Here is a 56,402-nt window from a genome sequence, read left to right on the forward strand (position 1 = left end):
GCGTCGTTGGTCGGAAGACGGTCCATCGCGGACTCCAGAGGGTGTTCCCCGGAAGCGGGGATGACGTGACGACTGAGAGGAGCTTTCGGTCATGCGCGTTTCGGTCGTGCGCGGTGGGCTGACACGAAACTCCGGCGGAAGGAGCGGAAGGGCTTGCACGCTCCCTGACGGACAGCGCCACACGGAGCAAACTGCCCGTGGGAGACACACGGCCGGCCCTGTCCCGGGGCCACGCCGTACAGAACTGCACTGCCGAACCGACTTCACACGGCGGCTGCGTCACCAGGCCGCCAGAGCAGGGGTGCTGCTCGTGTCGTCAGTTTAACTCGCGGGTAACCAAGATGCCAGGGCACATTTTGTGACCCGCGCGCCGGGGCGCCGGGCGCCGGTCACCGGGGAGGGGAGACCACGACATGGACGAAGAATTCCGCGTACTGACCGACCGGGTGCGGGCCTCGCTCTCATCCCCGGAGGAGACCAGGGCCCACGCGTCGCTGCTCGCGCTCGTACGGCAGGGCAGTCCCGCCGCCCGCGAACAGCTCGCCCGTATCCTCGTCGCGCCCGAGCAGCCGCTGTGGGCGCGGGAGACGGCCGCGTTCGTGCTCGGCAGCGCGGGGGACCGGCGCGCCTTCGAAACCCTCGTGCTCCTCCTCAACTACCGCGAACCGGCCCGCTGCGCGACCGCCGCCCGCGTCCTGGCCCGCCTCGGCGACCCGCGCACCGCCCGCGCCGCGGCCGCCCTGGCCACGAACCCGCTGCGCACCGCCTACTCCCTCCACCCCATCCGGCTGCTCGTCGAACTCCGCGCCCCCGAGTCCGTCCCGGCCCTCGTCGCCGCCCTGGAGCGTCAGTTGGCCGCCCGCGACCGCCACTGGCCGATCGCCCGCGCCTGCGTCGAGGGCTTGGGCGCCATCGGCGACGAACGCGCCGTCCCCGCCCTCACCTCCGCCTCCCGCCACCCCCGCCTGAGCGCCGCAGCGGCGGCCGCCCTGGCCCGTATCAGCGGTGGCGGCGGCCTCGGGGCCGCCCCCGACGCCGGCCCCACCCGCCGCCCGGCCCCGGACAAGTCGGGGCGGGCGCGGGTGCGGTGACGCGTGGCGCGGTAAGTCCGGGGTGGCGGGCGGCCGGTGCGGTGCCGGGCCGTGCGGTTCGGGGCCCACCGCGGCAGTGCCGCGTCCGGCCGCGCCGCGAGCCCTCGGGTACATGGCGCGCCGCGCCGGTGCGGTGCGCCGCGTGGGACCGGGTGGCCCGGGGCGTACGGTGCCGCGCCGCGCCCCGCGGGACCGCCACTCGGCGGGCCGGGCGGCCCGCCGCCGCGTCCCCCGGGCGGCGCCGCCTGTGGAGACCACCGTCGGGGCGCCGCGCTGTCGTGGCCTCAGACGGCCGTGGGGGCGAGAGACCGGGCGTAGCGGAGTTCGGGGACGGGGACGCCTTCCACCTCGTAGTCCTCTTGGCCGCCGTCGGGGGTGAAGCCCGCGCGCTCGTAGAAGTGGCGGGCGTGGGTGTTGCCCTCGAGGACCCAGAGCCGCAGGTGCGGGAAGCCGCGTTCGGTGGCTCTGGTGATGGACTCCGTCAGCAGGGCGTGGCCGATTCCGGTGCCGATCTGGTCGGGGCGTACATAGATCGCGTACAACTCCGCGTCGCCCGACGGGAGATCGCGGTCCCGGTACGGGCCGAGACACGCCCAGCCCACCACCTTGCCGCCCGCGTTCTCCGCCACGAGGTTGACGACGTCCCCCAGGCCCCGGGAGAAGAACTCCCGCCGCCGCGCCGCGTCCTTCTCGACGCTCAGGCCGTCCAGGTGCGCCTGCGGTATCAGCCCCCGGTACGCCGCCTGCCAGCCGCGCACCCGTACCGCCGCCACGGCGTCGATGTCCGCTTCCGTCATGAGCCTCACGCGTACGCCGTCCATCCGACCACCGTAGGCCGCTTGACCCTGCCATTGGCGGCAGGGTCGCACGATCCTCGCCATGAACCACAACAGCGACACCGACAACAGCGACACCGACAACAGCGACACCGACAACAGCGACACCGACAACAGCGACACCGACAACAGGGTCGCCCTCGTCACCGGCGCGGGCACCGGGATCGGGCGGGCCACCGCCCGTGCCCTCGCCGGGCAGGGGGCGCGGGTGGTGGTGGTCGGGCGGCGGCCTGGGCCGCTGGAGGAGACGGCGGCGGGGCACCCGCGGATTCAGCCGCTTCCGGCCGACATCACCGCCGAGGGCGCCGCAGAGGACATCGTGCGGCGCGTGACCGAGTCGTACGGCCGGCTGGACGTGCTGGTCAACAACGCCGCGGTCGTACGCGCCGCGCCGCTGGGCGACATCACCCCCGAGCTGGCCACCCCACTCCTGGCGACCAACCTCCTCGCGCCCGTCCTGCTGACGCGCGCGGCCCTCACCCCCCTGGAGGAGAGCGGCGGCGTGGTGGTGAACGTCAGCACCTCCGTCGGTCAGCGGGCCTGGCCGGGCAACTCCTTCTACGCGGCGACGAAGACCGCCCTCGAAACGCTGACCCGCAGCTGGGCGGTGGAGCTGGCGCCGCGCGGGGTGCGGGTGGTGGCGGTCGCGCCCGGGGCGATCGAGACCCCGATCGGGGAGCATCAGGGGCTGACGCCCGAGCAGCGGGTGCAGGTACGGGCCTGGCAGCTGGCCCACACCCCGCTGGGGCGGATCGGGCGGCCGGAGGAAGTTGCGTGGGCGATCGTGCAACTGGCCTCGCCCGGGGCGTCGTTTGTGACGGGGGCCGTGCTGCCGGTGGACGGCGGGGCGGTGATCGGCTGAGGGGCGGCTGAGCGACAGCTGATAGAAACGGCACCGGAGGTGGGACCGGTGCGGATCGGGGAACTGGCGAAGGCCACGGGCGCGACGCCGCGGGCGCTGCGCCACTACGAGCAGGCGGGGCTGATCACGTCCTCACGCGAGCACAACGGCTACCGCGACTACGACGAGCGCACCGCCGTCCGTGTCCGCAACATCCGCCATCTGCTCGCTGTCGGCCTGACCCTGGACGACGTCCGCTGCTTCCTGCCGTGCCTGGACGGCGATATGACAAGCGCGCGGCCCAGCCAAGAAGGGCTCGGCATCGCCCGGGACCGGCTGGCCGTCCTCGATGCGCGCATCGCCGCCCAGACCGAGGCCCGCGACCGGCTGGCGGCCGCCCTGGGCAACGTGAGCGCGAGGGCGTGAGCGTCTGCCGGCCCCTCACAGCAGGGTCAGCTGGTCGGGCGCCTCGGCGGCGACCGTACCCGCACCTGTATCCGTACCCGCACCCGCGTCCGTATCCGTATCCGGACGGTCCGGGACGCCCCGGTGCTCGCCCGCGCGGTACGGGCCGATGCCGTACTCGTCGGCGAACTCGTGGACCATCCCGGTGATCCGCCGCTGATACCACCGGGGCGCGTACGTCCCGCCCCCGTACAGCGCGTCGTACCGGCGCAGCAGGCGCGGGTGGTGGTGGGTGAGCCAGGCCGTGAACCACTCGCGGGCGCCGGGCCGCAGATGCAGTACGAGCGGGGTCACGGAGGTGGCCCCGGCCGCGGCGACGGCCCGTACGGTCGCGCGCAGCTGCTCGGGGGAGTCGCTGAGGAAGGGGATGACCGGGGCCATCAGCACACCGCATGGGATGCCGTGGTCGGCCAGCGTGCGTACCGCCTCCAGCCTGCGCTGGGGCGAGGGCGTGCCCGGCTCGACGGTGCGCCACAGGTCAGGGTCGGTGAAGCCGACCGAGACGGAGACGCCGATGTCGGTGACGCGGGAGGCGCGCCGCAGCAGCTCCAGGTCGCGCAGGATCAGGGTGCCTTTGGTGAGGATGGAGAAGGGGTTGGCACGTTCGGTCAGGGCGGTGAGGATGCCGGGCATCAGCCGGTAGCGGCCTTCGGCCCGCTGGTAGCAGTCGACGTTGGTGCCCATGGCGATGTGCTCGCCGCGCCAGCGGCCGGAGGCCAGCTCGCGGCGGAGCAGTTCGGGGGCGTTGACCTTCACCACGATCTGGGTGTCGAAGCCGAGCCCGGTGTCGAGGTCGAGATAGCTGTGTGTCTTGCGCGCGAAGCAGTAGACGCAGGCGTGGGAGCAGCCGCGGTACGGGTTCACCGTCCATTCGAACGGCATCCGGGAGGCGCCGGGCACCCGGTTGACGATCGAGCGGGCGCGGATCTCGTGGAAGGTGATGCCGCGGAACTCGGGGGTGTCGAAGGTGCGGGTGGTCACCGCGTCCGCCGCGAAGAGGGCGGGCGTGGCGGCCCCGTCGCCGTCGGTCAGGTTGTCCCAGCGCATGGCGTGCACCTCCGGGGGTCTCGCTCGTACCCAGAATTAGAACACATGTTTCATTCATGGGTGTCAACCCCCGGAGGTGTGTGTCCCGTGTCCCGCGCTCCCGTGTCCCGTCAGCCCCGGGCGCTCGGCGCCGTGGCCCGGGGCTCGGCGCTCGCCGGGGCGCCGGCGGCGCGGAGCGAGCCGGCGGTGAGGCGGGTGCGGCGGGCCGGGACGAGCAGGGCCGCGAGGGTGGCGGCGAGGCAGAGCACGGTCAGCAGGGCGTAGCCGTGGGTGTAGCCGGATTCGTACGGCAGGCCGGAGGGCTGGAGTCGGCTGGTGACCAGCACGCTGGTGATGGAGGCGCCGATGGAGCCGCCGATGGTGCGGATGTTGGCGTTCATACCGGTCGCCGCGCCGGTCTGCTCGGCGGGGACGCTGCCCACGATGAGGTTGGCCATGGAGGCGAAGGCCAAGCCGATGCCGAGGCCGAAGATCCCGGCGACGAACGCGACCTGCCACTGCTGGTCGTGCCACAGGGTGAGGAAGCCGCAGGCGACGGCGCCGAGCGCGGCGCCCGCCACCAGCAACCGCTTGGCGCCGAGCCTCGGCTCGAGGCGGCCGCTGAGCACGCCCGCGCCGAACATGGCGATCAGCATGGGGAGCATCAGCAGCCCGGCCCCGGTGACGCTGGCGCCGAAGCCGTATCCCGCGGTGGACGGGGTCTGCGCGAAGGCGGGGAGGAAGGACCAGATCGCGTACATGCCCGCGCCGAACAGCAGCGCCGCGGCGTTGGTGGTCCATACGGCGGGCAGCCGCATCACGCGCATGTCGATGAGCGGGTTGGCGGAGCGGGCCTCGGCCAGCAGCCACAGGGCGAACAGCAGCGCGGCGGCCACGAAGAGCGTGATCACCCGGGTCGATCCCCAGCCCCAGACGGCGGCCTGGCTGAGCGGCAGCAGCAGTGTGACCAGCCAGCCCGAGAGCAGCACGGCGCCGAGCCAGTTGACGCGTCCGGAGGCGCGGGTGGGGGATTCGGGGATGAAGCGCAGGGCGATCAGCGCGGTGGCGGCGACGATGCCGACGGGCAGCCAGAACAGCCAGCGGTAGTCGAGCGCGGAGACGATGGGCCCGGCGGCGACCACCCCGACGCCGCCGCCCGCGGCGATGACCGCCGAGAGGTTGCTGATACTGGGGCTCACCTCCTCGGCGGCGAACTCGTCGCGGATGATGCCGAAGGAGAGCGGGAAGAGCGCGCCGCCGATGCCCTGGATCACCCGGGCGACGATGAGTATGCCGATCGTGGGCGCGAGCGCGGCGAGCAGACAGCCGAGCGTGAGCGCGACGAGGACCGCGACCAGGGTGCGCTTCTTGCCGATCAGGTCGCCCACGCGGCCGAGGATCGGGGTGAAGATGGAGGCGGAGAGCAGATACGCGGTCATCACCCAGGTCGCGGTGGACTGCGAGGTGTGCAGGGCGTGCTGCACGGTCGGCAGGGCCGGGGCGATCAGTGACTGGAGCATGGAGAACACGCCGGCGCCTGTCGCGAGGACCGCGAAGGTGAGGCGGGTGGAGCTGCGGGGCATGGTGACCTCTCCGTACAGGACAGGGGACGGGGCGGTACGCGCCTGGGCACGGCCGACCTGGGGCGCGGGCACTGCGGAACGGTGGGCGCACGAGGGTGCGCGACCGGCGGTGCACGGCCCCGACTGATAAAGTGGAGGTGTGCCTCCACTCTAACGGAGGTCAACCTCCACTTTCAAGCCGATTGCTTCGATCCCCGCTTCGATCCCCGCTTCGACCCGTTCCGCCCGGAGGCCCCCGTGACCGTCCCGCAGCTCCCCGTCGACGAGATCGTCGCGGCCCAGCGCCCGTACCGCCGGGACGCCGCGCGCAACTACGACGCGCTGCTGTCCGCCGCGCGCGAGGTGTTCGCCGAGAGCGGCGCGGAGGCGCCGCTGGAGGACATCGCCCGCCGCGCCGGGGTCGGCATCGCCACGCTCTACCGGAACTTCCCCACCCGCCGCCATCTCTTCGAGAGCGTCTACGCCGACGAGGTCGCCGCGCTCTGCCGGGTGGCCGAGGAGGCCGCCGCGCTGGAGCCCTGGGAGGCGCTGGACTCGTGGCTGCGCCGCTTCGTCGGCTACAGCGTCACCAAGCGGGCGATCCGCGAGGCCATGGACGACGAGTCGGACATCTTCCAGGCCTGCCGCGAGTCGATGTACCGGGCGGGCGGCCCGCTCTTCGACCGGGCGCGGCAGGCCGGCCGGGTCCGCGCCGATATCGACTTCGACGACCTGCTGCGGATGGTCGCCGGGATCACCGCGACCAACTTCCTCGACGACGCCCAGCGCGACCGCGTCCTCGGCGTGGCCCTCGACGGCGTCCGCGCGGTGCGCTGATCCGGTCGCCGCCGCTCTACCGGTGGCTGCCTCCAATTAGGCAAAGTCCCAGCAAAAATGGTTGGCTTGCCGCAGTCGATGGCGCCGCAGCCGAGGCGCCGTTCAGCGAGTGGAGGAGAGCAATGGGCCAAGTCGAGGCCACCACCGAGCGGATCGTCGCGGGCAGCCCCGAGGACGTGTTCGACGCGCTCGCCGACTACAGCGGTGTGCGCGGCCGGCTGCTGCCGGAGCAGTTCAGCGAGTACGAGGTACGCGAGGGCGGCGACGGTGAGGGCACGCTGGTCCACTGGAAGCTCCAGGCCACCAGCAAGCGCGTGCGCGACTGTCTGCTGGAGGTGACCGAGCCGACCGACGGGGAGCTCATCGAGAAGGACCATAACTCCTCGATGGTCACCACCTGGACCGTGACCCCGGCGGGCGAGGGGCAGGCGCGGGTGGTCGTCACCTCGGTCTGGCAGGGTGCGGGCGGTATCGGCGGCTTCTTCGAGCGGATCTTCGCGCCCAAGGGCCTGGCCCGGATCTATGATGCGTTGCTCGCCAACCTCGCCACCGAGGTCGCGAAGCAGAAGTAACCGAAGGCTCACCGGATCGGGTGGTTTTCTCCGCGGCGCGGTTAGCCGCCGCACACCCTCCGACCGGGGCGAAAGCCTCTTACGTCCCTCTCCCCACCGGTCAGCGGCGATTCGTCGCGCTTGCTCACAGTTGTCGCGTAATGCGAGAAATGGGCGGCGGTACAGGCGCGACGAGGGGAGAAGGACGTGGGCGGGATCACCTGGACCCCCCTGGCCAAGGGGGGCGAGCCGGGGCGCGCCGCCGGTCCCGTACCTGCCTGGGCCCGGACGGCGCAACAAGCGGCACAACAGGCTCAACAACCGGCTCAACAAACCCAACAGGCGCAACAAGCGGCTCAACAAGCCCAACAGGCGCAGCAGACCCAACAGGCCCAGCAGGCGCACGAGACGGTGCGGCAGCCGACGCACCAGACGGCCGATGACGCGCCGGGCCCCGGCCCGGCAGGCGGCGGCCCGGCAGGCGGTGGCGGCGCTCCGGTCGGGCTCAGCCCGGCCCGGGTCCGGATGGTGTTCTTCGGGCTGATGCTCACGCTGCTGCTGGCGGCGCTCGACCAGACCATCGTGGCCACGGCCCTGCCGAAGGTGGTCGGTGAACTGCAGGGCCTGGACAAGATGTCCTGGGCCATCACCTCGTACCTCCTCGCCTCGACCATCGTGCTGCCGGTCTACGGCAAGCTGGGCGACCTGATGGGGCGCAAGGGCGTCTTCATCTTCTCCATTGCCGTCTTCGTGGCCGGCTCCGCGCTCGCGGGCTGGTCGCGCACGATGGACGAGCTGATCGCCTTCCGGGCGGTCCAGGGCGTGGGCGCCGGGGGCCTGATGATCGGCATTCAGGCGATCATGGCGGATATCGTCCCGCCCCGCGAGCGCGGCCGCTACATGGGGCTCATCGCCGCCGCGTTCGGCCTCGCGTCGGTCGCGGGCCCGCTGCTCGGCGGCTTCTTCACCGACCATATGTCCTGGCGGTGGTGCTTCTACGTCAATGTGCCCTTCGGCTTGGTCACGCTGGCCGTCGTGATCGTCGCGCTCAAGCTGCCCAAGCCGACCAGGCGGGCGCGCTTCGACTACCTGGGCGCGCTGCTCCTGGCCGTGTCCTCGACCTGCCTGGTGCTGCTGACGAGTTGGGGCGGCACCGAATACCCGTGGAAGTCCCGCGTCATCCTCGGGCTGGCGCTCGGGGCGCTGGGCAGCGCGATCCTCTTCGTCGTCATCGAGTCGGTGGCGGTCGAACCCATCATCCCGCTGCGGCTGTTCCGTGACTCGGTCTTCTGCGTCACCGGGCTCATCGGCATGGTCCTCGGCGTGGCGCTCTTCGGGGCCGCCAGCTATCTGCCCACCTTTCTCCAGATGGTCGACGGCGCCAGCGCCACCGAGTCGGGGCTGTTGCTGCTGCCCATGATGGGCGGCATGGTCGTGGCCTCCGTCGCCTCGGGCCAGCTCATCAGCGCCACCGGCCGGTACCGGATCTTCCCCATCGTCGGCGGTGTGCTCTCCGCCATCGGCATGTGGCTGCTCTCCCGTATGGACGAGGACACCTCCCGCCCGGACTACAGCCTGTGGATGGGGATCCTGGGGCTCGGCATGGGGCTGGTCATGCCGGTGCTCGTGCTCGCCGTCCAGAACTCCGTACGCCCCGCCGACATCGGCTCCGCCACCAGCGCCAACAACTACTTCCGGCAGATGGGCGGCAGCGTCGGCGCGGCCGTCTTCGGCACCCTCTTCGCCCACCGCCTCGCCGACCGGCTCGCGGTCGAACTCCCCACGGGCAGCGACGATCCGGGGGCGTCCGGCGCCGGGATCCCCGACCCCGAGTCGGTCACCCCGCAGCTGGTGCACTCGCTGCCCGGTCCGCTGCGCGACGGCTATATCGCGGCGTACGCCGACGCCATGCCGCGGATCTTCCTCTATCTCGTGCCGGTGCTCGTTCTGGGCTTCCTGCTCGCCTTCCTGCTGAAGGAGAAACCTCTGGTGTCCCACACCGACTTTGCCGTCCAGCAAGAACCCGTCGTCCCGGCCGCGCGCACCGTGCCCCGCACCGCCCCGACGCCCACCACCGCGGGCATCCCGGTCTGCGGCACCGTCCAGCACCACGACGGCACCACCGTCCCACGGGCGGCGCTCACCCTCATCGACGTCGCCGGACGCCAGATCGGGCGCGGGGCCACCGGGGAGGACGGACGGTACGCGCTGAGCACCCCGGGCGCCGGCGCCTACATCCTGATCGCCGCGGCCGGCGGCCATCAGCCGCGGGCGGTCAGCGTCACCGTCGGCGACCGCCCGGTCGACCTGGACGTCGTGCTCGGCGGGGCCGGGCGGCTGGCCGGGACGGTACGCACCGCGGACGGTGCGCCCGTACGGGACGCCACGGTCACCCTCACCGATGTACGCGGCGAGGTCGTCGCCACCACCCGCAGCGGGCTCGACGGCAGCTATGTGATCGCGGAGTTGGTGGCCGGCGAGTACACCCTCGCCTCCAGCGCCCCCGCCTTCCGCCCCGCCGCGCTGCCGGTCACCGTCCAGGCCGCCCGCGAGACCCGGCAGGACATCGAGCTCGCGGGCGGCGCGGTGCTGCGCGGCGTGGTGCGGGCGGGCGGCGGACGGCTCGTCGAGGACGCGCGCGTCACGCTCCTGGACGCGGCCGGAAACGTCGTCGACACGGCGACCACCACGGCCGACGGCGCCTTCCGCTTCGTCGACCTCTCGGCGGGCGAGTACACGGTGATCGCGGCCGGCTACCCGCCCGTCGCGACGGTCCTCCAGGTCGCGGGCGGCGGCCGTACCGAACGCGACCTTCAACTCGGCCACGAGGACTGAGCGCTCCGGGGTAGGGGGCGGTTCGTCTTCGTGGCCTAGACTTCCCGGCCACTGGCGAAAATCGCGTGGTCGAAGGCGCGGGCAAGGAGGAGTCGCGATGGCAACGGGGGGATGGGGTCCGCCGAACGGCCCCGGGCAGGGAGGCAACCGCTGGGGACCGCAGCCCCCGGCACCCGATCCGTACGCGCCTCCGCCGACACCGGATCCGTACGGACCGCCACCGCCGAACCCCTACGGGCCGCCCCCGCCCCCGCCCCCGCCGCCCGGGCCCTACCGGCCCGCGCCCACAGGTCGGCGCTGGTACCGGCGAGTGCCCTTCCTCTCCTTCCTCGTCCCCCTGCTCCGCCTGGCGCACCGGCCCGCCCGGAAACTGTTCGACCAGGACGGCGGTGGGCGCGTCCACGACCCCGTGGTGGACCGCGTCCAGATCACCCGCACGGTGCTCGGCCTCCTCGCGACGTTCGCCCTCTACTACACGTACGGATCGGAAGGCGACCTGAAGGACCAGGCCAGCGAGAGTGCCGGCCAACTCATCGTGACCCCGGTCCTGCTCCTCATCGCCGGACCGGTGGTCATCGCCCTCTTCATCCGCTACGCGCCCGCGGAGCGGCGGCGGTTGCTGCGCTCCCGGCTCAGCGTCCCGGCCAAGACCGTCGGCTGGTACGTCCTGACCGTGGCCGTCCTCGCCGCCACGTTGTGGGGGATCTCGGCCAACCCCGAGGTGCTGGAAGCGGAGCTGCACGGGGTGTGGCTGTTCGTGGCCGCGGTCCCGGCGCTCGTGTTCGTGTTTTGGGGGCTGCCGTTCTTCTTCATGGCCTCGGCCTACGTCGCCCGCTCCGCCTTCAACACCGCCTATGTGCACGCCGCGCTGCCGGCCGTGATCACCGTGGTGATGGTGTGGATCATCGCCGTCCTGAACGCGACCGGGGGCGGTACGCCGGGCGGGCCGCTGTGGGCCCAGTTCTGTGCCCTGTTCGGCGGCCCCTTGTCGGTGACCGGGCTCTCCCTGTGGGAGCTGCGCCGACTGCGCACCCGCCACGGCGTGACCATCCGCGGCTGAGACAGCGGCTGAGAGAAACCCCTATTCGGGTATTGCGGCGCGCGGCGCCCCGCGGCGGCCGTACCGTGGGTAGCGGTGGCGCAGATCTTGCCTGGCTAAGGAGTCATCCCCCTATGGACCGTGGCACGTCGCGCGGCGACGATGAGGTGGGCGGGGTGCCCCGGGTGCCGGAGCAGCGGGGTGGCGGGCCCGGGAGGATGCCGCTCGCGGTGGTGGTCATCGATGTCGACGGGCTGGTGACGCACTGGAGTTCCGGTGCGCGCAGGCTCTTCGGGCGGAGCCGAGAGGAGGCCGTGGGCTGCCGGGCCGTCGATCTGATGCCGGTCTCGGGCGCGCTGGGCGGGGCGGACTGGGAGGGCGGGGAGCGCGGACCGGACCTGGACGCCTCGCTGGGCGCGGCGGCGTCCTACCCCACGGCCGGGCGGGCCCGGATGGCCGATGGTCGGGACAACGATCCGGTCGAAGTTCTGTGGTGGGCCTATCCGCTGGTCGGGCCGGGGCCGGAGCGGCTGCTCGTACTAGCGGCCGACGCCTCGGGCCCGGCCGAGGCGGAGCGCGCGGCCGTCGGCGGGGAGCGGGAGCGGTTCGCGCCCGGCTTCGCCCGGCACACCGAGTTCCCCGGCGCGGACCGGCTCGCCGGGCGGCTGCCGGACATCCTGCCCAACATGGGCCCGGCCAGGGCGGGCCGGATCGTCGCCCAGATCCTTGAACTCGGCTATCCGGTGCTGGAGATCAGCAGGCACGAGCGGGTGCCCGTGACCCCGGACTGGGGCATGCCCCGCTACCGCGAGCGGCAGGCGCGGCAGGAGGCGGCCCGCCGCGCGGCGTCCGCGGCCGGGGCCGAGGACGCGACCCGGGGCGGGGGCGCGCGGGAAGCGTCGCGCGCCCCCGGTGTGCCGTACGCATCCGAAGCCCCGTACGACGCAGCCGAAGACCTCGATCTGGAGTACGCCGCCGTCCGCGAGCGGCTGGAATTCCTCAACGAGGTCAGCGGGCGCATCGGCAGCTCCCTCGACCTCGCCCGCACCATCCGCGAGGTCACCAGCGCCGCCGTGCCCCGCTTCGCGGACTTCGCCGGCACCCATCTGCGCGCCCAGGTGCTGGCCGGCGAGGGGTTCCCCGACGGCCCGCCCGACGTCACCACCATCTGGCACCGGGTGTGGGTCGAGCACAACGACGAACCGGGCCGCTGGGACGACACCGTGCCGGTCGGGGAGGCCATCGCCTTCCCCGAACACACGCCGTTCTTCCAGTGCATGGTCACCGGCGAGCCCGTGCTGATCCCGTACATCGACGACGCGCTGGGCGACCGGATCTCCGGGGAGTTCGAGAAGCGGGACCTGCGGCCGCTGATCAACGGGCGGTCGCTGCTGATCGTCCCGCTCAAGGCGCGCGATGTGGTGCTGGGCTTCATGGTGCTGATGCGCCGCGCGGGGCGGGAGCGGTTCCACGACGTGGACCGTACGACCGGCGCCGAACTCGCCGCCCGCGCGGGCCTGGTGCTCGACAACTCCCGTATGTACACCTACCAGGAGAACGTCGCCGAGACGCTCCAGGACAGCATGCTGCCCCAGGTCACCCCGCGTATGGCCGGATGCGACACGGCCACCCGCTATCTGCCGGGCACCCGGCTCGGCCGGGTCGGCGGTGACTGGTTCGACTGCGTCAAGCTGTCCGGCTCGCGCACCGCGCTCGTCGTCGGCGACGTCATGGGGCACGGGCTGAACGCGGCGGCGATGATGGGCCAGTTACGCACCGCCGTACAGACCATGGCCGCCCTCGACCTGCCGCCCGCCCAACTGCTGCGCAGCCTTGACGACCTGGCGCAGCGGCTCGGCGAGCACTACCTCGCCACCTGCCTCTACGCCGTCTACGACCCCATCCGCTCCGAACTGCTGATATCCAACGCGGGCCATATCCCGCCCGTGTTGGTGCGCGCCCAGGACGGCCGCAGCGAACTGCTCGACCTGCCGACCGGAGCGCCCATCGGGGTCGGCGGGGTGCCCTTCGAGACGGCCCTGGTACGAGTGGCGCCCGGCGACCGCCTGGTGCTGTGCACCGACGGCCTGGTCGAGGTGCGCGGCCAGGACATAGGCGCCGGGCTCGCGGCGCTGTGCGAATCCGCCGCGCACCCCGCGGCGTCGATGGACGAGGCGTGCGACACCATCATCCGCGCCCTCAACACCCGGGGCGGCCGCAAGGACGACGTGGCGCTGCTGATGGCCCGGCTGAACGGCATCCCGGCGGCGGACGTGGCGCAGTGGCGGCTCGCGCTGGAGCCGGGCGAAGTGGGCCGGGCGCGGCGGCTGGTGCGCGAGCGGCTGCTCCAATGGGGCCTGCCGGAGGCCGTGGAGACCGCGGAGCTGCTGGTCAGCGAGGTGGTGACCAATGCGATACGGCATGCCCACACCCACCATGTCGTGCTGCGTCTGGTGCGTACGGACGCGCTGCTGTGGGAGGTCTCCGACGACGACCACGAACTGCCGACGCTGCTGAGCGCGGGCCGCGACGACGAGACGGGGCGCGGGCTGCGGGTGGTCGGCGCCCTGGCGCGGGAGTGGGGCAGCAGCCGGTCGGCGGACGGTAAGACCGTCTGGTTCGAACAGAGCCTTCCCCGCCCGGGGCGCCCGTAGCGCCCGGGGCGCGCGGCGCGCGCGGGCGCGGGCGCGAATATCGCGTGAAGGAAAGCGCCGGGCCCTTGTCCGGGCCCCGGGAGTGGCGATAGCCACCTGGAGCGTACGGGCAAGAGGAGGCGTCTACTCCGGGGAGCGGCGGATGAGCGTATCGGAGCGCTACAGGCAGGCGTGGGAGAGCTACTGGCAGAACACCTCGGACACGCCGGGGGAGGCCATCTGGGACGCCGACCCGTCGCTGTCCGCGATCCCGCACCTCGCACTGCTGGCCCCGTACGCCGACGCCACACTGCCGATCGCCGACCTCGGCTGCGGCAACGGCACCCAGACCCGCTATCTGGCCACCCGCTACCCCCGCGCCATCGGCGTGGACCTGTCCTACGCGGCCATCGACCACGCGCGGCGCGCCGACAGGGAGCAGGCGGCGGACTTTGCCCACGGTACACGGAGCGCCACAAACCCCTGCCACAGTGACAAAACTCGCCAATGATAACCAAGTTGGCAAGCCTTGGTAGGTCGCTGACCTGCCCGGCGGTCGGGAGGATCGTCGTACGGGCGGACAAGCGCCGTCAAACCCGCCGGAGCGATCCAGGGGGGAATCTCCCATCCTCGGGTGGGAGAGAGCTCCAAATGCGCGCCGTCATCCATGACAGCGGGCCGCCCGGACCGGCGGCCCGCCGACGCGCGCACCGCCGAAGTGCCGGAGCTGCTGCGCGAGGCGGGGCTGACGGTGCTGGCCCACGGGCCCACCACCCTGCCGCAGACCGAGTACCGGGCGGACGGGACGCGGCTCGACCTCCCGGCACACTGGTACGTGGTCGCCGCGCTCAACTCCTCGCGCGCAGCGTGATGACCGTGGCCGTGCCGAGGGAGCCTTCGGTGGGGATCGTACGGGTCGTGGTGGCGCGCCCGTCGATGAGACGGCGCAATGACGCGGGGCCGGGCTGCAACCGGCCCCGTTCGAAGAGGACGAGGCTCACCTCGACCCCGGAGGCCCCGGAGGCCCCGGAGGCCCCGGAGCCCCCGGAGGCCCCGGAGGCCCCGGCGGCCGGGGCCATCCGCCGGTACTGGCCGTAGGTGACCGCATCGCAGCCGGAGTACCAGCCGAGGTCGGGCTCGTAGCCGGTGACCAGCAGACAGGGCCGGTCACCGGCGAACTGCCGGGCCACGGCGAGAGTTGAGACGCGTTGGGCGGTGGGGCCCGGCATCGCGTCGTGCGCCACGTACTGGGTGGTCGCCGGCACGGTGACGGCGGCCAGCGCGGCGACGGCGGCGAGCACGGCCTGGGACCAGCGGCCGGCCGGTTCGGCGAGGGTCTGCACGCCGAGGACGGTCAGCAGGACGACGGGCAGGTAGACGAAGCGGGGCTCGCCGTCCGTGGCCACCCCCAGCACGATGAAGGTGAGCACCGCGGTCATGCCGAGAAACACGCGGTTCCGGTCGCCGGGCCGCGAAGTCGCCGCCCCCCTACGCCGGTTGCCGCGCCGCCGCCGGATCGCGGCGCCCAGGCCCCACAGCCCCGCGGCCATGACGACGCCGCCGAGGTCGCCGGCCAGCCGGTACGGGAAGACGGACAGGTAGTACACGAGACCGTCGCCCACATAGGCCCGCCCGGCGTGCTCGGTCGCGGAGAAGATCAGGCCGAGGGGGCTGCCGGTGACCTCGGTGGCGTAGCTGAAGTGCGGTATCAGCCCGGCGATCAGGACGCCCGCGCCCAGGGCCAGTCGACGCCCCTGGGCCAGCCAGGCCCGGGGACCGTAGGCGAGGACGGCGGCGACGGCGATGGCCGCGAGGGTGCCCACCACGCCGTACCGCAGATAGAAGGCCGCGAGCGCCGGGAAGGGCAGCAGCATCAGAGCGCGTGAACCCGGCTTCTCCTGTGCGCGGACGAGCAGATAGACCACGGTCAGGAGCAGGCCCGTGGCGCCGATGTCGTTGAGGAACAGCGGGAGGCGGCGCAGGAAGCCCAGTCCGCTGAGGACCAGAAGCGTCGCCACCACGGCCCGTCGTGGGGTGGTCAGCCGAGCGGCGACCAGATAGGTCGTGGCGAGGGTGAACAGGGTCAGGAGCAGCGCGACCACGCGCAGCGCCCCGACGTCGTCGTGCACGGCCAGGGCGATCCGGCCGAGCGCCGGAAGCCCCACCGGGCGGTAGGTGCCCCAGCCCGCGTCCGGGGTGCCGTCGAGCCAGGAGCGGGCCTTGTTGCCGTACACCGCCTCCTCATGGCCGATCAGCGGCTCGTGGTCCTGAAGGGCGGCCCATACGGCGGTGGCCATGGCCAGGACCGCGGCGGCACCCGCCCACGCGGGTATTCGCCTCAGCCGGCCTGTGGCCCGTACGACCACGGGCGGCGGAGCGGGCACCGCCCGCGGGCCCCGCAGGGCGAGCAGCCACGCCGGGGCGGCGACGAGCAGCCAGGGCCACGGCTGCCCGCCGGCGACACCCACCGCGTGCAGCACCTGCTGTACGACGGCGGCGAGCGTCGTGGCGACGGCCACCACCAGAGCCACCCGCCGGCCGCGGGGCGCTCCGACTTCTCCGCCGCGCACCGGGGCGGGGCTGAGGACAGGGGCGATGGTCACAGGTCACCTCAAGGGCCGGAAAGCAGGCAGGGGCAGGCAGGGGCAGGCGGGGGCAGGCAGGGAACAGACGGGGAACGGGCCCGATGGTCACCCGGAGCTGCTGAGACGACGCTGAAGGATCCTGAAGACCTCTTCAGGGACGGCCGGAACTGCTGGGGATACTGAGGCGATGCGGCTACTGGTGGTGGAAGACGAGGAAGGGCTCGCGGTCGCCCTGAAAAGGGGCCTGGAAGCGGCCGGATACGCGGTGGACGTGGCTCATGACGGCCTGGTCGGCCTGCACATGGCGCGTCAGAACCCGTATCAGGCGATCGTGCTCGACATCATGCTGCCCGGCCTGAACGGATACCGGGTCTGCGCCAGGCTCCGTGCGGAGGACATCGAGACGCCCATCCTCATGCTGACCGCCAAGAACGGCGAGTACGACGAGGCCGAGGCACTGGACACCGGCGCCGACGACTTCCTGGCCAAACCCTTCTCGTACGTGGTGCTCGAGGCCCGGCTGCGGGCCCTGCTCCGCCGCGGCGGCGCCCGGACCCGCACCGTGCTGCGCATCGGTGACCTGTGGATCGACCCCGCCAACCGGTCCAGCGGCCGTGGCGATGTCCAGATCAGGCTGACCGCCAAGGAGTTCGCGGTGCTCGAATGCCTTGGGCGGCGGGCCGGTGAGGTCGTGCCCAAGATAGACATCGCCGATCAGGTCTGGTCGGCGGATTTCGAAGGCGATCTGAACATCGTCGAGGTGTATGTGAGCGCCCTGCGCCGAAAGATCGACACGCCTTTCGGCCGCGCGTCGATCGAGACGGTCCGGGGCATCGGCTACCGCATGACCGGCCATGGCGCCTGACGCGCCGAACACCCGGGCGGTACGCACCCGGCTGCGTAAGTCGCTCGCGCCGCAAGTACGCGCCGCCGTCCGGGCCGGACTTGCCGCGGCCTGGCTGCTTGTTGCGGTCGCCGTGTGTCTTCCGTCCGTGGATGTCATGGAGCTGGTACGGAGGCCCGAGGTCGAGGGCCCGGCCGTCATGCTGATCGGCGGCGCCACGGTGTGGGCGTTCGCGCGGCCCGCCCGACAGGCGCTGTCCCTGCGGCTGCGCGTCGCGCTCGTGGTCGGCGCCGCCACGGCCCTCCTGTTCGCCGCCGAACTCTGGTGGTCGGTCCAGACCGGCGGATCCGCGTTCGGCTACCTGGCCGGCCTCGGGTGGGGCCTGGCGTTCTGGGGACCCCTCGCCGTCGTGGTCCTCGCCGTCACCGCGTGGACGGCGGCGGACCGGGCGCTGCGCCCCGTCGAGGCCATCCGCCGGGAACTCGAGGACATCACGGCCCGGTCGCTGGGCCGCCGGGTGCCGGTCTCGTCCTCGGGCTCGGCCGATGAAATCGCCCGGCTCGCACGCACCATCAATACGACCCTGGACCGGCTGGAGCGGTCGGCCGAACTCCAGCAGCGGTTTATCGCCGACGCCTCCCACGAGTTGCGCAGCCCCCTCGCCGGGCTGCGGGCCTCCCTCGAATCGTCGCTGACGCACCCGGACGGCGTCGACTGGGAGGCCCGGGTACGCGACGCCCTCCGGGACATCGTGCGGCTCCAGAACCTCAGCCATGACCTGCTGCTCCTGGCCCAGTTGGACGGCGGCGCGCCCGCCGCCGATACGGCGGTCAACTTCACCGACCTCGCCCACGACCTGGCCGTGGAACACCAGCACCTGCCCCACCCCCGCCCGCTCGGCGTCCGCTGCGTCGCCGCCGACGACCCGCCGGTCTGGGTCCGGGGCAGCGATGTCCAGCTGGAACGGCTGCTGCGCAATCTGCTGGGCAACGCCTGCCGTTACGCCCGCACCACGGTCGAGGTCACGATCGGTACCGAGCGCCGCCAGGAGGACGGGGACACCGTCGTGTTCGAGGTCCGCGACGATGGCCCCGGAATCCCCGCGGCGGACCGGGAACGGGTCTTCACACGCTTCAGCCGACTGGAGGACGCCCGCACCCGAAAGTCCGGCGGGGCAGGGCTCGGCCTGGCCATCGCCCGCGAGATCGCGGTCCGCCACGGCGGCACCCTCCACTTCGCGGACACGGCGCACGGGACGTGTGCCGTCGGCCGGCTGCCTCACCTCACGCGCCGACCTCTGCACGGTCCAGGCGGGCCTTGACGTCGCGCCGTCGTTCCACGGCGGCCCTGATCAAGCCGACGAACAGCGGGTGCGGACGGGTGGGCCGGGAACGCATCTCCGGATGCGACTGGGTACCCACCAGATACGGATGTATCTCGCGCGGATACTCCACGTACTCCACCAGCCTGTCGTCCGGAGAGACGCCCGAGAACACCAGCCCCGCCTTCTTCTCCAGCTCCACCCGGTACGCGTTGTTCACCTCGTACCGGTGCCGGTGCCGCTCCTCCACCCGGTCCCGTCCTCCGTACACCTCACGCACCAGCGATCCCTGGGCCAGCTTCGCCGGGTACATCCCCAGGCGCATCGTGCCGCCCAGATCCCCGGCTCCCTCGACGATGTCCAGCTGCTCCGCCATGGTCGAGATCACCGGGTCCGCCGCGCCGGGGTCGAACTCGGTGGAGTCCGCCCCCTTGATCCCGGCGGCGTTCCGCGCCGCCTCGATCACGATGCACTGAAGGCCCAGGCACAGTCCCAGCAACGGAATCCCTTGTTCCCGGGCATGGGCGATGGCGCCCACCTTGCCCTCCACACCGCGCTCGCCGAAGCCACCCGGCACACACACCGCGTCCGCGTCCGCGAGCTGCCGCTCCGCGCCCAGGGGGGTGCGGCAGTCATCGGCGGCGACCCACTTGATCCGGACCCGGACGGCATTGGCGAATCCGCCCGCGCGCAGGGCCTCGGTCACGGACAGATAGGCGTCCGGCAAGTCGATGTACTTACCCACGAGGGCCACGACGACGTCATGCCGCGGTTCGTGGACACGCCGCAGCAGGTCGTCCCACTGCCGCCAGTCCACATCGCGGAACGGCAGGTCCAACCGCCGCACCACATAGGCGTCCAGCCCCTCCGCATGGAGCACTCGGGGGATGTCGTAGATCGACTTCGCGTCGACCGCCGCCACCACCGCCGCGTTGTCCACATCACACATCAGCGAGACCTTGCGCTTGATCGAGGTCGGCACCTCCCGGTCGGCGCGCAGCACGATGGCGTCCGGCTGGATGCCGATGTTCCGCAGCGCGGCCACCGAGTGCTGCGTCGGCTTGGTCTTCAGCTCTCCGGCCGGACCGAGGTACGGCAGCAGGGAGATGTGCACCACGAACACATGGTCGCGGCCCACTTCGTGCCGTACCTGCCGCACGGCCTCCAGGAACGGCAGCGACTCGATGTCCCCCACCGTCCCTCCGACCTCGGTGATCACCACGTCCACATCGGACGATGCCATCCCACGGATCCGGCGTTTGATCTCGTCGGTGATGTGCGGGATCACCTGGACCGTGTCCCCCAGGTACTCTCCGCGCCGCTCCTTGGCGATCACGGAGGAGTACACCTGGCCGGTGGTCACATTGGCCGAACCGTCCAGGTCCACGTCCAAAAACCGCTCGTAGTGGCCGACGTCCAGATCGGTCTCCGCCCCGTCGTCGGTGACGAAGACCTCACCGTGCTGGAACGGATTCATCGTGCCCGGATCCACATTCAGATACGGATCCAGCTTCTGCATGGTCACTCGCAGGCCGCGTGCCTTCAGCAGGGCACCCAGACTGGATGCCGTCAGGCCCTTGCCGAGTGACGAAGCCACGCCTCCGGTGACGAAGACGTGTTTGACGGTCGGGACTTCCAGGCGCATGGCCACAATCGCTCCCGTGGTCGAAGAGGGGAAATGACGGCGCGCCGGGCATGCCGACGCCTGCCGTGGTCATGCGACGGCGACGCCTGCCGGAGGGAGCAGCGGGGAACGGCTCAGTGGCCTTCCCCGCCGTGAGCGAACGTGCCGTCCTTGATCACAGAGCCGCGCTTGTAGGCGTGGGTGATGAGCTCGGTGTCGACTTCGGTGATGTCGGCGAAGTGTGCCAGCCGTTCCCCCAGGAACCGGTAGAGGTCGGCCTCGTGTTTCAGACATACCTCCACCAGGAGGTTGTAGGCACCGGTGATGGCGGCGCAGTAACGCACTTCGGGGAGCGCGGCCAGCGCGGTGCCGACGGCCTCCATGCCGGCGGGGCGGACTTTCAGACACAGTTGGGCCTCGACGCGCAGACCCAGCAGGGCCGGTTCGATCTCGGTGCGCAGATAGACCATCTGACGTTCCAGCAGCGCCGTGACCCGGCGGCCGGCTGTGGCCACCGAGAAGTCGAGTTCCTTCGCCAGACTGGTCAGACTGATACGGGCGTTCTTGATGAGGGCCTCGGCCACCCGCTGATCGGTGGGGGAGATCGGATACCGGTCCGCGGGCGTGCTGATGGGTTGAACCGCGCTTTCCCGGAGCAGTCTCCTCTCCTGCTCGGACAGCAGTGGGGCGTGCCATTCGGCCACGGTGGTGAATGTGCGGAGGGTCACGTACGCGTCCAGTCTCCTGACCGCAGAGATACCAGGGATTCCGTTCTGCATCAAGGAATGGAGGGTGCGTTCAGGAGGCAGAATCACCTCACACCAGAGCACATTGCCGCGCCCGCTGACCGTAATGACGCCCCGGAAGTCATCGCGACCGATGAGTTCCTTTGCCACGCGGACCGACGCCCCGGTCTCCACCTCGAGTCGGATGTGCACCGAACTGCCGAGCCCGCAGCGCATGACGTCGTACAGGGCCGTGGGGCGCACCATCCCGGACCCGGTGAGCCGCTGTATCCGCCGGGCGACGGTTCGTTCGTGCTCGCCCAGGATCCGCCCGATCTCGCCGCATCCGGCCCGGGGATGGGCCTGCAGAGCAGCCACCACGCGACAGTCACTCTCGTCCAGCGTGTCGGAAGCGTTCATCATGGCGGGATTCTTTCAATCTCTCTAGCGGAATTACTAGCCCTGTTGTCGGATCTCTTCACGTCGTGCAGAATCGTCTCCCGTTGGGTGTCACTGGGTGCCAACCGGAGCCGCTCGTTCGGGCAGTGACCTGAGGAGGCGTGGCAGGTGCGGAGTACGGTGCTCGATGTCTTGCGGGGCGCGCCTGGTCCGGGTGCGTGCCGACCGGTCGAGTCGCGCCGATGGCGATGTCAACGCCCCGCACGTTCCTGACGTAATTCCTGCTTCGCCCGAGATCGGCGTTGCGCCGATTTTTCTGGAACCCGAGAACAAAAGCGCCAATGCAACCGCTCCAGCCGTCTATGCCGGTGAGGATGGAAATTGTCTGGCGAGAAGAGTTCAGTGGTGGTTCAGCAACAGTTCACCGAACAAGCAATGCGGTCGGTTCTCGGGCATTTCTGCTCGGGAGTCACGGTGGTCACCGCGATGGGCCGCGCCGGTCCGGTGGGGTTTACCTGCCAGGCATTTACCTCGCTTTCGCTTCGGCCACCGCAGGTGCTGCTGTGTCCCAGCCTCACCTCGACGACCTGGCCTGTCATCAGTGAATGCGGCCAGTTCTGCGTGAACGTTCTCGCGCAGTCGCAGAGCCTGCTCAGTGAGCGATTCGCCCAGTCCGGAGGCGACAAGTTCCACGGAGTACGGTGGACCGCCTCACCTCACGGCTCGCCCCGGCTGACGGGTGCCGTGGCCTGGCTCGACTGCGAAGTGCACGCGGAGTACGACGGCGGGGACCACCTCATCGTCAGGGGCGACATCCGCTCGCTGGAAGCGGCTTCCGCCGTCCGACCGCTGCTGTACTACCGGGGCCGTTACACCGGCCTCGCCGAGGAGGCGTTCGGCGCCTCCTGAGCGCTCACCCACCTTCCCGACCCATTGACCTGGGGCACCCATGCCCCGGAGCGCACATCCGCACTGTCACAGAGGAGTACCAGCATGCGCGACATCCCCACCCCCGCCGGCCTGCTCGCCGGTCTCGACGTTTTCATCGGCGGACCGATCCAGCACGCCATCCTGTCCAACGGCTTCGCCGGTGACCTTCAGGACGCCATCTCCAGCGCCATCGACGTGGTCCGGGAGAACGGGGGGAACGTGTTCTCGGCACATGTGGTCGAGAAATTCGGGGCGGAGACCGCCGCCTTCACGCCGGAGCAGGTCTCCGTGCGCGACTTCCGTTGGATGAAGAAGTGCGACGTCTTCGTGCCCGTACTCCCCCTGTTACCCGATCAGACGCTGCGCCGGACCGACGGCACACACGTCGAGCTGGGCTGGGCCACCGCACTGGGGCGCCCCATCGTCATCGTCACCAGGCAGCCGTTCGTGGACTCCGCGAGCCATCTGCTGAAGGGGCTGCACCGGGTCGGCTCGGTGTGGACGGTCGACTTCGACGAGTTCAACGAGAAGCCGAGCCTGCTGATCGAGGGGGTGCTCGCCGCGACGGAAGGCCAGCGGGAGGCGATCAGCGCCGGGGTCGTCGCCTAGGCCCGGCCCCGTCCGGGCGGGCAGGGCCCGGTGTCCTGTCCCCTCACATCCGGAACACACCCGCTCGTTCGCCGCACTCCTGACGGAGAACCAAGTGTCCGACGTGACAATAATGGGTCTGAGCCTCAAGAACCCCGTGATCGTGGGGTCCGGGCTGCTCACCGACCAAGAACGCAACATCCGCACACTGCTCGCCGCGGGGGCGGGCGCCGTTGTCACCAAAACGATTCACCCCAGTCCCCCGAAGGACCTGGACGAGAGAATCCTGCGCCTACCGGTAGGGATGCTCAACAGCACCACCTACTCCAAGAGGTCGGTCGACCACTGGCTGAAGGTGCTGCGCTCGCTGACCGAGGACCAACTCCCCATCATCGCCTCCCTCCACGCGGACAGCCCGTCCGAGCTGGGCGATCTCGCCGCGCAGGTCCAGGGCACCGGATGCCGGGCGCTCGAACTGGGCATCTCCTGCCTGAACGAGGAGTCGGGGCTGGAAGACGACAACCCGGACCGGGTGTACGCCTACACCGCCGAGACCCGCACCCGGACCTCCCTGCCCCTGTCGGTCAAGCTGGCCATCGGGGAGGGCCTGGAGGACCGGGTACGTGCCGCGATCGCGGGTGGGGCGGACGCCATCACCGTCAGCGACACCATCTCCGGTGCGGCAGTGTCCCCGGACACCGGTGAGCTGGAACTGGGCGGAGTCTTCGGCTACTCGGGCCCGGGCATCAAACCCCTGGTCCTCGCGGCCATCTGGCGGCTCCGCAAACGGGGATTCGCCCTGCCCATCATGGGCGTGGGAGGCATTTCCTCCGGCCGGGACGTGGCCGACTACCTGCACGTCGGCGCGAATGCGACCCAGGTGTACACGGCCCTGCACACCGATATGCGGGCCACGCTCGAGCGGATCGTGACCGAGACCGAGTCGGCGCTTCCGCGCACCGCCGAGTTACCGCTGGAGGTGGCCACATGACGCGCGTCGCGCCGGGCCTGGCGGACCTGACCAGCGCCCAGGTCATGGACCGCCTGCGGGACCGCACCCTCATCTGGCCGATCGGAGCCACCGAGCAGCACGGTCCGCATCTGCCGCTCTCCGTGGACTCCGTCCTCGCGGAGGAGTTCGCCGCCGAGATCGCGGCCGAACTGGACGGCTTCACCCTTCCGGTGCAGTCGATCGGCGCCCGGTCCCTGCCACAGAGCGGAGGCGGGCTGTCCTTTCCCGGGACCGTGTACGTGGGCGGCGAGACCCTGATCCGGTTTCTCGCCGAGACCCTCCGGTCACTGGCCGGTCTGCCCTTCGCACGGCTCATCGTGGTCAACGGCCACTACGAGAACGAGCCGTTCATCTTCGAAGCGCTCGACCAGATACGGCAGCAGGGGGACTTCGGCCACCGGGAGGTCATCGCCTTCAGCTGGTGGAGCATGGTGCAGGACTCCTGGCTCGCCGCCGAGGTCGGTGACTTCCCCGGTTGGCACGCCGAGCACGCCGGCCTCACCGAGACCAGCCTGATGCTGCATCTGCGGCCGGACCTGGTGACGGAAACCCGGCTGGACCACGACCGTCCGCCGCGCAGCGGGGTCTATCTGCACCCCATCGATCTGGCCCAGACCACCAACCAAGGGATCCTGTCCTCGACCTCCGGATCCAGCGCTGACCTGGGCGAGAAGCTGTTCCGGCATGTGATCGCGGAATCCGTCGCCATGGTGCGGGAAGGGGGAGGGCTGCTCTTCGCCCGGACCAGGCCGGACCGGCGGTGGCAGGCCAAGGTGAGCGAAGGGAGGCAGTCATGAGCCGTAAATTCCATCTGGCTTTTATCTTCAACTTCACCCCGGACGACTGGCAGGGCCCGTTCGGGACGGGCGGTTCGCCGTGGAGTGGCGCGTTCCATACGGAGGTCGCCCAGGCTCTCGAGCGTGCCTGCTTCGACTACGTCATCGTCGAGGACAAGCTCATGGTCCCGGAGAGCTACGGCGGCTCCAGGGAGGCGGCGCTCAAGCAGGCCATGGTGGTGCCCAAGCACGACCCGGTGCCGCTGGCCGTCGCGATGGGTGTGGCCACCTCGCAGCTGGGCATCGTCGCCACCCTGTCCACCATGGCCTATCCGCCGTTCATGACCGCGCGCCTGGCCTCGACGATGGACAGCATGCTGGGCGGGCGCTTCGGCTGGAACATCGTCACCAGCGCCGAGGACCTGGCCGCGCGGAACTTCGGGATGGAGGAGCTGCCGCCGCGCGACGTCCGCTACGAGATGGCGGACGAATACGTCGACGTGGTCAAGCAGCTCTTCGCGTCCTGGGACAAGGACGCGGTGGTCCTCGACCGGGAGAACGGCGTCTACGCCGACCACACCAAGGTCCGCCCCGTCCACTTCAAGGGCAAGTACTTCAGTGTGCGGGGCCCGCTGAACACCGTTCCCTCGCCCCAGCACCGTCCCGCGTTCGTCCAGGCGGGTGCCTCTCCGCGCGGGAAGGTGTTCGCGGCGCGCAACGCCGATTCGATCATCGCGATCGCCAGCGGTGTCGAGAGCATGAAGCAATTCCGGGACGATGTCCGCCGACACGCCGAGGACTTCGGGCGGGACCCCGATGAGATCAAGGTCCTGTTCTGTGTCACACCCACCCTGGGCGAGACCGAGCAGGACGCGCGGGAGAAGCAGGCCCGGATGGTCTCCTCGCCGCAGTTCATCCAGGACATCCTGGCGCAGACCTCCGCCCTGACAGAAATCGACTTCGCGCAGTTCGACCTGGACAAGCCCCTGCCCCACAAATTGGAGACCAACGGCGAGCAGGGCTCGCTGGACAAGCTCCAGCAGTGGGGCAGCGGCAAGACGCTGCGTGAACTCGTCGTGGACGGCGCGGGCGGGCTGGTGTCCTCGGTCGACTTGGTCGGGACGCCGGACCAGGTGGCGGAGCGGATGGGCGAGGTGATGGAGGAAGTGGGCGGAGACGGTTTCATGCTGACCACTCCGCTGCTCCGGCTGAACCGCCGCTACATCGCCGAGGTCACCGACGGACTGATCCCCGCGCTGCAACGCCGGGGGCTGACCCGGACGGCGTACACCCCCGGCCGCACCCTGAGAGAAAACCTCATGGAGTTCTGAAAGAAGGGGCGAAGGCCCGCCCCCTTCGCGCCGCGCCCGCCCCGGCTCCGGGCCGGGCGCGGCGCGGAACCGTCGACGTATCCCGCTCCGGCGGCGCAGGAAAGGTGTTCCCATGATCGGCGCCGATACGCGGCTGGCTCTTGATCCCGTCGCGCAGAATCTGCTCTTCCGCCAGGCCCACACCGCATACGCCTTCACGGACGACCCGGTGTCCGACGAGACCGTCGAAGAGATCTACGATCTGGTGAAATACGGTCCGACGGCATTCAACCAGCAACCCCTGCGCGCGCTGCTGCTGCGCTCCCCGGAAAGCCGCGCAAGGCTGCTGCCGCATCTGTCGAGCAGTAATCGGGACAAGACCGAGCGGGCCCCACTCACCGCCGTACTGGCCGTCGACCACGAGTTCCACCAGGAACTTCCGGAACAATTCCCCGTACTGCCCGCGGCAAAGGACCTCTTTTACGCCGACCGCGAGGTACGGGAGCACTCCGCCGCCGTGAACGGCGCCCTCCAGGCCGCGTATTTCATCATCGGCATTCGGGCCGCCGGGCTGGCCGCCGGACCGATGACCGGGTTCGACGCGGCCGGTGTCGACGCGGAGTTCTTCGCCGACGGGGAGCACTCGGTGCTCGCCGTGGTCAACATCGGCAGGCCGAAGCCGGACGGCCTGCGCCAGCGTGGGCCCCGGCTGGCGTACCACCAGGTGTTCTCCAGCCTCTGAGGCCCCAGATCTTCACACGGAGGCGTCTTCCCGGGCGGCGGTCGTCCGCTCCGGTGCGGCGCTCGGGCCCGCCGCGTGGACCCCGCGGTACCAGCGCCCCCACGCGTCCAGCAGACCGGCGATGTCGTCCAGGCTGCGCCCCACCTCGGTGAGCGAATACTCGACCTTCGGGGGGACCTCGCGATACACGGTACGGGTGACCAGCCCGTCGGCTTCCAATTCCCGTAGCTGGCGGGTGAGCATGCGCTGGGTGATTCGCGGCAACGCGCGCCTCAGTTCCCCGAAACGCTGCGTTCCGCTCAGCAGCTGCTTGAGAATGGCCAGTTTCCAGCGGCCGCCCAGAACTTCCATCGCGATCTCGATGGAGCAATAGTCCGGTGAATCGGTGATGTCGTCTCGCATCGCCCTGCCGCCTTCTCACCTCGGATGGTATACATCGTGATACTAGGGCACATCATTGACCGTACTTGTGTCTGGGAGCAGTACGCCACGATAGTGCGGATATGACGAACAGTGAAGCGTCCGTCCACGCCCTGCGGGAGACCGAACAGCCGCCCTTGCCGAGCCGGATTCGGTGGCTTGTTCTGGCGGTCCTCTCCACCAGTTTGCTGCTGTGCGGAATCGACCTGACGGTGCTCCACGTGGCGGTGCCCAGCATGAGCCAGGACCTCCGGCCGAGCGCTGTGGAACTGCTCTGGATCGTCGACATCTACTCGCTGACCCTGGCTTCCCTGCTGGTCACCTGCGGCACGCTCGGCGATCGCATCGGGCGCAAGCGCATGGTGCTGAGCGGCTTCGCCCTGTTCGGCCTGGCCTCGGCCGGCGCGGCCCTGTCGGGTTCGACTCCCCAGCTGATCGCCGCGCGGGTCGCCCTCGGTATCGGCGCCGCGATGATCATGGCGTCCACGGTGGCCATCATCAGGGTGGTCTTCACCGACGCCCGCGAGCGGGCCATCGCCATCGGGATCTGGACCTCCGCCCACAGCGTGGGCGCGACGCTCGGGCCGCTGGTCGGTGGGCTGGTCACCGAACAGTGGGGGTGGGGCGCGGTGTTCCTGATCAACGTCCCCATCGTCGTGGTCATTCTCGCCGTGGGAGCCCGGGTCATCCCGGAATCCAAGAACCCCACCCCGCGCCGTTGGGATCTGGCCAGCGTCGCGCTGTCCATCGTCGGACTGGGGTGCGTCGTCTACGCGCTCAAGCAGGCGGGAGAGACCCTGGAGGTCAACGGCGTCATGCTCACCGCCGCCCTCGGCGGAACGCTGCTGCTCTTCGTCTTCGTCCGGCGGCAGCGCCGGCTGGCCGAGCCGCTGCTGGACTTCTCGCTCTTCGCCGACCGCCGCTTCTCCACCGCCACCATCTGCGTCATCGGCTGCTTCGGCAGCTATGTGGCCCTGCTGTTCTTCCTCACCCAGTGGTTCCAGCAGGTGGGCGACTACTCCCCGGTGCGGGCAGGGCTGGCCCTGATGCCCCTGGCGGCCGCCAACGCCGTCGGTGCCACGACCGCTCCCTGGGTGTCGGCACGGTGGGGAAACCGCTGGGCGTTGACCGGAGCCCTTGCCCTGTTCTCCGCCGCCCTCGGCTATCTGGCCGTGGTCAGCGACACCTCGCAGTTCGCCCCGCTGGTGGCCCCGCTGCTGGTGGCCGGATACGGGGCCGGGGTGGTGATGACGCTCGGCGCGGACTCCATCATGGGCGCGGCCCAGCCGGAGCGTTCGGGCGAGGCCGCCGCGATCCAGGAAACCTCCTTCGAACTCGGGGCGGGCCTGGGCGTGGCGGTGCTGGGCACCGTGCTGACCGCCGTCTACCGGACGGACCTGCCCAGCGTCCCGGGGCTGACCTCCGATCAGCGGGAAGCAGCCGAGGAGACCTTCGCCGAGGCGGAGGACGTGATGCACACGCTCGACGCGGACACCGCGCACCGCCTGCTCGACGCCGCACAGCAGTCCTACGACCGCGGATTCACCGCGGTGACCGCCATCGCCTCGGTCGGGGTACTGATCACCGCCCTGCTGGCCGCCGTCCTCCTGCGCTCGCGGCGTCCGGGCGCAGCGGACCTTTAGCGGGTGGCGAAGGCGACGTGCGGCTGCCGTCCATTGCACGGTAGGTCAAGCGCTGTGCGCTGGGTATCAATGACATTCCGGCCCTCTGGTGACAAAGTTGCCGCTTACCTGCGCCCCGGTATGCGGCTCGGAAAGGCGGCACGGGGAAATCATTGAGGCAAGGAGGCCAGGGTAGTGACTGCCCCGAAGCAGGTCCATTACGACTTCAATGCCGCGGATGCGCTGAGCAAAGCGCTTAGCCTGGCGTACGACAAAATAACAGCGTTCGCAGAGCTGCGCGCAGGGCAACGCACGGCGCAGTTCAATCAGTTCGGCAGGGAATGGCGAGGCGGGAAGCGTCAGCAGTTCGAGTCCGAGTTCAATGCCCAGCAAGCGGCATTGGGCCGGCTCGCCCAGGAAGTACTCGGCATCAAAGGCAAGGTCGACCACGCGACCTCGCAGGCGGAAAAGGCCCGTGCGGCCCTCCTTAAGAATCCCGAAGGAAACTGAGCGCATGGGCGAAGCAGCTGCGGTTCCGCAAAATCTCTATAACTATGCTGATAAGGCGACCGGTGCCGCTCGGGATCTGAAGGGGTGGATTACCGGTGTGTTGTCTCCGGCGATCTCGTCCTACCAGGCAGGCGCGAAGGACTTCGGAAACGACATCAGCAATCTGACCGTCGCGCGGTGGGGACCGAGCGGAGGCGCGGTGGACGGTGAGGCGCTCAATAACCTGGGAACGATTGCCGCCACCGATGCCGAGGTCAAGGCTGTTGGCAAGGCGTTCGAAGTGGCGGGGGGCGGCGGCGGGGCGCAAGTATTCAACCAGGGCTTGCTGCCTTCACGTGGGTACGTCGTCACGACGGATGACAGAATCAACCAGACGCGTGAGTTGGCCGACGTATACGATAAGTACTTCGGTGCGATACCTCCCATGTCGTCGCAGACAACGACATGGGTCCGCCCGTTGGGCGGCAATCATGGGGTCATCCTCGGCCGGTTCTTCATCCCGTACGAAACGGGGGCATTCGGCGTTCTGGAGGGTGACAAACGCTCATTCTCGGCTAATGTGAACGCTCCGTACCGTATAGCCTTCGCATGGGATACGGCCACCGGGAAGATCACCTATACCGTCACCCCGTCGACGGAGATCATACCGGGCCACATGGTGGGAAAGCAGTATATACCGCCCTCGACGAAAACGATTCCGGCAAAAGATATCGATGATGGCTTCTGGAAGAACAAGGTCAAGGTTTACCTGGACAACAACGGCTCTCTCCAGGTGAGATACAAGGGCATCAACAGTAAAATGCCCGTTTTTGCCGTGAACGGGGACATCGGAATCAAGTTGAACGATTCGGGCGGCTCCCAGGTCAAGCTCGAGGGTGATGCGTACCCGAACTTCGAGCTGCTTCAGTATCGTGCGGGCCACCCGCCCCAGTTCCTGGCGCAGTCGAAAACCCGGGAGAACGCGGGGAATGCCATCGAGCCCGGCCTGAACTCGACACCTCATTGGCCGGCTGGTCAACGGCAAGAGGCGTGGGACAACGGGAAACGCGTACCGTTCGACGGTTCTCCTGTTGAGACTCCGAATACGCATATCTGGAGGGAGCCGGGGCCGCCCCCGCAGCGAACGGTTTCGTAAGCGTAGTGGCGGCCAAGAGGACGTCTCGATTGGTGCGCGCTCCTGGGGCCATGGGCTGTGGGTCCTGGTCCGCTGACCTGCCATGATCACCTCGACGTGTTCGATGGTGGGAGGCAAGGGATGGCGGTACCGCTGCCTGGTGGGCTGGCTACGCCGGCGCTCGTGGTCGATCCGGATGTGCTGGACAGAAACATCTCGCGGATGGCCGAGGCTTCGCGGGCCCAAGGGTTCGCCCTGCGTCCGCACGCCAAGAGCCACAAGTGCGCACAGATCGCCGACCGTCAGCTTCGGTCCGGCGCGCGTGGGCTGTCGGTGGCCACGATCGGCGAGGCCGAGGCATTCGCGCAGGTCGGTGTGGACGACCTGTTCATCGCTTACCCCGTGTGGCTCGATGCCGACAAGGCGCAGCGGCTGCGCCGGTTGGCGGACGACGTTGCCCTGAGTGTGGGCGTCGAGTCAGTCGAAGGCGCGCAGCGGCTGGGAAACGCCGTGCGCGGCAGCGCCCGGACGGTCGAGGTGCTCATCGAGGTTGACAGCGGGAGCCATCGCACCGGAGTGCAGCCTCATGCTGCTGGTGAGGTCGGTAAGGCAGCCGCCGACGCGGGACTGAATGTTGTCGGCGTATTCACGTTCCCAGGACACGGCTACGGTCACGACGCACGGGCACGCGAGCGCGCCGCCCGGGACGAGGAGCGCACGCTGGGCGAGGCCGCGCAGGCGCTGCGAGACCTTGGGCTCGGCGTCCGCGTGGTCAGTGGCGGATCGACTCCGACGGTGGGGCAGTGGCAGCCGGGCGCGGTGAACGAATTGCGGCCCGGTGTCTACGTCTTCAATGACGCCACCCAGCTGGCCATCGGCACCTGTGGGGTGGAGGATCTCGCGCTGACCGCCGTGGCAACGGTGATCAGCGTTCCCGCCCCGGACCGCTTTGTGCTTGATGTCGGCAGCAAGGTCCTCGGCTCGGACCGGTCGTCTTGGGTGACTGGCCACGGCTACTTGCCCCAGTTCCCGCAGGCAACCATCACCGGGTTGTGGGAGCACCACGCCGTTGTCCGGCTTCCGCGAGGGACGCGGGGACCGCGCCTGGGGTCGTTGGTCGCTGTCGTCCCCAACCACGTATGCACGCCGGTGAATCTCGCGAATGAGCTACTGGTCGTCCGAGAGCGCGAGGTGATCGACCGCTGGGACGTAACGGCACGAGGTGCCAATACCTGAGCATCACCTCAGGCGGAGAGGCGGTGGCAAGGTCGCTGCCGCGTGTCGGCCGAACAGGCCCTACCGCGGGTCGCCCGCTCTTTGAGGCGCGGCCGGTGTCTGGATCGCGGAGGCGAGGAGCGCCAGTTTGTCGGCGCTGTCGCTGCCGGGGTCCGGGTGGAAGACGATGAGCGTCTGGCCTGCCGCACCGCCGATGCCCAGCCGCTCCTGGTTCAGCCGCAGGCGACCAACCTGGGGGTGGTCGATGCACTTGGTCGTGCCTTCGCACACCACCACGTCATGGCGGGCCCAGAGACGGCTGAAGCGGGGGCTGGCGAGGGAGAGCTCACCGACGAGCTCGATGAAGCGGGGGTCGTCCGTGTCGGTCCCGACAGCCTCGCGGAAACCGGCGACCATGCCCACGATGGCGTTCTCCCAGTCCGGGTAGAGGGCCCGCTCGGCCGGGTCGAGGAACGCGTCCAGCAGGCGGTTGCCGCCCACCGTGAGGCGCGGTGATATGGCAGTCGCCAAGGCGTTGGCGGCGAGCACATCGAAGTAGCGGCCCTCGACGTACGAGGGCAGCGGGAGCGCCGCCACGAACTTGGCGATGCCCGGCGGGACGGTCTCCTTCCGGCGCGGGCGTCGGCGCCGCTGCCGTCGGGGTTTGGCGGCGCCAAGGCGCAGCAGGTACGCCGTCGCGTCGTCGTCGAGCCGCAGCACGCGCGCAAGAGACTCCAGGACCTGTACGGAGGGGTTGCGGTCGCGGCCCTGCTCCAGCCGCAGGTAGTAGTCGGCGCTGATCCCGGCCAGCATCGCCACCTCCTCCCGGCGCAGGCCCGGCACGCGCCGTACCCCCACCACGGGGATACCGACCTGTTCAGGAGTGACGAGCTCACGGCGGGCGCGTACGTAATCGCCCAACAGGTTCGGTTCGTCGGTCATCTCGCCACCGTAATGCGCACCGCGTGCGTGTGCCTGGTCCTGTCACCCCCAGGATCGCCGGGGCTCTGGCTCGGCCGGGGCCCGGTCGGCAGCGTGGTCAGCCGACAGCGGCAACAGCAAGGAGCGGAAACCATGGCGACATATCTGCTGGTACACGGTGCCTGGCACAGCGGACAATGCTGGGAGCGGGTGGTCCCGCTGCTCACGTCGGCCGGACACCGCGTGGTCGCGCCGACCCTGACCGGCTACGGCGACAAAGCGCATCTGCTCAGCCCCGAGGTGGGGCTCGACACGCACGTCGACGACATCGTCAGGCTGATCACCGAGGAGGCCATGACTGAGGTGATCCTCGTGGGCCACAGCTACGCCGGGCTGGTCATCTCGTCTGCGGCCAACCAAATCCCGCACCGCATCGCGCATTTGGTCTACCTCGACGCCATGGTCCCCGAGGACGGCGAGACCGCGGTCGATGTCCTCCCCGTCGCCCAGGCCCAGATCGACCGCGCTCTCCAGTCCGAGAGCGGCTGGCGGGTCCCGCCGCTCCCTGAGTTTCCGCCTCCCATGGGGCTGTTCGGGGTCACCGACCCGGCGGATGTCGCCTGGCTGCGCACCATGCTGTCGGATCAGCCGGTGCGCTGCCTCCAGCAACCGGTCCGACTGGACAACCCGGCGGTGGACGCGATCCCCCGGACGCATATCCACTGTGTTGTCGGCGAGCCCGAAGGCATTACCCGGCGTCCGGTCCCCGCGATTCAGCCCAACGGCACCCCGGCGCAGGTGTGGGAGTTGGCGACCGGCCACGACTGCATGATCACCACGCCGGTCGAGCTCGCCGATCTCTTGCTGAAGCTCGGCTACTGAGGTTTTCGGTTCGGGTTGACTGCTGTGTGCTGCTGTGTGCTGCTGTGTGCGCGGGTGGCTTCGCTTCGCTACGCCTGGGCCTGTGCGCCGTCTCGCGGCATTCGGTTCGGGCGGGTGCGGGTTTCGTCTCGGACCCTCCGGGTCCAAAGCGCCAGCAGGAGGGGGGAAGGGGGGCGGCTGGTCCGTTGTCCTGGTTCCTTGGCCCGGTGGGTGGTTGAGCTCAAAGAGGCTCCGCTGCGCTCCGCCGCAGCTGCTGCCGCGCGGTGGCCGATGGAGGGGAGCGGCGGTGCGCTGGTCCGGGGCCTGGGAGCGCGATGAACGGGCCAGCGCCGCTGGACGGCATGGTCCGATTGCCGCGTGCGGGCATCGTCTCGCGCCTTCGGCGCACAGCGGCCAGCAGCGGGAAAGGGGAGGGGCGGGCCGGAGGCGTCGTCGCCGTCCAGCCCAAGGGGTCGTCACGGGCTCGCGAGCGGGGGGATGGTCGCCCGAAGCGGTGGACCCCGGTCCGATTGGGCTCTCCCCCCCACCTGCTCTCAAAAAAACACTTGATCTGCATCAAGTACTGCATCAAACGTTTTTCTGAGAGCAGGTGGGGGGAGAGCCGACCGCTGGTCTGATCGGTCGGCCACCGCGCGGCAGCAGCTGCGGCGGAGCGCAGCGGAGTTTCTTTGAGCTCAGCCGCCCGCCGGGCCCAGGAATCGGGGCACCGGGTCGGCCGCCCCCTTCCCCCTTCTCGCTGGCGCTTTGGACCCGGAGGGTCCGAGACGAAAGCCGCACTCGCGCGAGCCGAATGCCGCGAGATGGCGCACAGGCGCGGGCGAAGCGAAGCGCAGCCCACCCCGCTTACCGGTAGCGGGCGGCGAAGGCGAGGAAGTCCGCCCACGCGTCGGCGGGTATGTGGAGGTTCGGCCCGTCCGGGATCTTCGAGTCCCGGACGTGGACGGTGGCGGGAGTGGTGGCGACCTCGACGCACTGGCCGCCGCTCGAGTCGCTTTAGCTGCTCTTGAACCATGCGAGTCTGCTCATAGCTCACCCCTCAACTGCTCGATGATGCTTACGGATTCATCCGGCCCGAGGGCCTGGGACCTGATCATGGCATAGCGCCGGGCGAGGACACCTACCTCGTCCGGCTTGGACAACAGGATGCTCCTGCCGTTGCTCTCCATGTAGGCAATGGACGTCTCGTCGGGCGTCTCCAGCAGCGTCATCGGTCCTGGCAGGCCCGCGTGTCCCGCTTGGCTCATCGGCATGACCTGGATGACGACGTTGGGCCGCGCCGCGCACTCGATGAGGTACGCGTACTGCGGGCCCATGACCTCTGGGCCACCGATCAGTCGGCGCAGCGCCGCCTCTTCGAGGATGACGTTGACGGGAGCGGGTGGTCGGGAAGACCGTCTGGGCTCGGGTCCGTCTCTAAGTCCTACGCGGCTCCTCGAAGGCCCCCAGCCGGTGCGCGATGGCCGCGGCCTCCCCCCGGCCTGAAGCGCCCAGCTTCGTCAGGATGTTGGAGACATGCACGCTCGCTGTCTTCGGTGAGATGAACAGCTCCTCCGCGATCTGCCGGTTGCTCCGCCCGGCGGCGACCAGCCGCAGCACGTCCCGCTCCCGGGCGGTCAGGCCCAGCGCCGCCGCCGGCGTCGGGGGCGGGGCCGTCTCCCCGTCGGCCTGCCGCAGCGGGATCCGGGCGCGGCCGGCCAGCGTGGTGATCTCCGTCTCCAGTGGCGCCGCGCCCAGCTCGCGCGCTACCGCCTCGGCCTGCCGCAGCAGCTCACCGGCGGCGGCGCGGGACCCGTCGCCGCCCTGGGCGATCAGGGCGTGCGCGAGCCGCAACCGGGCGGTGGCCAACAGCGGCGGGGCCTCCAGTTGTTCGGCGGCGGCGACCGCCTCCGTCCAGCGGACGGTGGCGTCCCGGCCCTCGGTGGTGAGCAGCTCGGCCTGGATCATCAGGGCCTGCGCGGCCCACAGCGGTGCGAATTCGGGCTGGCCTTCCATCGCCTTGCGGATCCGCTCCACCGCCGCCTTGCGCCCCGGCTCGGCCACCGCGAGTGCACGGGCCCGCGCCTCCGCCGCCGCGGCCTCGTACAACAGCGGCCAGCCGTAGCGGTGATGGCCGGGCGGGATGGCCTCGCCGACCGCCGCATCCAGCAGGGAGCGGGCGTCGAGGATCCGGCCGTCGGCGGCCGCCAGCGCGATGGCCACGCGGCCCATGGCCAGGGTGTGCTGCGGCTCCGGGTAGGGGCCGGTGGTGCTGCTTTCGGACTCCTCCATCCGACGCCGAGCCTCGTCGTACGCGCCCCGGGCCAGGGCGAGTTCGGCCCTCCGCTCGGCGATCAGCGCCCGGATACGGACGCTCACCCCGCGGCGGCCGAGGCCCCGCTCGAGCGCTTCGTCGGCGTCGGCCCAGCGGCCGAGCTGAATGAGGGATTCGGCGAGGTTGCCGTCGATGTACGAGGCGGTGTCCGGCAACCCGTGCCGATCGGCGAGCCCGCTGCCCCGCTCGGCGGTCTCGACGGCCTCGGCGTAGCGGCCAAGGCCGTGCAGCGCCGTGGACAGGTTGCCGTAGCCGCGCAGCAGGACGTTGGCGTTGCCCGGCTCCAGATCCCGGGCGAGCACGGCGCGGGCCTGCTCGAGCCCGGCCTCGACGTCGCCCGAGTGGATGGTGAGCCAGGCCAGGGTGAGCTGCGCGGTAAGGCCGGTGATCTCTGCGCCCGTCACCCGACAGAGCTCCACCGCCTGCTGCGCGGTCTCCATCACCGTCGTCGTCGGCTGGTGCACGGCGTACCAGTGCGCCGCCTGCGTCAGCGCTTTGGCGTGGACGAAGGAAGGCGGCTGGTCCCGCATCAGTTTCCGGGCGTGGCTGATCTCGTCCCAGCCGTCGGAACGGGAGAGGTCGCGCACCAGCTGGTAGCGCTCGAGCCAGAACCAGGCCGCTCGCAGAGGCTCACCCTCCAGCTTGCGCAGCGCCCGCTTGCAGATGGCGAGCGCTCGCTCCTGCTCTCCCGCGAGGCGCGCGGCGATGGTGATCGCGGCGAGCAGGTCCAGGAAGTCCCCAGGCGCGTCTGAGGAGATGGCCATGTACAGGCCGTCCTCGGCGCCTTGCCGCATCGTCCGGCGGCGCAGCTCCTCGGGGGTGTCGTCCCACAGTTCCAGCGCCCGCTCCAGCAGATGGTGCTGCTCGGCGAACGCGTGCCGGCCGCGGGCGGCGGCCGCCGCGGCGATCACGGCGGGCAGCGCCTTGGCGGGGTCGCGGGCGTCGAACCAGTAGCCGGCCAGCCGCCCGGCCCGCTCCTCGGACCGTACGAGCGTGGGGTCGACCTCCAGCGCCTCGGCGTAGCGGCGGCTGAGCCGGGAGCGCTCGCTGGGCAGCAGGTCGCCGGCGACGGCCTCGCGCATCAGGGCGTGCCGGAAACGGAAGGACTCGCCCTCGTCGGAGGGGAGCAGGACGGCGGCGCCGACAGCGGTACGCAGGGTCTCGATCAGTTCGTCCTCGGCGAGGCGCGTGACGGTGGCCAGCAGCCGGAATTCCACCTCGGAGCCGCCCTCGGCGGCGATCCGCACCACGCGCTGCACCTCGTCCGGCAGCGCCTCGACCCGGACCAGCAAGAGGTCGCGAAGGGAGTCGCTGATGCCGCCCGGTGAGCCTTCGAGGATGCTGCAGGCCAGCTCCTCGACGAAGAACGCGTTGCCCTCGGAGCGTTCGAAGATCTGGTCCAGTACCCGCTCAGGCGGGGCCTCGCCGCGGATGGCGGCGAGCTGGCTGCGGACCTCGGTGCGCTCGAAGCGGGGCAGTTCGAGGCGGGTGACGGTGCGCAGCCGCTCGTACTCGGCGAGGGCGGGGCGCAGCGGGTGGCGGCGGTGCAGGTCGTCGGCGCGGTAGGTGGCGACGATGAGCAGGCGGCTGTGGGTGAGGGCGCGCAGCAGATAGCTGAGCAGCTCGCGGGTGGAACGGTCGGCCCAGTGCAGGTCCTCCAGGGCCAGCACGAGGGTCCGGTCCGCGGCGAGGTGCTCGAGGAGGCGGACGGTGAGCTCGAAGAGCCGGGCACGGCCCTCGGTTTCGGGGCGTCCCCGGTCCATCTCGCCGAGTTCGGGCAGCAGCCGGGCGAGCTCGCCTTCCTGGCCGGCGATGGCAGCGTCAAGCTCCGCGCCGAGCCGGCGGCGCAGGGAGCGCAGGGCGGTCGAGACGGGGTGGTAGGGCAGGGCGTCGGCGCCGGTTTCCACGCAGCCGCCCAGGGCGACGACGGCCCCGTCCGCGACGGCCCGGCCGAGGAATTCCTGCATCAGCCGGGTCTTGCCGACGCCGGCCTCACCGCCCACGAAGAGGGCACGGGGCTCCCCGGCGTCCGCCCGGGACAGGGCCTCGTCGAGAGCGGTGAGCTCGGCGCTGCGGCCTACGAAGACAGGGCTTATGTGACTGCTGTGCACGGTGCCGAGCATCGCATGTCGTACGAGGTGAGGGACAGCGGTCTCGGCGTCGGCGGGGGCCGCCGCGGCCGGGTGCCCGGCCACGCGATGCCCTTGCTCCGTCACAGGGCGCGGGGTCAGCGGCGGACGTTTCACGCGCGTCGTGAGCGTAGGAAGTAGTGCTTGCGGCTGTCGGCGCCAGAAGTGCTGTCGGAAGTGCGGTCGGCGGTGGTACGGACCGCCCTCGCGTCCCGCTCGGCCTCGCGGACCAGGCGGCGCCGCGCGGCGCGGGCCAGGATGGCGGCCTGGCGGGCGGCCTGGAACTCGTGGTGCAACATGACGGTCTCCTTGGACGAGCTGGTCTCTTGCTGTGCTTCCAGCGTCGTGTCCAAGGTGGGGGCGCCACATGGGGAGGCTTGCGGATCTTGCCGCGCAGGGGGTGCCTTAGGTCTGGGGTAAGGGCACCTTAGGAGTTCCAAGCATGGGCGTGGTGGTCAGCTCGGGGCCGGGGTGGGCGTGTTGTCGGCCTTGACGTCGAAGTTGATTTTGTTGCCGTCGACGCCGGTCACCGTGACCGTGACGCCCAGGGTGCTGCCGTCGTCCGCGGTGAGCTTGCACCGGGTGGTCGTGTCGACCTTGCCCTCGAGGGACTCGGGGCAGGTGATGTTCGGCTTTGCCTGGCCCGTTGTGGCGGCGAGCTTTTCGGCGACCGTGGTGGCGAGCTTGTCCGCGGACAGTTTCGGCGTGGACTTTTCGACCGTGACCTCGGCCGAGCAGCCGACGAGCAGCGCGCCCGCGGCTACGGCCGTGAGGAGCGATGTTGTTGCGGACAACCGGATGAGGGGCATGGTGGAACTCCGGTCTGGGTGATCATGACAAGAAGACACAGGAAGCATAGTCGGCGGCGTGCCCCGGGCATGTTGAGGGGCAGGTGAGAAGGTGAGCACAGTGACCTGGGAGGAGCGGGGACAGTCTTGAAGATCCTCATCAGCGCCGACATGGAAGGCGCCACGGGCGTGACCTGGCCCGCGGATGTGCTGCCCGGCACGCCGCAGTGGGAGCGCTGCCGCCGTCTGTTCACCTCCGATGTGAGCGCGGCCGTCACCGGCTTCTTCGACGGGGGCGCGGACGAGGTGCTGATCAACGAGGCGCACTGGACCATGCGCAATCTGCTGCTGGAGGAGCTGGACGAACGGGCCGTCATGCTCACGGGCAAGCACAAGAGCCTGAGCATGGTCGAGGGTGTGCAGCACGGCGATGTGGACGGGATCGCGTTCGTCGGCTATCACACCGGCGCGGGGACCGAGGGCGTGCTCGCGCACACCTATCTCGCCAACTCCATCACCGGTGTGTGGGTGGACGGCGTGCCCGCGAGCGAGGGGCGGCTCAACTCGCTGGTCGTCGCCGAGTACGGGGTGCCCGTGGTGCTGGTCACCGGGGACGACCGGACGTGCGAGGACGCCAAGGGGTACGCGCCCGGGGCGCGGTCGGTCGCGGTGAAGGACTATGTGTCGCGGTACGCGGCGGTGTGCCGCACCCCGGCCCGTACGGCGGCGGACATCCGGGCGGCGGCCCGGGAGGCGACGCCGCTGGCGGTGCGTCATGAGCCGGTGCAGGCCGGGCCCTTCACCGTGGAGCTGGAGTTCGACGCGGAACACCTGGTGGGCGCGGCCACCGTCGTACCGGGGGTGGAGCGCAGCGGGGTGCGGCGGGTGGCGTACACCTCACCGACCATGTACGAGGGCATCCGCTGCTTCAAGGCGGTCACCACGCTCGTATCGGCCGCGGTGGAGGAGCAGTATGGGTGAGCTGGAGCCGGCCGAGGTGATAGATGCGCGGGCGCTGGAGGAGGTGGTGCGGTTCACCTCCGAGCTGATCCGTATCGACACCACCAACCGCGGCGGCGGCGACTGCGCCGAGCGCCCCGCCGCCGAATACGTCGCGGAGCGGCTGGGCGAGGTGGACATCGACACCACCTTGCTGGAGCGGGACCCGGGGCGTACGAACGTCGTCGCGCGGATCGCGGGCACCGACCCGTCCGCCCCCGCGCTGCTGGTCCACGGCCATCTGGACGTGGTGCCCGCCGAGCCCGCCGACTGGAGCGTGCACCCCTTCTCGGGGGACGTGTGTGACGGCGTGGTGTGGGGCCGGGGTGCCATCGACATGAAGAACATGGACGCGATGGTGCTCGCCGCCGTCCGCGCCTGGGCCCGCGCGGGGGTGCGGCCGCGCCGCGACATCGTGCTGGCCTTCACCGCGGACGAGGAGGACAGCGCGGAGGCGGGTTCCGGCTTTCTCGCCGATGAGCACGCCGAGCTGTTCGAGGGCTGTACGGAGGGCATCAGCGAATCGGGCGCCTTCACCTTCCACGCGGGAAACGGGATACGGCTGTACCCCATCGCGGCGGGGGAGCGCGGTACGGCCTGGCTGAAGCTCACCGCCCGGGGCACGGCCGGACACGGCTCGAAGGTCAACCGCGATAACGCGGTCAGCCGGCTGGCCGCCGCCGTGGCGCGGATCGGCGAACACCGCTGGCCGGTGCGGCTGACGCCGACCGTGAAGGCCGCGCTGACCGAGATCGCGGCGCTGCGCGGGGTCAAGGCCGAGGTGGCCGCGGCCGACTTCGAGGCAGACTTCGAGGCCGACTTCGACGTCGACGCGCTGCTGGCCGAGCTGGGGCCCGCCGCGGCCCTCATCGAGCCGACGGTCCGCAACAGCGCCAACCCGACGGTGATGGAGGCCGGTTACAAGGTCAACGTCATCCCCGGAAGCGCCACGGCGTATGTGGACGGCCGGATCGTGCCGGGCGGCGAAGAGGAGTTCCACACCACCTTGGACCGGCTGACCGGGCCGGACGTCGACTGGGAGTTCCACCACCGGTCGCCGGCCCTTCAGGCCCCGCCCGACAGCCCGGTCTTCGCGGCCATGCGGGCCGCGGTCGAACACTTCGACCCGGGTGGACACGCCGTGCCGTACTGCATGTCCGGCGGCACGGACGCCAAGCAGTTCTCCCGGCTCGGCATCGTCGGATACGGCTTCTCGCCGCTGCGGCTGCCCGAGGGCTTCGACTACCAGGCGCTCTACCACGCCGTGGACGAGCGGGTGCCGGTCGACGCGCTGCACTTCGGCGTCCGGGTGCTCGACCACTTCCTGCGGAGGGCCTGAGGGTGGGCGACGGCATGAACGACAAGTTAGGTGACCGGATGGGTGACGACACGGCGGCCACGACCCCCTACGGCGCTTGGCGGTCCCCGATCGACGCCGCGCTCGCCGCGTCGCACGGCGGCCGCCCGGAGTACGTGGGCACGGTCGGCGACGAGGTGTGGTGGACCGCGCCGCGCCCCGACGAGGGCGGCCGCCGCACGCTGATGCGGCTCCGGCCCGGTGGCGCGGAGATCAGCGCGCTGCCCGCGCCGTGGAATGTGCGCAGCAGGGTCATGGAGTACGGCGGGCTGCCGTGGGCCGCCGTGCCCCGCCCGGCGGGCGGCCCGCTCGTCGTCTTCGCGCACTTCGCGGACCAGCGGCTGTACGCGTACGAGCCGGACGACCCGACCGGCGCTCCGCCGCGCCCGCTGACCCCGGTCTCGGCCGTCGGCGGCGGGCTGCGCTGGGCGGATCTGCGGCTGCACGCCGACCGTGGCGAAGTGTGGGGCGTACTGGAGGAGTTCACCGGCGAGGGGCCGACCGACGTACGCCGTGTGATCGCCGCGGTGCCGCTGGACGGCTCGGCCGCCGACGACCGTACGGCGGTGCGCGAGCTCACCGACGTCCGCCACCGCTTCGTCACCGGGCCCCAGCTCTCCCCGGACGGGCGGCGGGTGGCCTGGATCGCCTGGGACCATCCGCAGATGCCGTGGGACGGCACGGTCGTGATGGTGGCGGAGGTGACGGAGGACGGCCGCTTCCAGGGCGTGCGCCCGGTGGTGGGGGAGACCGACGAGTCGGTGGTGCAGGTCGAATGGGCCGCCGATGGCACCCTGCTGTTCGTCTCCGACCTCAGCGGCTGGTGGCAGCTGCAGCGCATCGATCCCGACACGGCAGGCGACGGGGTCATCGCGAGCACCACGGTCGGACCCCACCGCCTGGAGGAGTTCGGCGGACCGCTGTGGACACTCGGCAGGCGCTGGTTCGCTTTGTTGTCCGGCGGGCTGATCGCCGTCGTGCACGGCCGGGGCGCCGCCCGGCTCGGCATCCTCGATCCGCGCAGCGGCGAGCTGGCCGACGCACCGGGCCACTGGACCGAGTGGGAGGCGACGCTCGCCGTGGCCGACAGCCGGGTGGTCGGTGTCGCCGCGAGCGCGCACAGCTCGTACGAGGTGGTCGAGCTGGACACCCGCACCGGCTACGCCCGAGTGATCGGCGCTGCGCACACCGACCCCGTCGACCCGGCCTACTACCCGCGGCCGGTGGAGCGCACCTTCGCCGGGCCGGACGGCCGGGAGGTCCACGCGCACATCTACCCCCCGCACAACCCCGGCCACACCGCGCCCGACGGCGAGGCGCCGCCGTATGTGGTGTGGGCGCACGGCGGCCCGACCGACCGCGCCCCGCTCGTACTCGACCTGGAGATCGCGTACTTCACCTCGCGCGGCATCGGCGTCGCCGAGGTCAACTACGGCGGCTCGACGGGCTACGGCCGCGCCTACCGGGACCGGCTGTGCGAGCAGTGGGGCGTGGTGGACGTCGAGGACTGCGCGGCCGTCGCCGAGGCGCTGGCCGAGGAGGGCAGCGCCGACCGGGCCCGGCTCGCCATCCGGGGCGGCAGCGCGGGCGGCTGGACCGCGGCGGCCTCGCTCGCCACCACCAAGCTGTACGCGTGCGGCACGGTCAAATACCCGGTCCTCGACCTCACGGACTGGACCGGCGAGGGAACGCACGACTTCGAATCGCGCTATACGGAGACGCTGATCGGTCCCCTCGCCGAGGTCCCCGACCGCTACCGCGACCGCTCGCCGGCCTACCGCGCCGACGGTGTCTCCGCGCCCTTCCTGCTGCTGCAGGGCCTGGACGACCGGGTCTGCCCGCCCGTGCAGTGCGAGCGCTTCCTGGCGGCGGTCGCCGGGCGCGGCGTCCCGCACGCGTATCTCACCTTCGAGGGCGAGGGGCACGGCTTCCGCCGGGCGGACACCATGATCCGCGCCGTGGAGGCCGAACTCGGCCTGTACGCAAGGACATTCGGCCTGACCCCGCCCGGCGTTCCGGCCCTGGAGCTGACTGACTGAACCGCGTAGCGTGAGCCGCGGCACTGCCCCTGTCACCCACCTGGAGGAGCGAGTTGACATCCCCAAGGGCGTCGCGCGTCGTCGGCCGCGATCCGCTGCCCGCCGCCGCGGCCGGAGCGTGGCCGCTCGGCGCGCCCGAGACCTGGCTGCTCAGCGTCTCCCGGTACGTCTCCGCCATGGACCAGGGCGCGCCCGGCAAGATCCTCGACGCCGAGGAGCGGGAGCGCGCCGCGAAGTTCGTACGGACGGAGGACCAGCAGCGGTACACGGCCGCGCATGTGGGCCTGCGGGAACTGCTTGGCGCCTACCTGGACATGGAGCCCGCGGCGGTGCCGTTCACCCGGGAGGACTGCCCTGGCTGTGGCGGGCCCCACGGCCGCCCCGCCGTGGTCGGCATGCCGCTGCACTTCAACATGTCGCACGCCGGCGATCTGGTGCTGTTCGCCTTCGCGGGCTCGCCGATCGGCGCCGATGTGGAGAGGGTGCAGCCCGTCTCCGTCGTGGACCAGGTCGCCCAGAGCCTGCACCCCACCGAGCGCGCCGAACTTGCCGCGCTCGCCGCCGTCGACCGCCCCGCTGCCTTCGCGCGCTGCTGGACGCGTAAGGAGGCGTATCTCAAGGGCATCGGCACGGGCCTGTCCCAGGACCCGGCGATCGCTTACGTCGGCACGGGCGAGCGGTCGGTGCCGGTCGGCCCCTGGACGCTGACCGACCTCCCCACCGACCACCTCGCGGCGGCCGCCGCCGACTCCGCCGCGGCGTCAGCCGCTGATGTCACAGTTGGGTACGCGGCGGCGTACGCGCTGCTGGAGCAGGCTTCCTAGGGTTTGCTGGACGGGCAGCGGCACGACCGGCTTAGATGTGCGGATGTCCGACACGCCGTACGTAGCCGTGGGACCCCGCGTGGCCATCCGCCACACCGAGCGGACCGACCGCGCGGAGTTCACCCGGCTCGCCCGCACCAGCGCCGCCCTCCACCACCCGTGGCTGACCGCGCCCTCCACCGACGAAGCCTTCGACATCTTCATGACGAAGCTGGAGCGGGACGACCACGAGGGGTTCCTGGTCTGCCTGCCCGAGACCGGCGCGATCACCGGTTTCATCAACATCAACAGCATCGTCCGCGGCGCCTTCCAGGGCGGCACCATCGGCTACGGGGCCTTCGCACCCCACGCCGGGCACGGCTATGTCTCCGAAGGGCTCGGGCTCGTACTGGGCTACGCCTTCGGGCCCCTCGCACTGCACCGCATCGAGGTCAACATCCAGCCCGGCAACGAGGCGTCGCTGGCGCTGGTGAAGCGGTACGGCTTCCGGCTTGAGGGCTTCTCGCCCGACTACCTCCACATCAACGGCGCGTGGCGTGACCACGAGCGCTACGCCATCACCAGCGACATGTTCGAAGCGCTGCGCTGACGCTCTGTTCAGGTCGGCCGCGCCGTTGTTCCATGGTCACCGGACGGTCGCCGCAGTCGGAGGCGACCCAAGGCAGTCGGAGTGAGGCAGCCCGTGGCCATGAGCCTGCGACGTACCACCCTGACCCTTCCCACCGCCCCGCTCGGGCCCGAGAACCCCCTGCCCGCGCTGCGGCTCCCGCGCGAGGTGCACCGCATCGACGAGCCCACGCGCGCCACACTGCCCGCCGACATGGCCCGCCAGGCCGCGTACGAGCCGCTGAGCTCGGTGCTGCCGGTGCGGCTGCGCGACGGCTACGGGCGCGGGCGGGCGCCCGCCGGGCTCGACGCCCTCGTCCTCGAGAACGACCGGCTGCGGGCCACCGTGCTGCCCGGCCTCGGCGGCCGGGTCCACTCCCTCCACCACAAGCCGACCGGCCGTGAACTCCTCTACCGCAACCCGGTGCTGCAGCCCGCCGACTTCGGCCTCAGCGGCGCCTGGTACTCCGGCGGCATCGAGTGGAACATCGGCGCCACCGGCCACACCACGCTGGCCTGCGCCCCGCTGCACGCGGCCCGCGTTCCCGCGCCCGACGGCGGCGAGATGGTGCGGCTGTGGGAGTGGGAGCGGCTGCGCGACCTGCCCTTCCAGGTGGACCTGTGGCTGCCCGAAGACTCCGACTTCCTGTACGTGGGGGTACGGATCCGCAACCCGCACCACCGGCCCGCGCCCGTCTACTGGTGGTCCAACATCGCCGTCCCGGAGGCGGCGGGCACCCGCGTTCTCGCCCCCGCCGACGGCGCCTGGCACTTCGGCTACAGCCGCACCCTGCGCCACGTCCCCGTGCCCGAGTGGGACGGCACCGACCGCACGTACCCGCTGCACGGCGACTACCCCGCCGACTACTTCTACGACCTGCCCGCCGACGTGCGCCCCTGGATCGCCTCGCTCGATCAGGAAGGCCACGGCCTTGTCCAGACCTCCACCGACCAGCTGCGCGGCCGCAAGCTCTTCCTGTGGGGCGCGGGGCCCGGCGGCCGGCGCTGGCAGCGGTGGCTGACCGAGCCCGGCACCCCGGGCTACGCCGAGATCCAGGCCGGGCTCGCCCGCACCCAGCTGGAGCACGTCCGGCTGGAGGCGGGGGAGGAGTTCGCCTGGCTGGAGGCGTACGGACCGCTGTCCACCGACCCGGCGGCGATCCACGGCGACAACTGGGCGGCGGCCCGGCGGGAGGTCGAGACCCGGCTCGAGTCCGCCGCGCCACGCGCCGCCGTGGCGGCGGCCTACGCCGCCTGGCGCCCGTACGCCGACGCCGAACCGGGGGAGCGGCTGGCCACCGGCTCCGGCTGGGGCGCGCTCGAGGTGGAGCGCGCCGGCTACCGGCTTCCCGGCACCCCCTTCCACCCGGACACCCTCGGCGAGTCCCAGGAACCGTGGCGCCGCCTGCTGCGCACCGGCGCGTTTCCGGCCTGGGCGGCGGGCGCACCCCCGGCCGACCCCGGCTGCTCCCTGACCGCCCCGGCCTGGCGCGATCTCCTGGAGTCGGCGCCCTCCACGGCCGCCGCCGAATACCACCTGGGCGTGGCCCAGTGGCACGCGGGCGACCGCGCCCAGGCCACCCGCAGCTGGGAGCGGTCACTGCGGTGTACGGAGACGCCGTGGGCGCTGCGCTGCCTGGCCGTCGCCGACACTGCTGCCGGTCACTCGGCGCGTGCCGCGGATCGGCTGCTGCGGGCGATGGACTTGATCCTCGCCGAGGACCGGGCTCCGGAGCTCGCGGGAGCCCTGGATGCGCGGGTGGCCGTCGGGCGCGCGCACGGCCGGGCGGCGCTCGCGGATCCGGCCGTAACGGATCCCGTCGCGACGGAGGCGGCCGAGGCCGCGCTCGCGCGCGAGGCGGTGGCCGCGCTGCTCGCGGTGGGGCGTGCCGAGGAGGCGCGTACGGTGCTGGACGGGCTGCGCCCCGCCGTCCGTGAGCGTGGCCGCTTCCGGCTGCTCATGGCCCAGGTGCTGCTGGCCCAGGGCGATGCCGTGGCCGCGCGGGCGATCTTCGACGAGGGCTTCGAGGTGGCGGATCTGCGCGAGGGCGACGAGACCCTCAGCGACACCTGGTACGCGATCGCGGAGCGGATCGTCGCGGGCGGCGGGGAGCCGGTGACCGACGGCGTACGGGAGCGGGCGCGCGCCGAGCACCCGCTCCCGGAGCGGTACGAGTTCCGGATGCGGCCCGCGTAACCGGGGCCGTCAGGCGGCCTGTCCCGGATTGCGGTCGACGTACTCGAAGACCGAGCCGTCGGGGTGACGGGCCACCAGGTTGCGGCCGATCGGGGTGGGCAGCGGACCGGCGATGATCTCCGCGCCCACCGCCTTCAGATCGGCCACCGCCTCGTCCACGTCCGTCACCGCGAGCGTCGCCGTGACCTTGCGGAGAATGGACAGCTCCGCCTCGGGACCGCTCATCAGGAAGAAGCAGCCGACGGCCGCCACCGCGACACCCCCGCGCTGGAAGCGCAGCGCCTCGGCGCCGGTCAGCCGTTCGTACACGGCGATCGCCGCGTCCAGATCATTGACGCACACCCGTAGCGAGGTCCCGAGAATGTCCATGCGCGCGAGCCTAGTTGACGAGGCGCCGGGCGTCACACGTGGCGTGAGCCCGCGCGCCGCGCGTGGTATCGGGTGCCGTGCGGGCGTCGTACGGGCTCAGACGCGGCAGATGAGTTCACCGTGCAGGACGGTGAACCAGCCGTCCTCCGCCGTGCCCCACTCCCGCCACGCGTCCGCGATCCGCCGCAGCTCGTCCTCCGTGGCGTGGCCGGCCTCCACCGCCCGCTGGGCATACGACGAGGCGACGGTGCGGTCGGCCCACAGGCCGCTCCACCACGCCCGCTCCTCGGCCGTGGCGTAACACCATGTGCCGGCGGTCGCGGTGATGTCGGTGAAGCCCGCCTGGCGGGCCCAGGACAGCAGCCTGCGGCCGGCGTCCGGTTCGCCGCCGTTGGCGCGGGCCACCCGCTGGTAGAGGGCAGCCCAGTCGTCCAGGCCGGGGACGGCCGGGTACCACGTCATGGCGGAGTAGTCGGAGTCGCGCACCGCCACGATGCCGCCCGGTTTGCACACCCGGCGCATCTCGCGCAGCGCGGCCACCGGGTCGCCGAGGTGTTGCAGCACCTGATGGGCGTGGACGACGCAGAACGAATCGTCGGGGTAGTCCAGGTTGTGGACATCGCCGACCGCGAAGTGGGCATTGGGCACTCCGCGCTCCGCGGCCACCGACCGGGCCTGCTCCAGGACGCCGGGTGCGGTGTCCACCCCGATGACCTCGCCCTGGGGGACCAACTCGGCCAGGTCGGCGGTGATGGTGCCGGGGCCGCAGCCGATGTCCAGGATCCGCATATGGGGCTTGAGCAGGCCGGTCAGATACGCGGCGGAGTTGGCGGCGGTGCGCCAGGTGTGTGAGCGCAGCACCGACTCGTGGTGTCCGTGCGTGTAGACGGCGGTGGCGGTGGCTGGGCTGGCGTCGTCGGGCATGGCTCGGCTCCCCTTCGAGGCGACCTGATGGACTGTCGCCACCGTACGCCGCCATCTCGTATCGCGAGAGAGGCGTCTCATTATTCGGTCGAAGGGGTGTGTCCCGGGCGCTATGTCCTGGGGTGCAGGCCCAGCCCGGAGACGACCTCCTGCACCGTGCGGTACGTGCGGTCCTCGGGCAGCTGCGCCACCAGCTCGGTCAGCCGGTCCGGGGCGTGCGCCTCGTGCAGGGCGTGCAGCAGGGCCCCGCGCTTGGCCGGGAACGGGGTGCGCCCCACATGGCGGGCCAGTTCGAACCGCAGCGCCTCGAACTCGCCGATGCCACCGATGGGTGGCACCGGTCCCGTGGTGACCGCGGGGTCGTCGTCGGCGCCGGGCTCGGGGTCGTGCCACTCGTCGACGCGGGTGGGACGGCCCGAGCGCATCAGCTCCTGAAGCTCGTGCTTCAACTCGTCGTCCTTGTGGGCGCTCATTCGGTTGCTGCCTCGTTGCATGGCATCGTCCTCGCCTTCGCTTCTGGTCCTCCCCGCGTACCCTCCGCGCGGCCAACGACACGACGTTTGACCGCGCCCGGGGAGGGGACCCGTTGGTCGGCCGAGCGGCCATTCGGGAGTGAGGAGCGGCATCGGGTGCGGGAGTTCAGGGGCCCGCGCCCGATGCCGTGTCCGTTTTTCTTCGCGTCTGTGGCGGGTGCGGTTGCCGTGTTAGGCCCCGCGGGGCAGGGGTACCTGTCGCGTATGACCGATGAGCCGATGAATATGGCTGAGCGGTCCGGCCGTGGCAATCCGCTGCTCGCCAGGCACGGTGAGGCGCTGGATCTCTTCACCGAGCGGGTGCACGCCATCCGGCCGGACCAGTGGGACGACCCGACGCCGTGCAGCGAGTGGACCGTACGCGATCTGGTCAACCATCTGGCGGTCGAGCAGATGTGGGTGCCGCCGCTGGTACGGGAGGGCCGGACGATCGCCGAGCAGGGCGACAGTTTCGAGGGCGATCTGCTGGGCGATGACCCCGTCGCCGCCTGGGACAAGGCGGCCACCGCGGCCCGCGAGGCGTTCGCCGCCCCGGGGGCCCTGGAGCGGACGGTCGAGCTCTCCTACGGTGAGAGCCCCGCCGCGGAGTACTGCGCGGAGATCACGATCGACGCCGCGGTCCATGCGTGGGATCTGTCCCGGGCCATCGGGGCGGACGAGCGGATCCCGAAGCCGCTGGTCGACTTCTCGGTGCGGGCGGTGGCGCCGTACGCGGCGGAGCTGGAGAAGAGCGGGATGTTCGCCGCAGCCGTCGAGCCCCCGTCGGGGGCCGACGCCCAGACCAGGCTGCTCGCGCTCCTCGGCCGCGAGGCCTGAAGAAACGCGGACGCGGAATACGGCGGAGCGGGCACTGCGCCTCGTCGGCGCGGTGCCCGCTCCGGTTTGTCAGCAGGTGGGCAGCCGGGGGCGGTCCCAGTGCCGGTGGGCGGCGATGGCCTCGGTGAAGGCCCGGGTGAACTCCTCGCTCGCCGTCCCCGTCGTGGCGTCCGTGACCACCCCCCGGTCCGCGCACACATGCCCATGGCCCGAGGCGATATGCAGCCTCTCCGGCTCCAGCGCGGACAGGATGCCCACGCCCGAGCCCAGCGCCCCGATCGCCTTGCCGTGCCGGTACGCGTCCCGGACGAACCGCATCGCCGTCTCGTCCGACCTCAGCTCCGGGGTGCCGGTCGGCCCGCCGGGCAGCAGCACCGCGTCGTAGAGCACCGAGGCGACCGTCGGCAGCGCCCGGTCCACCGCATAGCCGTTTCCGTCGGCGCCGCGCACCTTCCCGTCGTGGTCGGCCAGGGCCTCGACGACGGCGCCCTGCGCGCTCAGCGCCTCCTGGGCCTGGGTGAGCTGTTCGGTGTCCACCCCGTCGGTGACCAGCACCGCGATCTGGCGGGTGCGGATGGAGCCGTCGCCGCGCAGGTTCTCCAGGCTGAGCGCGGGGGAGGCCACGGGCTTGTGCTCGGTCTTCACCGGGGCGGGTGGCGCCACCCCGATGCCCTCGGCCACGGCCGTGGCCAGGGTCTGGTCGATATGCGCCAGCTCGCCGACCGTACGCTCGCGCACCTGCACCGCGCCGACCTTGCCCAGCTCGAAGCGGAACGCGTCGACGATGTGCCGCCGCTCCCAGTCGCTCATGCTGTTCCAGAACAGCGCGGCCTGGCTGTAGAAGTCCTTGAAGCTCTCGCTGCGCTTGCGGATCTTGGCGCCGTCGACCCGCTCGGCGTAGTGCGAGAACGCGTACCCGTCCGCGCCGGCGATGGCCGGGCAGCCGCCACCCAGCGAGTTCGGGGAGTAGCTGGTCCCGCTGTGGATGGCCGTCTGGTGGTAGCCGTCGCGCTGGTTGGTGCGGACCGGGGCCACCGGCTGGTTCACCGGGAGCTGCGCGAAGTTGGGCCCGCCCAGCCGGATCAGCTGGGTGTCCAGATACGAGAAGTTACGGGCCTGGAGCAGCGGGTCGTTGGTGAAGTCGATACCGGGCACGACATTGCCGGTGTGGAAGGCCACCTGCTCGGTCTCCGCGAAGAAATTCTCCGGGTTGCGGTTCAGCACCATGTGGCCGATGGGCCGGACCGGCACCTGCTCCTCCGGAATGATCTTCGTGGCGTCGAGCAGATCGAAGTCGAAGGTGAACTCGTCCTCCTCCGGGACCAGCTGCACCCCCAGCTCGTACTCCGGGTACTCGCCCGACTCGATCGCCTGCCACAGATCGCGCCGGTTGAAGTCCGCGTCCCGGCCCTGGCACTCCTGCGCCTCGTCCCAGACCAGCGAGTGCACCCCGAGCTTGGGCTTCCAGTGGAACTTCACAAAGGTCCCCCGGCCCCGCGCGTCCACGAACCGGAAGGTGTGCACCCCGAATCCCTGCATCATGCGGAAGCTGCGCGGAATGGCCCGGTCGGACATCAGCCACATCATCATGTGCATGGTTTCGGGCTGAAGCGATACGAAGTCCCACAGTGTGTCATGGGCGGACGCGCCGGTGGGGATCTCGTTCTGTGGCTCGGGTTTGAGCGCGTGCACGAAGTCCGGGAACTTGATGCCGTCCTGGATGAAGAACACCGGCATGTTGTTGCCGACCAGGTCGTAGTTGCCCTCGGAGGTGTAGAACTTCGTGGCGAAGCCACGCACATCGCGCACCGTGTCCGACGAGCCACGCGGCCCCTGCACCGTCGAGAACCGCACAAACACCGGAGTCTGCACGGACGGGTCCTGGAGGAAGGCGGCCCGGGTGAACTCCGCACAGGACTCGTACGGCTCGAAGTATCCGTACGCGCCCGCGCCGCGTGCGTGCACCACCCGCTCCGGGATCCGCTCATGGTCGAAGTGCATGAGCTTTTCGCGGAAGTGGAAGTCCTCCATCAGCGTCGGGCCGCGCTCACCCACGGTGAGCGAGTCGTCGGTGTGGTCGACCGCCACCCCCTGGTCCGTGGTCAGCGGCCCCTCGGCGGGGTCGGCGGCGCGGTACATCTCGCGCTGCCGTTCCTTGCGATCGGTCATCGCGACGCTCCCTTCTTGCCGAGCCCGGCGAACACATCGAGGAATGCCTCGCAGAACGCCTTGAGATCGTCCGGCTTACGGCTGGTGATCAGGGTGTTGGGACCGCTCTCGCAGATCTGCACCTGCTCGTCCACCCAGGTGCCGCCCGCGTTGCGGATATCGGTGCGCAGACTCGGCCAGGAGGTGAGGGTCCGGCCGCGCACCACGTCGGCCTCCACCAGGGTCCAGGGGGCGTGGCAGATCGCGGCGACCGGCTTGCCCGCGTCGAAGAAGCCCTTGGCGAAGGCCACGGCCCTCGCGTTCAGACGCAGGTAATCCGGGTTGGCGACCCCGCCGGGCAGCACCAGACCGTCGTACTCGTCGACCGTCGTATCGGTGAGGGCCCGGTCCACGGCGAAGGTGTCCGCCCTGTCGAGGTGGTGGAACGCCTGCACGCGGCCGGGCCTCGTGGACACCAGGCGGGGCGTGCCGCCGGCGCCCCGGACCGCCTGCCACGGGTCGGTGAGCTCCACCTGCTCGGTGCCTTCCGGCGCGACGAGGAAGGCGATCTGCATGGTGTTCACGTCCTTTCGGCCCCGGGTGTCGGCTCCGGGTGCTCCGCGGAGCGGGTAGCCAGCCGGATGGGGCCGAAACCGGAACGTCATGGACGAGGGACGGATGGGGAGGTGTGCAGGTGTGTCACAGCACGCGATACGCGGTGGCGGCCTCGTGCCGGAAGGTCATGCCGTGTCCCGGCTCGCCGCTCACCCCCGGCCGTACCGTGCCACCTGTGGGGTCGAGCGCGCCCGTGAAGTACGCGGACTCGATGCGCACATGGTCGTGAAACCACTCCATGTGGCGCAGATTGGGCACACACGCGGCTGCATGGGCGTGTGCGTGTGGCGCGCAGTGTGCGGACAGCTCCAGGCCGTGGGCCTCGGCGACGGCCGCGGCACGCAGCCACACCGTGAGGCCGCCACAGCGCGTGGCGTCCGCCTGCAGACAGTCGACGACCGGCGCCATCCGGGCGAAGTACGGCAGGTCGTAGCCGTACTCACCGGCCGCCACATCGCACACCACCGCGTCGCGGACGACCCGCAGCCCCTCCAGGTCGTCGGAGGACACCGGCTCCTCGAACCAGCCCACTCCCTGCTCGGCCAGCGCATGGCCCACCCGCACCGCCTCCTTGCGGGTGTACGCGCCATTGGCGTCCACGTACAGCTCGGTGTGCGGGCCGACGGTCTCCCGGGCATGGCGCACCCGGGCCAGGTCGCGCTCGACGGCGCGGCCCCGGTCCTCGCCGATCTTGATCTTGACGCGGTCGATGCCGTGTCCGCGCACCCAGCCGGTCAGCTGGGTGGCGAGATGTGTGTCGTGGTACGTGGTGAAGCCGCCCGAGCCGTAGACCGGCACCGTCTCGCGCACCGCCCCGATCAGACGGACCAGCGGCACACCCAGCAGCCGCGCCTTGAGGTCCCACAGCGCCAGGTCCACCGCGGAGATCGCGCAGGCCACCAGGCCCGGGCGGCCGGCGTTGCGCACCGCGCGGCTCATCGCCTCGTTCGCCCCCGCCACATCCAGCGGGGAGCGCCCCAGCACCTCGCCGCGCAGCAGGTCGTGCACCACCGACCCGGCGTCCGCGGGGGCGTAGGTCCAGCCGAGGCCGGTCGTCTGCGCGCCGCGGGCCTCCACCACCACGACGGTCGTCTCGTTCCAGGCGAGGGTGCCGTCCGCCTCCGGGGCATCGGTCGGCACCGTGTACGCCGTGACGTCCAGCCGGTCGACCTTCATGTCCGTGCTCATGTCTGGCTTCTCGAAGTCTGGCTTCTTGTCAGCCGGTCCGCCGCCCGGTCCGCGAGCGCCATGATCGTCAGAGCCGGGTTGGCGCTGCCCTGCGTCGGCAGCACGCTGCCGTCGGTGATGAACAGATTGGGTACGGCGAAGGCGCGCAGATCGGAGTCCACCACGCCCTCCTCGGGCGTGCGTCCCATCCGGCAGCCGCCGACCAGATGCGCATAGCGCTCGACGGTCATCAGCTCGCCCGCCCCGGCCGCGCGCAGGATGTCCTGCATGACCAGCCGGGCCGCCTCCATCAGCAGGTCGTCATTGGCGCACCGGCTGTGGTCGAAGCGGGCCACGGGCAGGCCGAGCCGGTCGGTCTCGTCGGCGAGCGTGACCCGGTTGCCGGGCTGGGGCAGAAACTCGCACAGCGCGCCCAGGGTCGCCCAGTGCACATAGTCCCGCATCCGGGTGCGCAGATCGGCGCCCCAGTGGCCCTGGGCGGCGACGTGTTCGGCCCAGACGATCGGCAGTGGGGACACCGTCTGAAGTGAGAAGCCGCGCCGGTACGGCTCGGCCGGGTCGGTCTCGTAGAAGTCCTCGCTGGACACCTCGGGCGGCGGCGCCTTGTACATCCGGATCTCGTCGGGGAAGCGGCCCGCGGTCTGCGGGGCGCCCTGGACCATCACATAGCGGCCCACCAGGTCGTGTCCGTTGGCCAGGCCGTGCGGATGGCCGGGGCCCGCGGAGTTCAGCAGCAGCCGTGGGGTCTCGATGGAGTAGCCCGCCACCGCGACCGCCTTGGCCCGCTGGACGCGCTCACGGCCGCCGCGTACGTACGCCACCCCCGTCGCGCGCCGCCCGCCGCCGTCCGTGACCACGCGGGTTGCCATCGCGCCGTCGCGGATCTCGGCGCCGTGTGCGATGGCGTCGGGGACATGGGTGATCAGCGGTGACGCCTTCGCGTCGACCTTGCAGCCCTGGAGACAGAAGCCCCGGTAGACGCAGTGCGGGCGGTCGCCGAACCGGCCGTTGGCGATGGCCACCGGCCCGACCCGGGCCCGGATGCCCAGCCGCGCGCAGCCCTCCAGCATCACCTCGCCGTTGCCGCCGACCGGGTGCGGGGCGTGCGGATGGGGGTGCGGGTCGCCCCACGGCCAGTACTGGCCCGCCACCGGCAGCTCCCGCTCCAGCCGCTCGTAGTACGGGCGCAGCTCCTCGTACCGGATCGGCCAGTCGGCGCCCACCCCGTCCTCGGTACGGGTGCGGAAGTCGGAGGGGTGGAGGCGCGGGGTGTAGCCCGCGAAGTGCACCATGGAACCGCCCACCCCGCGCCCGGAGTTGTTCGCCCCCAGCGGTACGGGGTGGCTGCCGCCGATGACGCGCGGCTCGTTCCAGTACAGATGGCGGGAGCCCGCCTCGTCGCTCACCCAGTCGTGCTCCGGATCCCAGAACGGCCCCGCCTCCAGGCACACCACCCGCCACCCGGCGTGCGCCAGCCGCTGGGTGAAGGTCGCACCGCCCGCGCCGCAGCCGATGACCACCATGTCCACCTCGTCGCCGTCCTCGAACCGCCGCATGGCCGAGCGCAGCCGGGTGACATGCGGCAGCCAGGCGGAGGCGTTGCGGGCCCGCACCGAGCCCTGGGGGCGCAGCGTCTCGCGCAGTGTGCCGGTGGCCGGGCGCCACCAACGCGTCCCGTTCATCGGTCCGTCTCTTCGGCCCTGTGGGGCGCGGGCGCGGTCTCCCACGGCTCGCGCACCCCGCGCCCCAGCCGCAGATAGCCGCGCGGGTAGGCCGGGCCCCCGAAGCCGATCTCGTCCCAGGCGTACGGGTGGGCGTAGTACGCGGTGCACGCGTAGCGGGTCCACAGCGTCCAGACGCGCCCGGCGGGCATGCCGTACCAGTCGTGGCTCCCCAGGTCCTGGATGTGGCGCAGCAGCCGGTGCCGGTCGCCGTGGGTCACCTCGCCGAAGGTGCGGCCATCGTGGCGTACGGCAACCTCCTCGTCCAGCGTGGCCAGCGAGCGGCGCCACGCCTCGTCGTCCTCCGGCATGTCCGCGAACCGCCAGCCCTCGAACTCGCGGGCCGCGAGCCGGGCGTCGATCACCGGCAGCACGGGGATCGGGGGATCGTCGTGCCGGCGCGCCAGCAGCAGATCCAGCAGCGGGTCGGCTGCCGCTTCCTCGGCCGGGGTGAAGAAGCTCAGCGGCGGCTGCGGTCCGAGCCGGGCCAGCACCACCCCGGCCGTGGCGGAGTCCCAGGTGGACACTTGGCCCAGCACGCCCTTCCGGCTCATGCGGCGCGCCGTCACCGTTCCCGCCGCAGCACGCTCGCGAGCAGCCCGATCCCGCCCACCACGCACATCAGCAGCGGTGCGAACAGCGGGGGGCCCAGCTCGATGTTGTAGCGGGCCATCTGCCAGCCGCCGGGTTTGGCGGCGATCCCGCGGATGTGCAGATACGTGCCCTGCAGACCGTTGGCCGCGATTGCGGCCGAGGCCAGCGGCAGCGCGGTGTGCGCGGCCCGTTCGTCCGCGTACCCCGCCACGCCCGCGGCGACGCCGACCGGCCCGAGCGCCACCGGCCACCACATCACGCGGTTGCCGAATCCGGCCCGGTCGTGTTCCAGGAAGATCTCGGCCGCCGTGATCGCCGACCCCGCGGCGGTCAGCAGCGAGAGCGACCGCTCCAGCCGGCCGTGCCGCACCTCGTGGGCGAGCCGTGCGGTGCGGCGGGCGGTGCGACGGGCGGTGCGACGGGCGGCGCGGCGGGCGGCCGGGTGGCGCGCCGGCCCACCCCGGACATCACGCATGACCACGGCCCTCACGGCCCTCACCCCTCGCTCTTCTTGCCGCGGTGGTTGTGATGGTGCCGGTGCGGCAGGAACTCCTGCACCTTCGCCTTGAGCCCCTGGCGCACCATGCCCGTCCGGTCCGCGTCGCCCTTGGCGATCGACTCGACGGTGTCCTCCAGTTGCTCCCAGGTCGCATGCGGCGGAATCGGTGGCACATCGGGGTCGGTCAGGAACTCGACCACCGCCGGGCCGTCGGCGTTCAGCGCGTCGTGCCACGCCTGCTCCACGTACTCGGGCTTCTCCACCCGGATACCGGTCAGCCCCAGCGACTCGGCGAACCGCGCGTACCGCACATCCGGGATCGCTTGCGAGGGCAGGAACTGCGGGGCTCCGCTCATCGCCCGCATCTCCCAGGTCACCTGGTTCAGATCGTGGTTGTTCCACACCGCGATCACCAGCCGGGGGTCGTCCCACGCATGCCGGTACTTGGCCGCCGTGATCAGCTCGGCCATGCCGTTCATCTGCATCGCG

50 protein-coding genes and 3 pseudogenes (2 of these 53 cut by a window edge) are annotated in these 56,402 nt (G+C 71.1%); 29 read left to right on the forward strand and 24 right to left on the reverse strand.

All coding sequences use genetic code 11. The features are described 5' to 3' along the window. Positions 1-26 carry the 5' end (the start) of a 3-hydroxyacyl-CoA dehydrogenase family protein gene (locus tag ACH4U7_RS32965; RefSeq protein WP_398531432.1) on the reverse strand. The gene continues 1,828 nt to the left of window position 1, outside the view, so 26 of the gene's 1,854 nt are visible here — the first part of the coding sequence; the start codon lies at positions 24-26; its stop codon lies beyond the left edge, outside the window. 387 nt (positions 27-413) lie between these two features. Here ACH4U7_RS32965 and ACH4U7_RS32970 point away from each other — a divergent pair, with 387 nt between their 5' ends. Then, on the forward strand, positions 414-1,091 hold the full coding sequence (locus tag ACH4U7_RS32970) for a HEAT repeat domain-containing protein (protein ID WP_385618708.1): 678 nt from the start codon (positions 414-416) through the stop codon (positions 1,089-1,091). A gap of 284 nt (positions 1,092-1,375) precedes the next feature. Here ACH4U7_RS32970 and ACH4U7_RS32975 read toward each other — a convergent pair whose 3' ends face one another. After that, positions 1,376-1,912, reverse strand: a complete 537-nt coding sequence (locus ACH4U7_RS32975) for a GNAT family N-acetyltransferase (RefSeq protein WP_398531433.1) — start codon at positions 1,910-1,912, stop codon at positions 1,376-1,378. A 58-nt stretch (positions 1,913-1,970) separates the two neighbouring features. Here ACH4U7_RS32975 and ACH4U7_RS32980 point away from each other — a divergent pair, with 58 nt between their 5' ends. Together ACH4U7_RS32980 and ACH4U7_RS32985 are read left to right on the forward strand one after the other, a co-directional pair. Further along, entirely contained in the window at positions 1,971-2,789 is an 819-nt protein-coding gene (locus ACH4U7_RS32980) for an SDR family NAD(P)-dependent oxidoreductase (RefSeq protein WP_398531434.1), read from the forward strand. Positions 2,790-2,837: 48 nt separating this feature from the next. Beyond that, on the forward strand, positions 2,838-3,194 hold the full coding sequence (locus ACH4U7_RS32985) for a MerR family transcriptional regulator (protein WP_398531435.1): 357 nt from the start codon (positions 2,838-2,840) through the stop codon (positions 3,192-3,194). Positions 3,195-3,209: 15 nt separating this feature from the next. Here ACH4U7_RS32985 and ACH4U7_RS32990 read toward each other — a convergent pair whose 3' ends face one another. Then, a complete protein-coding gene (locus ACH4U7_RS32990; protein ID WP_398531436.1) occupies positions 3,210-4,280 on the reverse strand; it encodes an Rv2578c family radical SAM protein in 1,071 nt (356 codons plus the stop codon). A gap of 110 nt (positions 4,281-4,390) precedes the next feature. After that, positions 4,391-5,842, reverse strand: a complete 1,452-nt coding sequence (locus tag ACH4U7_RS32995; RefSeq protein WP_398531437.1) for an MFS transporter — start codon at positions 5,840-5,842, stop codon at positions 4,391-4,393. Positions 5,843-6,079: 237 nt separating this feature from the next. Between ACH4U7_RS32995 and ACH4U7_RS33000 the strand changes: the two genes are divergently transcribed. The 6 genes and pseudogenes from ACH4U7_RS33000 to ACH4U7_RS33025 all read left to right on the forward strand — a co-directional run bounded on the left by ACH4U7_RS33000 (position 6,080) and on the right by ACH4U7_RS33025 (position 14,587). Beyond that, on the forward strand, positions 6,080-6,658 hold the full coding sequence (locus ACH4U7_RS33000; protein ID WP_398531438.1) for a TetR/AcrR family transcriptional regulator: 579 nt from the start codon (positions 6,080-6,082) through the stop codon (positions 6,656-6,658). A gap of 122 nt (positions 6,659-6,780) precedes the next feature. After that, positions 6,781-7,230, forward strand: a complete 450-nt coding sequence (locus tag ACH4U7_RS33005; protein ID WP_398531439.1) for an SRPBCC family protein — start codon at positions 6,781-6,783, stop codon at positions 7,228-7,230. 390 nt (positions 7,231-7,620) lie between these two features. Then, positions 7,621-10,044: an MFS transporter gene (locus ACH4U7_RS33010; protein WP_398531440.1), complete on the forward strand. Its 2,424-nt coding sequence runs from the start codon at positions 7,621-7,623 to the stop codon at positions 10,042-10,044. A gap of 97 nt (positions 10,045-10,141) precedes the next feature. Continuing rightward, on the forward strand, positions 10,142-11,104 hold the full coding sequence (locus ACH4U7_RS33015; protein ID WP_398531441.1) for a hypothetical protein: 963 nt from the start codon (positions 10,142-10,144) through the stop codon (positions 11,102-11,104). A 113-nt stretch (positions 11,105-11,217) separates the two neighbouring features. Next, complete coding sequence (locus ACH4U7_RS33020) at positions 11,218-13,737, forward strand: SpoIIE family protein phosphatase (protein ID WP_398531442.1); 2,520 nt, start codon at positions 11,218-11,220, stop codon at positions 13,735-13,737. 142 nt (positions 13,738-13,879) lie between these two features. Next, positions 13,880-14,587 (forward strand): annotated as a pseudogene (locus ACH4U7_RS33025) (class I SAM-dependent methyltransferase). Here the strand turns inward: ACH4U7_RS33025 and ACH4U7_RS33030 are convergent. Then, on the reverse strand, positions 14,565-16,319 hold the full coding sequence (locus tag ACH4U7_RS33030; protein WP_398531443.1) for a glycosyltransferase: 1,755 nt from the start codon (positions 16,317-16,319) through the stop codon (positions 14,565-14,567). The pseudogene ACH4U7_RS33025 and the gene ACH4U7_RS33030 overlap by 23 nt on opposite strands. A gap of 169 nt (positions 16,320-16,488) precedes the next feature. On the opposite strand from ACH4U7_RS33030, the gene ACH4U7_RS33035 reads away from it, so the two are divergent. Then, positions 16,489-17,166, forward strand: coding sequence for a response regulator transcription factor (locus tag ACH4U7_RS33035; protein WP_398531444.1), 678 nt, complete (start codon positions 16,489-16,491; stop codon positions 17,164-17,166). Then, positions 17,156-18,466 (forward strand): sensor histidine kinase, encoded by a 1,311-nt coding sequence (locus ACH4U7_RS33040; protein ID WP_398531445.1) that lies wholly within the window; start codon positions 17,156-17,158, stop codon positions 18,464-18,466. Before ACH4U7_RS33035 ends, ACH4U7_RS33040 begins: the two co-directional genes overlap by 11 nt. Here the strand turns inward: ACH4U7_RS33040 and ACH4U7_RS33045 are convergent. Then, a complete protein-coding gene (locus tag ACH4U7_RS33045) occupies positions 18,429-20,111 on the reverse strand; it encodes a CTP synthase (RefSeq protein ID WP_398531446.1) in 1,683 nt (560 codons plus the stop codon). The genes ACH4U7_RS33040 and ACH4U7_RS33045 overlap by 38 nt on opposite strands. 113 nt (positions 20,112-20,224) lie before the next feature. Beyond that, on the reverse strand, positions 20,225-21,238 hold the full coding sequence (locus ACH4U7_RS33050) for an Lrp/AsnC family transcriptional regulator (RefSeq protein WP_398531447.1): 1,014 nt from the start codon (positions 21,236-21,238) through the stop codon (positions 20,225-20,227). Between the two features lie 411 nt (positions 21,239-21,649). Between ACH4U7_RS33050 and ACH4U7_RS33055 the strand changes: the two genes are divergently transcribed. The 6 genes from ACH4U7_RS33055 (at position 21,650) to ACH4U7_RS33080 (ending at position 26,572) form a co-directional block, all read left to right on the forward strand. Continuing rightward, complete coding sequence (locus tag ACH4U7_RS33055) at positions 21,650-22,123, forward strand: flavin reductase family protein (RefSeq protein WP_398531448.1); 474 nt, start codon at positions 21,650-21,652, stop codon at positions 22,121-22,123. An 84-nt stretch (positions 22,124-22,207) separates the two neighbouring features. Then, positions 22,208-22,753 carry a nucleoside 2-deoxyribosyltransferase gene (locus tag ACH4U7_RS33060; RefSeq protein ID WP_398531449.1) on the forward strand — a complete coding sequence of 182 codons (546 nt, stop codon included), beginning with the start codon at positions 22,208-22,210 and terminating at the stop codon, positions 22,751-22,753. 94 nt (positions 22,754-22,847) lie between these two features. Next, on the forward strand, positions 22,848-23,723 hold the full coding sequence (locus ACH4U7_RS33065; protein WP_398531450.1) for a dihydroorotate dehydrogenase: 876 nt from the start codon (positions 22,848-22,850) through the stop codon (positions 23,721-23,723). After that, positions 23,720-24,541 carry a creatininase family protein gene (locus tag ACH4U7_RS33070; RefSeq protein ID WP_398531451.1) on the forward strand — a complete coding sequence of 274 codons (822 nt, stop codon included), beginning with the start codon at positions 23,720-23,722 and terminating at the stop codon, positions 24,539-24,541. Before ACH4U7_RS33065 ends, ACH4U7_RS33070 begins: the two co-directional genes overlap by 4 nt. Next, positions 24,538-25,851 (forward strand): NtaA/DmoA family FMN-dependent monooxygenase, encoded by a 1,314-nt coding sequence (locus ACH4U7_RS33075; RefSeq protein ID WP_398531452.1) that lies wholly within the window; start codon positions 24,538-24,540, stop codon positions 25,849-25,851. Before ACH4U7_RS33070 ends, ACH4U7_RS33075 begins: the two co-directional genes overlap by 4 nt. 112 nt (positions 25,852-25,963) lie before the next feature. Continuing rightward, on the forward strand, positions 25,964-26,572 hold the full coding sequence (locus tag ACH4U7_RS33080; RefSeq protein ID WP_398531453.1) for a malonic semialdehyde reductase: 609 nt from the start codon (positions 25,964-25,966) through the stop codon (positions 26,570-26,572). 12 nt (positions 26,573-26,584) lie between these two features. On the opposite strand, the gene ACH4U7_RS33085 is transcribed toward ACH4U7_RS33080, so the two are convergent. Next, a complete protein-coding gene (locus ACH4U7_RS33085; protein WP_398531454.1) occupies positions 26,585-26,974 on the reverse strand; it encodes a winged helix-turn-helix transcriptional regulator in 390 nt (129 codons plus the stop codon). A 101-nt stretch (positions 26,975-27,075) separates the two neighbouring features. Between ACH4U7_RS33085 and ACH4U7_RS33090 the strand changes: the two genes are divergently transcribed. From ACH4U7_RS33090 to ACH4U7_RS33105, 4 genes are all read left to right on the forward strand, one after another. Next, on the forward strand, positions 27,076-28,635 hold the full coding sequence (locus ACH4U7_RS33090) for an MFS transporter (RefSeq protein WP_398531455.1): 1,560 nt from the start codon (positions 27,076-27,078) through the stop codon (positions 28,633-28,635). 174 nt (positions 28,636-28,809) lie between these two features. Continuing rightward, positions 28,810-29,124 (forward strand): hypothetical protein, encoded by a 315-nt coding sequence (locus ACH4U7_RS33095; protein WP_398531456.1) that lies wholly within the window; start codon positions 28,810-28,812, stop codon positions 29,122-29,124. Between the two features lie 4 nt (positions 29,125-29,128). Continuing rightward, positions 29,129-30,259: a hypothetical protein gene (locus tag ACH4U7_RS33100; RefSeq protein WP_398531457.1), complete on the forward strand. Its 1,131-nt coding sequence runs from the start codon at positions 29,129-29,131 to the stop codon at positions 30,257-30,259. A gap of 120 nt (positions 30,260-30,379) precedes the next feature. Beyond that, entirely contained in the window at positions 30,380-31,474 is a 1,095-nt protein-coding gene (locus ACH4U7_RS33105) for an alanine racemase (RefSeq protein WP_398531458.1), read from the forward strand. A gap of 60 nt (positions 31,475-31,534) precedes the next feature. On the opposite strand, the gene ACH4U7_RS33110 is transcribed toward ACH4U7_RS33105, so the two are convergent. Then, entirely contained in the window at positions 31,535-32,395 is an 861-nt protein-coding gene (locus ACH4U7_RS33110; RefSeq protein WP_398531459.1) for a helix-turn-helix domain-containing protein, read from the reverse strand. 132 nt (positions 32,396-32,527) lie between these two features. Between ACH4U7_RS33110 and ACH4U7_RS33115 the strand changes: the two genes are divergently transcribed. Beyond that, a complete protein-coding gene (locus ACH4U7_RS33115) occupies positions 32,528-33,256 on the forward strand; it encodes an alpha/beta fold hydrolase (RefSeq protein WP_398531460.1) in 729 nt (242 codons plus the stop codon). A gap of 843 nt (positions 33,257-34,099) precedes the next feature. Here the strand turns inward: ACH4U7_RS33115 and ACH4U7_RS33120 are convergent. From ACH4U7_RS33120 to ACH4U7_RS33140, 5 genes and pseudogenes are all read right to left on the reverse strand, one after another. Continuing rightward, positions 34,100-34,249, reverse strand: a pseudogene (locus ACH4U7_RS33120) (DUF397 domain-containing protein); the annotation flags it as partial. Positions 34,250-34,278: 29 nt separating this feature from the next. After that, positions 34,279-34,626: pseudogene (locus ACH4U7_RS33125) on the reverse strand (DUF5753 domain-containing protein); the annotation flags it as partial. Between the two features lie 43 nt (positions 34,627-34,669). Continuing rightward, complete coding sequence (locus tag ACH4U7_RS33130) at positions 34,670-37,690, reverse strand: AAA family ATPase (protein WP_398531636.1); 3,021 nt, start codon at positions 37,688-37,690, stop codon at positions 34,670-34,672. 119 nt (positions 37,691-37,809) lie between these two features. Beyond that, a complete protein-coding gene (locus ACH4U7_RS33135; RefSeq protein WP_398531461.1) occupies positions 37,810-37,995 on the reverse strand; it encodes a hypothetical protein in 186 nt (61 codons plus the stop codon). 156 nt (positions 37,996-38,151) lie between these two features. Further along, entirely contained in the window at positions 38,152-38,505 is a 354-nt protein-coding gene (locus ACH4U7_RS33140) for a DUF4333 domain-containing protein (RefSeq protein ID WP_398531462.1), read from the reverse strand. A 126-nt stretch (positions 38,506-38,631) separates the two neighbouring features. On the opposite strand from ACH4U7_RS33140, the gene ACH4U7_RS33145 reads away from it, so the two are divergent. The 6 genes from ACH4U7_RS33145 to ACH4U7_RS33170 all read left to right on the forward strand — a co-directional run bounded on the left by ACH4U7_RS33145 (position 38,632) and on the right by ACH4U7_RS33170 (position 46,506). After that, on the forward strand, positions 38,632-39,465 hold the full coding sequence (locus tag ACH4U7_RS33145; protein ID WP_398531463.1) for a M55 family metallopeptidase: 834 nt from the start codon (positions 38,632-38,634) through the stop codon (positions 39,463-39,465). Next, positions 39,458-40,822 carry a M20/M25/M40 family metallo-hydrolase gene (locus tag ACH4U7_RS33150; protein WP_398531464.1) on the forward strand — a complete coding sequence of 455 codons (1,365 nt, stop codon included), beginning with the start codon at positions 39,458-39,460 and terminating at the stop codon, positions 40,820-40,822. The genes ACH4U7_RS33145 and ACH4U7_RS33150 overlap by 8 nt, the downstream gene beginning before the upstream one ends. A 14-nt stretch (positions 40,823-40,836) precedes the next feature. Then, a complete protein-coding gene (locus ACH4U7_RS33155) occupies positions 40,837-42,879 on the forward strand; it encodes a prolyl oligopeptidase family serine peptidase (protein ID WP_398531465.1) in 2,043 nt (680 codons plus the stop codon). A 53-nt stretch (positions 42,880-42,932) separates the two neighbouring features. After that, on the forward strand, positions 42,933-43,703 hold the full coding sequence (locus ACH4U7_RS33160; protein WP_398531466.1) for a 4'-phosphopantetheinyl transferase family protein: 771 nt from the start codon (positions 42,933-42,935) through the stop codon (positions 43,701-43,703). A 43-nt stretch (positions 43,704-43,746) separates the two neighbouring features. Then, positions 43,747-44,292, forward strand: a complete 546-nt coding sequence (locus tag ACH4U7_RS33165) for a GNAT family N-acetyltransferase (protein WP_398531467.1) — start codon at positions 43,747-43,749, stop codon at positions 44,290-44,292. A gap of 93 nt (positions 44,293-44,385) precedes the next feature. Beyond that, positions 44,386-46,506 (forward strand): DUF5107 domain-containing protein, encoded by a 2,121-nt coding sequence (locus ACH4U7_RS33170; protein WP_398531468.1) that lies wholly within the window; start codon positions 44,386-44,388, stop codon positions 46,504-46,506. Positions 46,507-46,515: 9 nt separating this feature from the next. Here the strand turns inward: ACH4U7_RS33170 and ACH4U7_RS33175 are convergent, their stop codons facing one another. From ACH4U7_RS33175 to ACH4U7_RS33185, 3 genes are all read right to left on the reverse strand, one after another. After that, entirely contained in the window at positions 46,516-46,875 is a 360-nt protein-coding gene (locus tag ACH4U7_RS33175) for a VOC family protein (RefSeq protein ID WP_089508994.1), read from the reverse strand. Positions 46,876-46,971: 96 nt separating this feature from the next. Then, positions 46,972-47,799 carry a class I SAM-dependent methyltransferase gene (locus tag ACH4U7_RS33180; RefSeq protein ID WP_398531469.1) on the reverse strand — a complete coding sequence of 276 codons (828 nt, stop codon included), beginning with the start codon at positions 47,797-47,799 and terminating at the stop codon, positions 46,972-46,974. A gap of 110 nt (positions 47,800-47,909) precedes the next feature. Then, the gene (locus ACH4U7_RS33185; protein WP_398531470.1) at positions 47,910-48,293 is read right to left on the reverse strand and encodes a DUF2795 domain-containing protein; all 384 of its coding nucleotides are present in this window, start codon (positions 48,291-48,293) and stop codon (positions 47,910-47,912) included. A 264-nt stretch (positions 48,294-48,557) separates the two neighbouring features. Here ACH4U7_RS33185 and ACH4U7_RS33190 point away from each other — a divergent pair, with 264 nt between their 5' ends. Then, complete coding sequence (locus ACH4U7_RS33190) at positions 48,558-49,148, forward strand: TIGR03086 family metal-binding protein (protein ID WP_398531471.1); 591 nt, start codon at positions 48,558-48,560, stop codon at positions 49,146-49,148. Between the two features lie 69 nt (positions 49,149-49,217). Here ACH4U7_RS33190 and ACH4U7_RS33195 read toward each other — a convergent pair whose 3' ends face one another. The 7 genes from ACH4U7_RS33195 to ACH4U7_RS33225 form a co-directional block, all read right to left on the reverse strand. Further along, positions 49,218-51,317, reverse strand: a complete 2,100-nt coding sequence (locus ACH4U7_RS33195) for a catalase (protein ID WP_398531472.1) — start codon at positions 51,315-51,317, stop codon at positions 49,218-49,220. Then, the gene (locus tag ACH4U7_RS33200) at positions 51,314-51,871 is read right to left on the reverse strand and encodes a type 1 glutamine amidotransferase domain-containing protein (protein WP_398531473.1); all 558 of its coding nucleotides are present in this window, start codon (positions 51,869-51,871) and stop codon (positions 51,314-51,316) included. Before ACH4U7_RS33200 ends, ACH4U7_RS33195 begins: the two co-directional genes overlap by 4 nt. A gap of 124 nt (positions 51,872-51,995) precedes the next feature. After that, on the reverse strand, positions 51,996-53,087 hold the full coding sequence (locus tag ACH4U7_RS33205) for an enolase C-terminal domain-like protein (RefSeq protein WP_398531637.1): 1,092 nt from the start codon (positions 53,085-53,087) through the stop codon (positions 51,996-51,998). An 8-nt stretch (positions 53,088-53,095) separates the two neighbouring features. Next, positions 53,096-54,781, reverse strand: coding sequence for a GMC family oxidoreductase (locus ACH4U7_RS33210; RefSeq protein ID WP_398531474.1), 1,686 nt, complete (start codon positions 54,779-54,781; stop codon positions 53,096-53,098). Next, positions 54,778-55,374: a gluconate 2-dehydrogenase subunit 3 family protein gene (locus tag ACH4U7_RS33215; RefSeq protein WP_398531475.1), complete on the reverse strand. Its 597-nt coding sequence runs from the start codon at positions 55,372-55,374 to the stop codon at positions 54,778-54,780. Before ACH4U7_RS33215 ends, ACH4U7_RS33210 begins: the two co-directional genes overlap by 4 nt. Before the next feature lie 11 nt (positions 55,375-55,385). Then, complete coding sequence (locus ACH4U7_RS33220; protein WP_398531476.1) at positions 55,386-55,889, reverse strand: hypothetical protein; 504 nt, start codon at positions 55,887-55,889, stop codon at positions 55,386-55,388. Between the two features lie 20 nt (positions 55,890-55,909). Beyond that, on the reverse strand, positions 55,910-56,402 hold the final stretch of the coding sequence (locus ACH4U7_RS33225) for a thiamine pyrophosphate-requiring protein (RefSeq protein ID WP_398531477.1). Its footprint extends 1,328 nt past the window's final position; 493 of the gene's 1,821 nt are visible here — the last part of the coding sequence; the start codon falls outside the window, past its right edge; its stop codon occupies positions 55,910-55,912.

The organism is Streptomyces sp. NPDC020845, assembly GCF_044334165.1.
GTDB lineage: Bacteria > Actinomycetota > Actinomycetes > Streptomycetales > Streptomycetaceae > Streptomyces.

Excerpts from the sequence above, each read along its gene's own strand:
- ACH4U7_RS33035 (WP_398531444.1), top strand. The coding sequence starts at position 16,489 with ATGCGGCTACTGGTGGTGGAAGACGAGGAAGGGCTCGCGGTCGCCCTG.
- ACH4U7_RS33050 (WP_398531447.1), bottom strand. The coding sequence starts at position 21,238 with ATGATGAACGCTTCCGACACGCTGGACGAGAGTGACTGTCGCGTGGTG.
- ACH4U7_RS33175 (WP_089508994.1), bottom strand. The coding sequence starts at position 46,875 with ATGGACATTCTCGGGACCTCGCTACGGGTGTGCGTCAATGATCTGGAC.
- ACH4U7_RS33005 (WP_398531439.1), top strand. The coding sequence starts at position 6,781 with ATGGGCCAAGTCGAGGCCACCACCGAGCGGATCGTCGCGGGCAGCCCC.
- ACH4U7_RS33215 (WP_398531475.1), bottom strand. The coding sequence starts at position 55,374 with ATGAGCCGGAAGGGCGTGCTGGGCCAAGTGTCCACCTGGGACTCCGCC.
- ACH4U7_RS32970 (WP_385618708.1), top strand. The coding sequence starts at position 414 with ATGGACGAAGAATTCCGCGTACTGACCGACCGGGTGCGGGCCTCGCTC.
- ACH4U7_RS33190 (WP_398531471.1), top strand. The coding sequence starts at position 48,558 with ATGGCTGAGCGGTCCGGCCGTGGCAATCCGCTGCTCGCCAGGCACGGT.
- ACH4U7_RS33185 (WP_398531470.1), bottom strand. The coding sequence starts at position 48,293 with ATGCAACGAGGCAGCAACCGAATGAGCGCCCACAAGGACGACGAGTTG.
- ACH4U7_RS33140 (WP_398531462.1), bottom strand. The coding sequence starts at position 38,505 with ATGCCCCTCATCCGGTTGTCCGCAACAACATCGCTCCTCACGGCCGTA.
- ACH4U7_RS33060 (WP_398531449.1), top strand. The coding sequence starts at position 22,208 with ATGCGCGACATCCCCACCCCCGCCGGCCTGCTCGCCGGTCTCGACGTT.
- ACH4U7_RS33085 (WP_398531454.1), bottom strand. The coding sequence starts at position 26,974 with ATGCGAGACGACATCACCGATTCACCGGACTATTGCTCCATCGAGATC.
- ACH4U7_RS32990 (WP_398531436.1), bottom strand. The coding sequence starts at position 4,280 with ATGCGCTGGGACAACCTGACCGACGGCGACGGGGCCGCCACGCCCGCC.
- ACH4U7_RS33200 (WP_398531473.1), bottom strand. The coding sequence starts at position 51,871 with ATGCAGATCGCCTTCCTCGTCGCGCCGGAAGGCACCGAGCAGGTGGAG.
- ACH4U7_RS33040 (WP_398531445.1), top strand. The coding sequence starts at position 17,156 with ATGGCGCCTGACGCGCCGAACACCCGGGCGGTACGCACCCGGCTGCGT.
- ACH4U7_RS33110 (WP_398531459.1), bottom strand. The coding sequence starts at position 32,395 with ATGACCGACGAACCGAACCTGTTGGGCGATTACGTACGCGCCCGCCGT.
- ACH4U7_RS33205 (WP_398531637.1), bottom strand. The coding sequence starts at position 53,087 with ATGAAGGTCGACCGGCTGGACGTCACGGCGTACACGGTGCCGACCGAT.
- ACH4U7_RS33135 (WP_398531461.1), bottom strand. The coding sequence starts at position 37,995 with ATGTTGCACCACGAGTTCCAGGCCGCCCGCCAGGCCGCCATCCTGGCC.
- ACH4U7_RS32980 (WP_398531434.1), top strand. The coding sequence starts at position 1,971 with ATGAACCACAACAGCGACACCGACAACAGCGACACCGACAACAGCGAC.
- ACH4U7_RS33070 (WP_398531451.1), top strand. The coding sequence starts at position 23,720 with ATGACGCGCGTCGCGCCGGGCCTGGCGGACCTGACCAGCGCCCAGGTC.
- ACH4U7_RS33180 (WP_398531469.1), bottom strand. The coding sequence starts at position 47,799 with ATGCCCGACGACGCCAGCCCAGCCACCGCCACCGCCGTCTACACGCAC.
- ACH4U7_RS33015 (WP_398531441.1), top strand. The coding sequence starts at position 10,142 with ATGGCAACGGGGGGATGGGGTCCGCCGAACGGCCCCGGGCAGGGAGGC.
- ACH4U7_RS33150 (WP_398531464.1), top strand. The coding sequence starts at position 39,458 with ATGGGTGAGCTGGAGCCGGCCGAGGTGATAGATGCGCGGGCGCTGGAG.
- ACH4U7_RS33220 (WP_398531476.1), bottom strand. The coding sequence starts at position 55,889 with ATGCGTGATGTCCGGGGTGGGCCGGCGCGCCACCCGGCCGCCCGCCGC.
- ACH4U7_RS33090 (WP_398531455.1), top strand. The coding sequence starts at position 27,076 with ATGACGAACAGTGAAGCGTCCGTCCACGCCCTGCGGGAGACCGAACAG.
- ACH4U7_RS32995 (WP_398531437.1), bottom strand. The coding sequence starts at position 5,842 with ATGCCCCGCAGCTCCACCCGCCTCACCTTCGCGGTCCTCGCGACAGGC.
- ACH4U7_RS33165 (WP_398531467.1), top strand. The coding sequence starts at position 43,747 with ATGTCCGACACGCCGTACGTAGCCGTGGGACCCCGCGTGGCCATCCGC.
- ACH4U7_RS33100 (WP_398531457.1), top strand. The coding sequence starts at position 29,129 with ATGGGCGAAGCAGCTGCGGTTCCGCAAAATCTCTATAACTATGCTGAT.
- ACH4U7_RS32975 (WP_398531433.1), bottom strand. The coding sequence starts at position 1,912 with ATGGACGGCGTACGCGTGAGGCTCATGACGGAAGCGGACATCGACGCC.
- ACH4U7_RS33210 (WP_398531474.1), bottom strand. The coding sequence starts at position 54,781 with ATGAACGGGACGCGTTGGTGGCGCCCGGCCACCGGCACACTGCGCGAG.
- ACH4U7_RS33080 (WP_398531453.1), top strand. The coding sequence starts at position 25,964 with ATGATCGGCGCCGATACGCGGCTGGCTCTTGATCCCGTCGCGCAGAAT.
- ACH4U7_RS33130 (WP_398531636.1), bottom strand. The coding sequence starts at position 37,690 with ATGCTCGGCACCGTGCACAGCAGTCACATAAGCCCTGTCTTCGTAGGC.
- ACH4U7_RS33045 (WP_398531446.1), bottom strand. The coding sequence starts at position 20,111 with ATGCGCCTGGAAGTCCCGACCGTCAAACACGTCTTCGTCACCGGAGGC.
- ACH4U7_RS33055 (WP_398531448.1), top strand. The coding sequence starts at position 21,650 with ATGCGGTCGGTTCTCGGGCATTTCTGCTCGGGAGTCACGGTGGTCACC.
- ACH4U7_RS33020 (WP_398531442.1), top strand. The coding sequence starts at position 11,218 with ATGGACCGTGGCACGTCGCGCGGCGACGATGAGGTGGGCGGGGTGCCC.
- ACH4U7_RS33155 (WP_398531465.1), top strand. The coding sequence starts at position 40,837 with ATGAACGACAAGTTAGGTGACCGGATGGGTGACGACACGGCGGCCACG.
- ACH4U7_RS33105 (WP_398531458.1), top strand. The coding sequence starts at position 30,380 with ATGGCGGTACCGCTGCCTGGTGGGCTGGCTACGCCGGCGCTCGTGGTC.
- ACH4U7_RS33075 (WP_398531452.1), top strand. The coding sequence starts at position 24,538 with ATGAGCCGTAAATTCCATCTGGCTTTTATCTTCAACTTCACCCCGGAC.
- ACH4U7_RS33115 (WP_398531460.1), top strand. The coding sequence starts at position 32,528 with ATGGCGACATATCTGCTGGTACACGGTGCCTGGCACAGCGGACAATGC.
- ACH4U7_RS33195 (WP_398531472.1), bottom strand. The coding sequence starts at position 51,317 with ATGACCGATCGCAAGGAACGGCAGCGCGAGATGTACCGCGCCGCCGAC.